At 61.4% G+C, this 57671-nt stretch carries 51 protein-coding genes and 4 tRNA genes (2 of these 55 only partly in view); 24 read left to right on the forward strand and 31 right to left on the reverse strand.

Annotated elements, in window-relative coordinates; genetic code table 11:
• Nucleotides 1-673, reverse strand: partial view of a BCCT family transporter gene (locus IGB42_RS13795; RefSeq protein WP_159672570.1) — the start only. It extends 863 nt beyond the left edge of the window; only the first 673 of its 1536 coding nucleotides appear in the window; the start codon lies at nt 671-673; the stop codon falls past the left edge of the window.
• 153 nt (nt 674-826) lie between these two features.
• Nucleotides 827-1999, reverse strand: a complete 1173-nt coding sequence (locus IGB42_RS13800) for a citrate synthase (RefSeq protein WP_159672572.1) — start codon at nt 1997-1999, stop codon at nt 827-829.
• 101 nt (nt 2000-2100) lie between these two features.
• Between IGB42_RS13800 and IGB42_RS13805 the strand changes: the two genes are divergently transcribed.
• A complete protein-coding gene (locus tag IGB42_RS13805) occupies nt 2101-3189 on the forward strand; it encodes a citrate synthase/methylcitrate synthase (protein WP_201799939.1) in 1089 nt (362 codons plus the stop codon).
• Nucleotides 3190-3335: 146 nt separating this feature from the next.
• On the opposite strand, the gene IGB42_RS13810 is transcribed toward IGB42_RS13805, so the two are convergent.
• Nucleotides 3336-4922: an aspartate:alanine exchanger family transporter gene (locus IGB42_RS13810; RefSeq protein ID WP_159672576.1), complete on the reverse strand. Its 1587-nt coding sequence runs from the start codon at nt 4920-4922 to the stop codon at nt 3336-3338.
• 840 nt (nt 4923-5762) lie between these two features.
• On the opposite strand from IGB42_RS13810, the gene IGB42_RS13815 reads away from it, so the two are divergent.
• Nucleotides 5763-7832, forward strand: a complete 2070-nt coding sequence (locus IGB42_RS13815) for a glycosyl hydrolase family 18 protein (protein ID WP_159672578.1) — start codon at nt 5763-5765, stop codon at nt 7830-7832.
• 98 nt (nt 7833-7930) lie between these two features.
• Here the strand turns inward: IGB42_RS13815 and IGB42_RS13820 are convergent, their stop codons facing one another.
• Entirely contained in the window at nt 7931-8944 is a 1014-nt protein-coding gene (locus IGB42_RS13820; protein ID WP_159672580.1) for a phytanoyl-CoA dioxygenase family protein, read from the reverse strand.
• Between the two features lie 159 nt (nt 8945-9103).
• On the opposite strand from IGB42_RS13820, the gene IGB42_RS13825 reads away from it, so the two are divergent.
• A complete protein-coding gene (locus IGB42_RS13825) occupies nt 9104-9958 on the forward strand; it encodes an AraC family transcriptional regulator (protein WP_159672582.1) in 855 nt (284 codons plus the stop codon).
• 74 nt (nt 9959-10032) lie between these two features.
• Here IGB42_RS13825 and IGB42_RS13830 read toward each other — a convergent pair whose 3' ends face one another.
• Nucleotides 10033-10455: a hypothetical protein gene (locus IGB42_RS13830; RefSeq protein WP_159672584.1), complete on the reverse strand. Its 423-nt coding sequence runs from the start codon at nt 10453-10455 to the stop codon at nt 10033-10035.
• Nucleotides 10456-10604: 149 nt separating this feature from the next.
• On the opposite strand from IGB42_RS13830, the gene IGB42_RS13835 reads away from it, so the two are divergent.
• Nucleotides 10605-11816, forward strand: coding sequence for a DUF3300 domain-containing protein (locus IGB42_RS13835; protein WP_201799940.1), 1212 nt, complete (start codon nt 10605-10607; stop codon nt 11814-11816).
• 35 nt (nt 11817-11851) lie between these two features.
• Nucleotides 11852-12790, forward strand: a complete 939-nt coding sequence (locus tag IGB42_RS13840; protein ID WP_159672586.1) for a DUF2950 domain-containing protein — start codon at nt 11852-11854, stop codon at nt 12788-12790.
• A gap of 119 nt (nt 12791-12909) precedes the next feature.
• Here the strand turns inward: IGB42_RS13840 and aroA are convergent, their stop codons facing one another.
• The 5 genes from aroA to IGB42_RS13865 form a co-directional block, all read right to left on the reverse strand.
• Nucleotides 12910-14205, reverse strand: a complete 1296-nt coding sequence (gene aroA, locus IGB42_RS13845; protein WP_159672588.1) for a 3-phosphoshikimate 1-carboxyvinyltransferase — start codon at nt 14203-14205, stop codon at nt 12910-12912.
• A 10-nt stretch (nt 14206-14215) separates the two neighbouring features.
• Nucleotides 14216-15259: a lipopolysaccharide heptosyltransferase II gene (gene waaF / locus IGB42_RS13850; protein WP_159672590.1), complete on the reverse strand. Its 1044-nt coding sequence runs from the start codon at nt 15257-15259 to the stop codon at nt 14216-14218.
• 189 nt (nt 15260-15448) lie between these two features.
• Nucleotides 15449-15655 carry a zinc-finger domain-containing protein gene (locus IGB42_RS13855; RefSeq protein WP_159672593.1) on the reverse strand — a complete coding sequence of 69 codons (207 nt, stop codon included), beginning with the start codon at nt 15653-15655 and terminating at the stop codon, nt 15449-15451.
• Between the two features lie 15 nt (nt 15656-15670).
• The gene (locus IGB42_RS13860) at nt 15671-16591 is read right to left on the reverse strand and encodes a branched-chain amino acid transaminase (RefSeq protein ID WP_159672595.1); all 921 of its coding nucleotides are present in this window, start codon (nt 16589-16591) and stop codon (nt 15671-15673) included.
• Between the two features lie 76 nt (nt 16592-16667).
• Nucleotides 16668-17453, reverse strand: coding sequence for a helix-turn-helix transcriptional regulator (locus tag IGB42_RS13865; RefSeq protein ID WP_159672596.1), 786 nt, complete (start codon nt 17451-17453; stop codon nt 16668-16670).
• A 93-nt stretch (nt 17454-17546) separates the two neighbouring features.
• On the opposite strand from IGB42_RS13865, the gene IGB42_RS13870 reads away from it, so the two are divergent.
• Entirely contained in the window at nt 17547-18761 is a 1215-nt protein-coding gene (locus IGB42_RS13870; RefSeq protein WP_159672598.1) for an MFS transporter, read from the forward strand.
• Between the two features lie 91 nt (nt 18762-18852).
• On the opposite strand, the gene IGB42_RS13875 is transcribed toward IGB42_RS13870, so the two are convergent.
• The 3 genes from IGB42_RS13875 to IGB42_RS13885 all read right to left on the reverse strand — a co-directional run bounded on the left by IGB42_RS13875 (nt 18853) and on the right by IGB42_RS13885 (nt 19148).
• Nucleotides 18853-18926 (reverse strand) — tRNA-Cys (locus IGB42_RS13875).
• A gap of 46 nt (nt 18927-18972) precedes the next feature.
• A tRNA-Gly gene (locus IGB42_RS13880) sits at nt 18973-19048 on the reverse strand.
• Between the two features lie 24 nt (nt 19049-19072).
• Nucleotides 19073-19148, reverse strand: a tRNA-Gly gene (locus IGB42_RS13885).
• 217 nt (nt 19149-19365) lie between these two features.
• On the opposite strand from IGB42_RS13885, the gene nadA reads away from it, so the two are divergent.
• Nucleotides 19366-20298: a quinolinate synthase NadA gene (nadA, locus tag IGB42_RS13890; RefSeq protein WP_236822585.1), complete on the forward strand. Its 933-nt coding sequence runs from the start codon at nt 19366-19368 to the stop codon at nt 20296-20298.
• Between the two features lie 449 nt (nt 20299-20747).
• Entirely contained in the window at nt 20748-21809 is a 1062-nt protein-coding gene (locus IGB42_RS13895; protein WP_159672600.1) for a bifunctional nicotinamide-nucleotide adenylyltransferase/Nudix hydroxylase, read from the forward strand.
• A gap of 98 nt (nt 21810-21907) precedes the next feature.
• Here IGB42_RS13895 and IGB42_RS13900 read toward each other — a convergent pair whose 3' ends face one another.
• From IGB42_RS13900 to IGB42_RS13955, 12 genes are all read right to left on the reverse strand, one after another.
• Nucleotides 21908-22411 (reverse strand): type II secretion system protein, encoded by a 504-nt coding sequence (locus IGB42_RS13900; protein ID WP_159672602.1) that lies wholly within the window; start codon nt 22409-22411, stop codon nt 21908-21910.
• Nucleotides 22386-22754 carry a type II secretion system protein gene (locus IGB42_RS13905; RefSeq protein WP_236822586.1) on the reverse strand — a complete coding sequence of 123 codons (369 nt, stop codon included), beginning with the start codon at nt 22752-22754 and terminating at the stop codon, nt 22386-22388. Before IGB42_RS13905 ends, IGB42_RS13900 begins: the two co-directional genes overlap by 26 nt.
• Nucleotides 22755-22772: 18 nt before the next feature.
• Nucleotides 22773-23243 carry a type II secretion system protein gene (locus IGB42_RS13910; RefSeq protein WP_159672606.1) on the reverse strand — a complete coding sequence of 157 codons (471 nt, stop codon included), beginning with the start codon at nt 23241-23243 and terminating at the stop codon, nt 22773-22775.
• 11 nt (nt 23244-23254) lie between these two features.
• Nucleotides 23255-25246, reverse strand: coding sequence for a secretin N-terminal domain-containing protein (locus IGB42_RS13915; protein ID WP_159672608.1), 1992 nt, complete (start codon nt 25244-25246; stop codon nt 23255-23257).
• Nucleotides 25243-25797, reverse strand: coding sequence for a hypothetical protein (locus IGB42_RS13920; protein ID WP_159672610.1), 555 nt, complete (start codon nt 25795-25797; stop codon nt 25243-25245). Before IGB42_RS13920 ends, IGB42_RS13915 begins: the two co-directional genes overlap by 4 nt.
• A complete protein-coding gene (locus IGB42_RS13925; protein ID WP_159672612.1) occupies nt 25794-26321 on the reverse strand; it encodes a hypothetical protein in 528 nt (175 codons plus the stop codon). The genes IGB42_RS13920 and IGB42_RS13925 overlap by 4 nt, the downstream gene beginning before the upstream one ends.
• Nucleotides 26318-26872 carry a hypothetical protein gene (locus tag IGB42_RS13930; protein ID WP_159672614.1) on the reverse strand — a complete coding sequence of 185 codons (555 nt, stop codon included), beginning with the start codon at nt 26870-26872 and terminating at the stop codon, nt 26318-26320. Before IGB42_RS13930 ends, IGB42_RS13925 begins: the two co-directional genes overlap by 4 nt.
• Complete coding sequence (locus IGB42_RS13935; RefSeq protein WP_159672616.1) at nt 26869-27660, reverse strand: hypothetical protein; 792 nt, start codon at nt 27658-27660, stop codon at nt 26869-26871. The genes IGB42_RS13930 and IGB42_RS13935 overlap by 4 nt, the downstream gene beginning before the upstream one ends.
• Nucleotides 27641-29296: a GspE/PulE family protein gene (locus IGB42_RS13940; protein WP_159672618.1), complete on the reverse strand. Its 1656-nt coding sequence runs from the start codon at nt 29294-29296 to the stop codon at nt 27641-27643. Before IGB42_RS13940 ends, IGB42_RS13935 begins: the two co-directional genes overlap by 20 nt.
• A complete protein-coding gene (locus tag IGB42_RS13945) occupies nt 29293-30468 on the reverse strand; it encodes a type II secretion system F family protein (RefSeq protein WP_159672620.1) in 1176 nt (391 codons plus the stop codon). The genes IGB42_RS13940 and IGB42_RS13945 overlap by 4 nt, the downstream gene beginning before the upstream one ends.
• 26 nt (nt 30469-30494) lie before the next feature.
• Nucleotides 30495-30929, reverse strand: a complete 435-nt coding sequence (gspG, locus tag IGB42_RS13950) for a type II secretion system major pseudopilin GspG (RefSeq protein WP_159672622.1) — start codon at nt 30927-30929, stop codon at nt 30495-30497.
• Nucleotides 30930-31284: 355 nt separating this feature from the next.
• Nucleotides 31285-31875 carry a superoxide dismutase gene (locus tag IGB42_RS13955; protein WP_159672626.1) on the reverse strand — a complete coding sequence of 197 codons (591 nt, stop codon included), beginning with the start codon at nt 31873-31875 and terminating at the stop codon, nt 31285-31287.
• 215 nt (nt 31876-32090) lie between these two features.
• Here IGB42_RS13955 and IGB42_RS13960 point away from each other — a divergent pair, with 215 nt between their 5' ends.
• Nucleotides 32091-33017, forward strand: coding sequence for a CobD/CbiB family protein (locus IGB42_RS13960; RefSeq protein WP_159672629.1), 927 nt, complete (start codon nt 32091-32093; stop codon nt 33015-33017).
• A 51-nt stretch (nt 33018-33068) separates the two neighbouring features.
• Complete coding sequence (locus IGB42_RS13965) at nt 33069-33716, forward strand: fumarylacetoacetate hydrolase family protein (RefSeq protein WP_159672631.1); 648 nt, start codon at nt 33069-33071, stop codon at nt 33714-33716.
• A 70-nt stretch (nt 33717-33786) separates the two neighbouring features.
• On the opposite strand, the gene tsaD is transcribed toward IGB42_RS13965, so the two are convergent.
• On the reverse strand, nt 33787-34800 hold the full coding sequence (gene tsaD / locus IGB42_RS13970) for a tRNA (adenosine(37)-N6)-threonylcarbamoyltransferase complex transferase subunit TsaD (RefSeq protein ID WP_159672633.1): 1014 nt from the start codon (nt 34798-34800) through the stop codon (nt 33787-33789).
• A 151-nt stretch (nt 34801-34951) separates the two neighbouring features.
• Between tsaD and rpsU the strand changes: the two genes are divergently transcribed.
• From rpsU to IGB42_RS14000, 6 genes are all read left to right on the forward strand, one after another.
• Complete coding sequence (gene rpsU / locus IGB42_RS13975) at nt 34952-35164, forward strand: 30S ribosomal protein S21 (protein ID WP_084088686.1); 213 nt, start codon at nt 34952-34954, stop codon at nt 35162-35164.
• A 105-nt stretch (nt 35165-35269) separates the two neighbouring features.
• On the forward strand, nt 35270-35710 hold the full coding sequence (locus tag IGB42_RS13980) for a GatB/YqeY domain-containing protein (protein ID WP_159672635.1): 441 nt from the start codon (nt 35270-35272) through the stop codon (nt 35708-35710).
• A 61-nt stretch (nt 35711-35771) separates the two neighbouring features.
• Nucleotides 35772-37748 (forward strand): DNA primase, encoded by a 1977-nt coding sequence (gene dnaG / locus IGB42_RS13985; protein WP_159672637.1) that lies wholly within the window; start codon nt 35772-35774, stop codon nt 37746-37748.
• A 101-nt stretch (nt 37749-37849) separates the two neighbouring features.
• Nucleotides 37850-39787, forward strand: coding sequence for an RNA polymerase sigma factor RpoD (rpoD, locus tag IGB42_RS13990; RefSeq protein WP_159672639.1), 1938 nt, complete (start codon nt 37850-37852; stop codon nt 39785-39787).
• 11 nt (nt 39788-39798) lie between these two features.
• Nucleotides 39799-39877, forward strand: a tRNA-Ile gene (locus IGB42_RS13995).
• Between the two features lie 339 nt (nt 39878-40216).
• The gene (locus IGB42_RS14000; protein ID WP_159672641.1) at nt 40217-41644 is read left to right on the forward strand and encodes an Ig domain-containing protein; all 1428 of its coding nucleotides are present in this window, start codon (nt 40217-40219) and stop codon (nt 41642-41644) included.
• 58 nt (nt 41645-41702) lie between these two features.
• On the opposite strand, the gene IGB42_RS14005 is transcribed toward IGB42_RS14000, so the two are convergent.
• The 3 genes from IGB42_RS14005 to IGB42_RS14015 all read right to left on the reverse strand — a co-directional run bounded on the left by IGB42_RS14005 (nt 41703) and on the right by IGB42_RS14015 (nt 44668).
• Nucleotides 41703-42044 carry a metal-sensitive transcriptional regulator gene (locus IGB42_RS14005; protein ID WP_308419230.1) on the reverse strand — a complete coding sequence of 114 codons (342 nt, stop codon included), beginning with the start codon at nt 42042-42044 and terminating at the stop codon, nt 41703-41705.
• Nucleotides 42031-42237: a heavy-metal-associated domain-containing protein gene (locus IGB42_RS14010; RefSeq protein WP_159672645.1), complete on the reverse strand. Its 207-nt coding sequence runs from the start codon at nt 42235-42237 to the stop codon at nt 42031-42033. Before IGB42_RS14010 ends, IGB42_RS14005 begins: the two co-directional genes overlap by 14 nt.
• A 76-nt stretch (nt 42238-42313) precedes the next feature.
• Nucleotides 42314-44668 carry a heavy metal translocating P-type ATPase gene (locus IGB42_RS14015; RefSeq protein ID WP_159672647.1) on the reverse strand — a complete coding sequence of 785 codons (2355 nt, stop codon included), beginning with the start codon at nt 44666-44668 and terminating at the stop codon, nt 42314-42316.
• 79 nt (nt 44669-44747) lie between these two features.
• On the opposite strand from IGB42_RS14015, the gene IGB42_RS14020 reads away from it, so the two are divergent.
• From IGB42_RS14020 to IGB42_RS14030, 3 genes are all read left to right on the forward strand, one after another.
• Nucleotides 44748-45101 carry a hypothetical protein gene (locus tag IGB42_RS14020; protein WP_159672649.1) on the forward strand — a complete coding sequence of 118 codons (354 nt, stop codon included), beginning with the start codon at nt 44748-44750 and terminating at the stop codon, nt 45099-45101.
• A gap of 105 nt (nt 45102-45206) precedes the next feature.
• Nucleotides 45207-45647 (forward strand): DUF411 domain-containing protein, encoded by a 441-nt coding sequence (locus IGB42_RS14025; protein ID WP_159672651.1) that lies wholly within the window; start codon nt 45207-45209, stop codon nt 45645-45647.
• A gap of 10 nt (nt 45648-45657) precedes the next feature.
• Nucleotides 45658-47220 (forward strand): multicopper oxidase family protein, encoded by a 1563-nt coding sequence (locus IGB42_RS14030; RefSeq protein ID WP_201799941.1) that lies wholly within the window; start codon nt 45658-45660, stop codon nt 47218-47220.
• Between the two features lie 90 nt (nt 47221-47310).
• On the opposite strand, the gene IGB42_RS14035 is transcribed toward IGB42_RS14030, so the two are convergent.
• Nucleotides 47311-49641, reverse strand: coding sequence for an extracellular solute-binding protein (locus tag IGB42_RS14035; protein ID WP_159672653.1), 2331 nt, complete (start codon nt 49639-49641; stop codon nt 47311-47313).
• A 337-nt stretch (nt 49642-49978) separates the two neighbouring features.
• Between IGB42_RS14035 and IGB42_RS14040 the strand changes: the two genes are divergently transcribed.
• The 3 genes from IGB42_RS14040 to IGB42_RS14050 all read left to right on the forward strand — a co-directional run bounded on the left by IGB42_RS14040 (nt 49979) and on the right by IGB42_RS14050 (nt 54431).
• The gene (locus IGB42_RS14040) at nt 49979-51136 is read left to right on the forward strand and encodes a nitronate monooxygenase family protein (RefSeq protein ID WP_159672655.1); all 1158 of its coding nucleotides are present in this window, start codon (nt 49979-49981) and stop codon (nt 51134-51136) included.
• Nucleotides 51137-51228: 92 nt separating this feature from the next.
• The gene (locus IGB42_RS14045) at nt 51229-51750 is read left to right on the forward strand and encodes a hemerythrin domain-containing protein (protein ID WP_159672657.1); all 522 of its coding nucleotides are present in this window, start codon (nt 51229-51231) and stop codon (nt 51748-51750) included.
• A gap of 263 nt (nt 51751-52013) precedes the next feature.
• On the forward strand, nt 52014-54431 hold the full coding sequence (locus IGB42_RS14050) for an EAL domain-containing protein (RefSeq protein ID WP_159672659.1): 2418 nt from the start codon (nt 52014-52016) through the stop codon (nt 54429-54431).
• An 87-nt stretch (nt 54432-54518) separates the two neighbouring features.
• Here IGB42_RS14050 and IGB42_RS14055 read toward each other — a convergent pair whose 3' ends face one another.
• The gene (locus tag IGB42_RS14055) at nt 54519-55403 is read right to left on the reverse strand and encodes a hypothetical protein (protein ID WP_159672661.1); all 885 of its coding nucleotides are present in this window, start codon (nt 55401-55403) and stop codon (nt 54519-54521) included.
• 243 nt (nt 55404-55646) lie between these two features.
• Between IGB42_RS14055 and IGB42_RS14060 the strand changes: the two genes are divergently transcribed.
• Both IGB42_RS14060 and IGB42_RS14065 read left to right on the forward strand, forming a co-directional pair.
• Entirely contained in the window at nt 55647-56249 is a 603-nt protein-coding gene (locus IGB42_RS14060) for a peroxiredoxin (RefSeq protein WP_159672663.1), read from the forward strand.
• A 99-nt stretch (nt 56250-56348) separates the two neighbouring features.
• Nucleotides 56349-57671, forward strand: partial view of a methyl-accepting chemotaxis protein gene (locus IGB42_RS14065; protein ID WP_159672665.1) — the 5' portion only. Its footprint extends 375 nt past the window's final position; 1323 of the gene's 1698 nt are visible here — the first part of the coding sequence; the start codon lies at nt 56349-56351; the stop codon falls past the right edge of the window.

Here is a 57671-nt window from a genome sequence, read left to right on the forward strand (position 1 = left end):
CCACGATGATGGCAACGTGCAGCGCATCGCTATCGGGCACGCCCAGCGTATGCACCAGGCCGCCGGCAATCTGCAGCGTGCCCAGGCCCAGCGAGGTGACCACACCGCAGGCGGTGGCAATGATGGAAAGGATATCCACCACCTTGCCGAACACGCCATCGACATGCTTGCCCAGCCAGGGGCGGAAAGCCTCGGAAACCAGTGATGGCAATTTGCGGTTGAAGCTGAAATAGGCAATGGTCAGGCCCATCACGCTATAGATGGCCCAAGGGTGCAGGCCCCAGTGGAAGAAGGTATAGCGCAATGCAATGCGCGCGGCATCTGCGGTGAGCGGATCACCGGACGGCGGGGTGGCAAAGTGGGCCAGCGGTTCCGCCGCGCCCCAGAACACCAGGCCGATCCCCATACCAGCGGAGAACAGCATGGCAAACCAGCTGGTGCGGCTGAATTCCGGCTCGGCATCATCGCCGCCCAGGCGGATCTTGCCGAAGCGCCCGAATGCCAGGTAAACGGCAAACACCAGAAAGCCAAAAACGGCCAGCAGATAGAACCAGCCAAAACCGCCGATGGTGGCAGACAGCATCATCTGCGTGATGGCGGTCATCGAGGCGGGGGCGATCACCCCCCAGAGGACAAAACCGATTGCAATCGCAAGTGAGATGGCAAAAACCATGCAAACCCCTCTTTATGCTTGAGGCATGAATTATAAGCGATTGATTTTGCACGCTTTGTGTCAAATGGCAATATGGCCGCGTGAACATTGCCTTGCATTGCTCGTGAGTGGCCGTTTGCCCTGCCAGATTGCAGCGCCGTGCTGCAAACAATCTCACAAGTCGCTTTGCAGTGGTGGCCCCACATAACGCGCGCGTGGCCTGATCAGGCGTGCGGCCTGCGCTTGTTCCATTGCATGTGCCAGCCAGCCCACGCAGCGTGCAAGCACAAAGAGCAGCATAGGTGCGTCTGGTGGCAGATCATGAATGCGCGCCAGTGCCGCCAGGGCGAAATCGATATTGGGACGTTCACCAACCAGCCGATCTGCATCTTGGGCCAGCGCCGCATAAATCGGCGGAAGTGTGAGTGCGTCCAGCAAGATGACCGCTCGGGGATCCCCATCCGGGTAGAGCCGATGCCCGAAACCCGGCAGCCCCTGACCTTGCCGCAGCCAGCGCGTTAGCGCCGCTGGCTTTTCCTCGTGGTTGATCGCCTCCAGCAGGCGGGTGATCGCCAGTGAGGCGCTGCCATGCAAAGGGCCGCTGGCAGCGGCCAAGCCAGCCAGAACCCCGGCAGAAAGACTGGCCCCTGTGGAAATGGCAACCCGAGTGGCAAAGGTGGATGCATTCAGCTCGTGATCCGCCAGCAAGACCAGCGCGCATCGTATTGCTGCGCTTGCATTTGGGCGCTGCCAACGTCGGGCGATCCAGCCGGCCAGATCTGGTGTGTCGATATCCGGTGTCGATTGTAGAACGGCACAGAACAAGGTCAGCAATACGTGCGGTGCTTCCAGACGCAGCGCCGCAGATGCCCGGCCGTACGACGGCAGGTCGCTGGCGCTGCGCATCGCCATGGCCGTCATGGCGCGGCATAAGGCGTCGGGCTCGGGCCGTGCAGCTGCCGCTACACATTCTGCCGGAAGTGGCGCTGATACAGCGATGGTGCCCCCACCCCATAGCAGGCTGGCAACGTATTCCAGATCGTGATCGGCAGCGAGCTTGACGGCATTCTGGCCACGAAACCACAGGCATCCCTGTGCCACAGTGGAAATGGCCGAGGGGAGGACAGGATCGCCCCAGTCGATTGCATCTGCTGCAACCTTTTCCACTTTACGCCTGCCGGCGCTGCCACCAGCCAGTTGCGCGACGTCGTCATGAAAATACAGGCTGCGCCGGGGATCAGCCGGATCTGCTTTGGCGCGGATTTTGCCGCGGCTGACATTGGCGTAGAGGGTTTGCGCTTTTACATCCAGCATTGCCAGCGCTTCTGCAGTAGAAATCCACGCCATATCCGGCCTTTATGTTGATGGTTTTCATCAAGATTGACGTCAATATTAAACCGCTCAGAATGGCTTGGCGAACGGTTCGCAAGTTCATTGGAGAGCATGCAATGGGTCTGGATGATGTAATCGCCGCTGAGACGGCATTATCGGAAGTAGACGGGGAGCGGGGCACGCTGATCATTGCAGGCCGCAGCCTGGAAGACCTGGCGACAACGGGGACTTTTGAGCAGGTGGCCGCGCTGTTGCTGGCGGGGTTATTCGATGCGTTGCCTGAAGATGACGTGTTTGCCGATGCATTGGGACAGGCACGCCTCCAGGTATTCGAGCAACTACTTGTGGTGGACGCAACCTTGCTGCATCTGGATCCGGCCAACGCAATGTGCGCGCTGGTTGCACGCATTGGCGACGGCGAAGATCTGGATACTGCGCTGCGTTTGATCGCCGCACCAGCCGTGTTCACGTCCGGGTTGATCCGCTTGCGCAAGGGGCTGCCACCGCAGGCCCCTGATGCCAGCCTCGGACACGCTGCCGACATGCTGCGCATGGCTGGTCTGCCCAATACGCTGGCACGCGCCCGTGCGCTGGATCGTTATCTGATAACGGTATCTGATCATGGCCTCAATGCGTCAACCTTTGCCGCGCGCGTTGTTGCGTCCACTCGCGCCGGTCTCACCTGCGCCACCCTTGCGGGTATCGGTGCATTGAAAGGCCCTCTGCATGGCGGTGCGCCTGGCCCGGTGCTGGATATGATCGACGCCATCGGCCACCCCGAATACGCCGTTGCCTGGCTGGAGGCCGCAGTGCTGCAAGGGCAGCGGCTGATGGGGTTCGGTCACCGCATTTACCGGGTGCGTGATCCGCGGGCTGATGCACTCAAGGCTGCACTCGGCGCGCTGGTTGCCGACGACGATTTGCCTTCCCCGCGCCTGGCATTGGCTGAAGCCGTCGAAGTTGCCGCAATCGAGGTATTGCAGCGGCTCAAGCCGGGGCGGCCATTACAGACCAATGTCGAGTTCTATACCGCCTTGTTGCTGGATATGCTGGGATTTGACCGTGGTTTGTTCACTTGCGTGTTTGCCAGCGGCAGGGTTGCAGGCTGGATTGCGCATGCCAAGGAGCAGGTGCTGCATGGCCGGCTGATCCGTCCCCAATCGCGTTATATCGGCGTCAGGCCAGCCATCGGCCTGCCCGCATGAGGTGCAGCAGGAGCTGTAGCTGAAATATGGCTGGCGCTACCGCCTGATGGCAGTCTTGTGCTGATACGGTGGCGTCGGCCCGATTATCGAAAGGTCTTGTTGACTGCGGGTTGTATGGCAATGCTTGGGCTTATTCGGATACGCCGTCACAACAACCGCGCCACCACATCCACAAACAGTATCTTCACGATCGTCATGCCCGGGAAGATCATCGCGTAGCAGACGTCAGGCCGTTCGGTAGACGTTTGGCGGCTGGCGTACGCCAGGATGGCGGGGTTGCCGCAGGCACCGGCAACGATGCCGGCAATCTCGTCATACGGCATGCGGTATACCCACAGGCCAAGAATCAGCACCGGCAGTACCAGTGCCACCAGGATGAGCGCCCCCAGCCCCAGCATCAGCAGGCCGGTATCCGATACGGTGGCGGCAAACTTGGGGCCGGACGACATGCCCACCTGCGCCAGGAACAGCGTGAGGCCCAGGTTGCGGATCACCAGGTTGGCGGAAAGCGGAATGCTCCAGTTCACGCTGCCGGTACGGCGTAGCTTGCCGAGGATCAGCGCCATGATCAGCACGCCGGAGAGGCCCAGCGCCAGCTTGCCCAGGCCCGGTAACGGAAACTGGATGGCGCCCAGCAAAAAGCCCAGCGCCATGCCCAGGCCGATGGAGATATAGCTGAGTTCGGCCGTACCCTTGATCGAATCACCAAAGTAATCCTGCAGTGCCCCGAAATCGCCGCGGTTGGCCAATAGGCCGATGCGGTCGCCGAACTCTAGGATCAGATCCGGGCGCGGCAGGATGTCGGTATCGCCGCGGCGCAGCTGGGCGATGATGGCGGCCTTGTTGCCGGGCAAACTCAGCTCACCCAATGTCTTGCCGGCCACACTGGCGCGGGAGACGAATACGCGCAGGTAGTCGATATCGCTGCGGTCGCGCATCATGCGGCCGGGGGCGGCCTCGCCCAGGAAGCTGCTGGCCTGCGCGAGCATCTCCTTGCTGGGGCCGATGAACAGCAGTACGTCATCTTCCCCGATCAGCAGGTCAGGCGATGCTGGCTGGTTATGATGCGCAGTGCGCAGCGCCACTGGCTGCATGCCGGCGGGCAGTTCCGCGGTGACTTCGCCCAGTGTCTTGCCGAACAGCGCCGGGTTGCGCACGGCGATTTCCAGTACTTCGATGCCGGCAGTGGTGGCGATATCGATCCTGGGCTTGAGCAGCGTGAACACGATGTACAGAATCAAGATAGGCCCGGCCACGCCAAACGGGTAGGACACCGAGTAGCCCACCGCCGCGTCATCGTTGCCCAGGCTGACGATGGCGGCCTGCAACGCGGCCGTGCTGGTGCCGGAGCCGGCAAATAGCCCCAGCGCAAAACCGGGCTGCAAGCCCAGCCATTTCACGATCAGCAGGCTGACGATGCCGGCACTGGCCACCCCCGCCAGCGCCATGATGTTGGCGCGGCGGCCGGCCACGCTGGTCAGGCCGGCAAAGAACTGTTTGCCGTATTGCACCCCCACCGTATACAGGAACAACGCCAGCCCCAGCGAGCCCACCATGGGCGCTGGCGCAGATTTGGGGGCAAACCAGCCCACCACCAGTGCCACGAACAGCACCGCCCCCACCCCGAGCGAAAAGCCCTTGATGTTGAGCTCCCCCAGCAGCGAGCCGATGGCAATGGTGAGGAACATCGCCATCAATGGCTGCTGTTCGAACAGGGTTCTGATCAGGTCCACGGTGCATCTCCTTTTGATCTTTCTAGTACAGCTTGCGTTGCATGGCCCGATCAGATGGCCTGTTTCATCTGCCAGCCACGGGGGCACGCACGCAGGTGGCCCCCGCTTTTGGGCGGTGCCAACAACCGGGCCAGTGGTGAGAAATCCGGAGGCATTTGCCCGTGTGGTGCCATATCCGCACCCGGTCAGTACAAGCTGACAGCACAGCGCATGCTGGCCGGCTTGATAGGGCAAATTGGATGCTGCACCGCAATGCACTGCCCGCCTTTACCTTCTTCAAACTTTGCGAGTGCTTGCATGAGCTTGGTGATTTCTTTGTCCTACTTTCTTCTGGTGTTGTCTTATTGAAATATTATGTATTTCTGATGTGTGACATTCCGATCAAAAAGTTCCTGAAAACTGCAAGTCTGTACAAAAATGTTTTGTAGTTTTCCAACCGGAAAATGCCCGGTTTGCGTCACCGGCAGATACAACAGCAGGTGCTTTATATTGCAATGCAGCATGCATATTTTGGCTTATTTTGCCGTTGCTATCGCATGCTGATGACATTTTATTGCGTTGCAATATCAGCTTGTTAGGGATTTCATGTAGTTCTTGTTACATGTGAAAACTGCCTGAAAACGCCAGATCAAGAAGTGATGATTTTCATGTCTTGACACGGCAAACCGCTCTGAGCAGTAATGAGCGCCATCGTGGCAAGAGCACCGGCTGCGATGCCTGGGCGGATATGCACTCAACAATGCTTTCTGTTTGCTGACTGCGTATTCCGCACCACTGGCGCAATGAGCTGGGCGCGCTGGAAACCACCCAAAAAAATGAAGATGGACGGAGAATTGAGCAATGATGCAATTCAATCGATTTACGCTGGCTGCATTGCCAGCGGCCGTACTGGCCATGAGCGCCTATGCCGCCCCGGCATGGCAGGAAGGCCAGACCTATACCGCAGGCACAGTAGTCAGCTACGCGGGTCATGACTACAAGGCACTGGTTACCCACACTGCCTATGTCGGCGCTGGCTGGACTCCGTCCAACACCCCGACACTGTGGGCCGATCAGGGTGTCAGCACCGGTACGCCGACAGCTGTTCCGACAGTTGCCCCGACCGTAGCTCCGACGGCCAAGCCTAGCGTTGTACCGACCGTTGCACCGACTACCAAGCCGAGCGCTGTTCCGACAGCCAGCCCGACTGCTGCCCCGACAGCAACACCGGTACCGGGCACCAGCTGTTACCAGGCATGGAACAGCAGCACTGCCTACAACGGCGGCGCACAAGTGACCTACAACGGCCGCAACTACTCCGCCAAATGGTGGACACAGGGCAATATCCCGTCGTCGAGCACTGGGGATGGCCAGCCATGGACCGATCTGGGTGCATGCGGTGGCTCCACACCGACAGCGACCCCGGTTCCGGGCCCGACAGCAACGCCGAAGCCGACAGCCACGCCGGTACCAGGCCCGACAGCAACACCGGTACCAGGCCCGACAGCTACACCGAAGCCGACTGTCAACCCGACCGCTACACCGGTTCCGGGCCCGACAGCCACTCCGGTGCCGTCGACCGGCAGCAAGGAAGTGGGTTCGTACTTCGCACAGTGGGGCGTTTATGGCCGCGCGTTCGAAGTGGCTGACTTCGTCAACAACGGTTCTGCCGCCAAGATGACCTATGTCAACTACGCATTCGGCAACATCTACCAGAAGAACGGTGGCTACGAATGCGGCGCCGGCATCGACAAGCTCGAATCGGGCGCCAGCACACCGAAGGCACCGGATGCCGGTACCGGCGGCGATGCATGGGCAGACTACGGCCGCACCCCGGCCCGCCTGGTCGACCCGAGCAAGCCGTACACTTGGGATTCCCCGCTGGCTGGTAACTTCGGCGAACTGAAGGCACTGAAGGGCAAGTTCCCTAACCTGAAGATCTTCATCTCGCTGGGCGGCTGGACATGGTCCAAGTGGTTCTCGGCTGCTTCGCAAACCGATGCACTGCGCAAGCAACTGGTGTCGTCGTGCCTGAACATCTACATCAAGGGTAACCTGCCTGCATACAGCGGCCGTGGCGGCGCTGGTACATTGGCTGGCGTATTCGACGGTGTGGACATCGACTGGGAATTCCCGGGCGGTGGCGGTCAGCCATATAACACCCTGTCGCCTGCCGACAAGCAGAACTTCACCTTGCTGATGAAGGAATTCCGTGAACAGCTCGACGTTCTGGGCGCAGCCAATGGCAACAAGCATTACCTGTTGACCACCGCGCTGTCTGCCGGCAAGGACAAGATCGAGAACACAGAGCCTGCCAAGTACGGTCAGTACATGGACTTCGTCAACCTGATGACGTATGACTTCCACGGCGGTTGGGAATACACCAGCACCAGCTACATGGATGCTGCTGGCGAGAACAACGCCAACCCGCTGGCGAAGACAGACTTCCACTCCAACCTGTATGCAGATCCGGCCAGCCCGAACTACCTGGATCCGAAGACAGGCGAGCGTGGCGTTGCGTCGTACTACAACACCGATGATGCTGTGAAGAACCTTGTTGCTGCCGGCCTGCCTGCCAACAAGATCATCCTGGGCGTGCCGTTCTACGGCCGTGGCTGGAGTGGTGTACCGAACGTGAATAACGGCCTGTATCAGACCGCGACCACACCGGCACACGGCACCTACGAAAACGGCATCGAGGACTTCAAGGTACTGAAGAACGCAGCCGGCACGATCTACGTCCACCCGGTGACCAAGCAGTCGTGGAAGTTCGACGGTTCGACCTTCTGGTCGTACGACACGCCTGATGTCATCCAGACCAAGATCAACTACACGAAGGCCAATGGTCTGGGCGGTATGTTCAGCTGGTCGCTCGATGGTGATGACAGCAGCGCAACACTGATGAACGCACTGAGCAAGATTCGCCAGTAATCAGTTGTCTCGCACGCTGTAGTACACAGCAGCAATGAAGCCCTCCCGGTTCGCCGGGAGGGCTTTTTCATGTGTGCTGCAGCAGGTGAGGGTAGTGCTCAGCTGGCGCGGTAGTCGCCAAACTGCACGGCGGGGTCGAACACGCGCTGCCCATCCGCCCAATCGGCCAGGCCAAGGATCTTTTCCCCCAGGGGCGACAGCTGCGCGCGCGGGTAGCGCGTTTGCTCCCAGCCGCGCGGATCACCGGGGAAGGCATAGCCGCGCGCGGGCTCGCGCTTGTACCAGCTGCCCACGCGCCAGTCGCGCAGCTCGCTGTTGGCCTCGTCGGCCGGGGTGAAGGCGATGTACTGCGCCAGGCGTACCTGGTCGGTAGAGGTATTGGGCTTGATGCCATGCGCCAGCAGACTGTTGAAGATCAGCAGCTCGCCAGCCTTCATCGGGATGAAGCGCGGTTGCCATGGTACGGTGGCCAGATCCGGCTGCCACGGGTTGCGGTCGGCCGGGGCGGTTTCGCGCCATGCCTGCAGGTTTTCGAACAGCTCGGGTATGCACTGGAAGCCGCCACCCTCTTCGGTGGTATCGGAGAGCGCCAGCACCCCCTGCACATTGACCGGCAGCGGCGTGAGCGTGGTATCGGCATCCCAGTGGATGAAGCCGCCAAAGCGGCGCTGGCCGTTGTTGGGCGGGTTGAGGTTGGCGCGGTCTATGGTCACCCACAGGTCTTCGCGATCCCAGATATCCACGAACGCATCGTAGATGCGCGGCGTTTGCCGGTTATCCCACAGCGCCTGGTTCTGGTAGGCCTCGACCATGCCGGAGCCATTGAGCTCTTTCATTTCGTTCTCGCGCAGTTGCGGGCGGCTCCAGCTTTGCGGGTCATGTTGATCCAGTTCCTGGAAGTCCCACAGGAAATCGGTGGTGCGCCTGAGTTGCGCTGCACTGATCGCATCCTTGACGATCACATAACCGTAGCGCTGCCAGTGGGCAAAGTCGGCCTCGCTCAGCACGCGCAGCGGCAATTGCTTGGTCAGTTCGTGCAGCTGCTGTTGCTCGATATAGGCAACGGAAGGGTTGCCCGGGCGGGCGTCGCCATAGTTGTAGCGGTCGTTCATGTGTCTGCTCCGGTATGCGCCTGTGCCGTATTGCGGTGGCAGGCTGGCTGTGTGTTCGGGATGTGCAGCCATTGTGCTGACCGGACAGCAGCCGGATATCGCCGACAATGATGTTGATTGATACGATACTGACGTTATGAAGAGGCTTGAGGGTGAGCAATGCGGCCGCAGTTTGAACATGTCACCGTGCCGGGTGGCGCATCATGGGCGCTGCTATGGCGTGAGCTGCCGGTGCTGCCGTTTGAATGGCACTACCACCCCGAGTACGAGCTGACCTTTACCGTGAATGCGCGTGGCCAGCGTTACGTTGGCGATCACTTTGCCGATTTCGACGATGGTGATCTGGTGTTGGTCGGCCCCAACCTGCCACACACCTGGTCATCCAATACCCCGCTGGACGGCAGCCGCCCCATGCTGGCGGTGGTAGTTTGGTTTACCCGGGCATGGGTGGATAAGTTGGTAGACGGCATGCCGGAGCTGCAGCCGCTGCGCCTGCTGGCCAGCCACGCCGCGCAGGGGCTGGCGTTCTCGCCGGCGGTGGCGGCGCGTGTGCGGCCGCTATTGCTGTCGCTGAATGAACTCAGCGCCGCGCGCCGCATCCCGGTGCTGCTGGATGCCTTGCTGCAGCTCTCTGCAGATAGCCACGCACAAACGCTGGCCGCATTGGCCGCTACCCCTGCACAAGACAGCAGCCGGGACAGGCTGGCCCGCATCCTGGAGCGTCTGCACAGCCACTTTGCCGAGCCGCTCAGCGTAGCTGCACTGGCTGGCCACGCGGCATTGTCGGTCGGCGCGTTTCACCGTTTCTTCAAGCGGCATACCGGCAAAACGGTACTGGAATACCAGGCCCAGCTACGCATCGGCCATGCTTGCCAATTGCTGATCCAGACCGCCAAGCCAGTGGGGGTGATTGCGAGCGAAGCGGGCTGGAACAACCTTGCGCACTTCAACCGGCAATTCCTGGCCGCCAAGGGCATCACGCCCAAGGCATTCAGGGCGCAATACACGCGTTAGCCTGTTTTGATTGGCAGGGGATATCGCTGCAGATCGTTCATCCTTATTTGGTGGCGTGGTATGCCAGTTTGAATCTAGCGTGGGTGATCGATGCGGATACGCTGGCGCCAGCGCCGCCACAAACCGGCCAGGCTGCCGTTGTAATACCACAGCAATCCGCACAAGCAATACAGCGAGAGCGAAGCGGGAAAGTTGGCTGCGCGCATCCAGATCAGCGCCTGCGGGTCCTGATAGTGCCAGTAGATGGCGTAGCAGCCATCCACGGTGAACCAGGTGGCAAACAGCATCACCGGCCACCAGCGCCAGCGGCGCGCCACGATCACCCGCAAGCTCCACGGCGCGGTAAGGTAGGCCAGCAGCGCCATGATGAAGCTGATGGGGATATCCCAGTCCGGCGATGGGGTGCAGATCGAGCCGGCGATCAGCAAGCCGATGCCGATTGACAGCGTGATCAGTTTCCATGGGCGGCGATATTCGTTAATGAGCGTGCGTGTCATGGCTTGTTGCCGGTCAGTGGTCGCTATGGGGGGACGCTACAGAATCATGCGCCCGGAATATCTATCCTTGACTCGGATGGCCCGATTGCCTACCTTAAGATTACCTTGCTGTGCTCGTATGGAGAGGCTCGATGTCCCGGATGTCCCGTTTGTATACTCTGTTTGGCACCCTGCTGGTCGCCTTGTGTGGCTGGCTGTACATGCCGGTTGCCATGGCCGCAGATGAGGCGGGTACCCAATCCTTCAAGACCGAAGAGATCGAAGCGCTGGTTGCGCCCATCGCGCTCTATCCGGATGCGTTGATTGCCCAGGTACTGATGGCTGCGACGTACCCGCTGGAGGTAGTGGAGGCCGCACGCTGGACCAAGGCAAACCCCAACATCAAGGACAAGGCGCTGGAAGATGCCATGCAGAAGCAGGGTTGGGATGCCAGCGTGAAATCGCTGGCGGCGTTTCCGCAAGTGCTGACGATGATGAACGAAAAGCTGGACTGGACACAAAAGCTGGGTGACGCATTCCTCGCGCAGCAGAAAGACGTGCTCGATGCGGTGCAGGTATTGCGGGCCAAGGCCAAGGCCGAAGGCAATCTCAAATCGAGCAAGGAACAGGTGGTGAGCGAGGTGGTGGAGAGCGGCACCACGGTCATCAAGGTCGAGCCGGCCGATCCACAGGTGGTCTATGTGCCCACCTACAACCCGACCGTGGTGTACGGCACCTGGCCCTATCCCTATTACTCGCCGTATTACTACTACCCGCCAGGCTATGTGGCCGGGGCGGCCATTTCCTTCGGTGTCGGCCTGGCCATCGGCTCCGCATTGTGGGGCAACTGCAATTGGGGCGGTGGCAACGTCAACATCAACGTCAATCGCTACAACAATTTCAACCGCACCAATATCTCCAACGGCAACTGGAACCACAACGTGGACCACCGCAAAGGAGTGCAGTACCGCGACTCTGCCTCCCGCGAGCGTTACGGGCGTGATGCTTCCCGGAACACCGCCGCATCGCGCGATGCGTTCCGTGGCCGTGCCGAGCAAGGTCGCAGCGATATTGCCGGCGGTGCAGCCAAGGATTTCAAGGGCGGCGCAGCAGGTTCGCGTGATGGTAGTGGGCGTGATGGTGCCGGCCGGCATGATGCGGCTGGTAAAGCGGGCGGGCGGTCGAACCAGCTCGGTAACACACGTCCGGATCGTTCGGGCAATGCACTGCAGGGTATGGATAACGCGGGGAGAACGCGCGATATGAGTTCGCGCGGGGCCAGCAGCCGCAACGCTGCAGCCACTCATCGCAGCAGTGCCGCACCACGCGCCCGCAGTGGTGGCGGTGGTCACACCCGCAGCGCACCGTCACGCCGGCGCTGATACGCGCCCAACCTTTGAACCACGAGGATGCATAGATGGTCTCCCCGCATAAGCTGACAGGGCAAGGGTTGCTGGTGCTGGCGCTGTTGTTGCCCGCCGCTACGCCCATGGCATACGCTGCCGTACAGACATTCGCAACACCCGAAGCCGCCAGTGAAGCCTTGGTTGACGCATTCAGAACCGGCAACGCCAAGGCCTTGAAGCAGTTGTTCGGCCCGCAGCAGGCCTCGCTGCTGGATAGTGGCGATCCGGTGGCAGACCGCTTGGCATCCGAGCGTTTTGTTGCCGCGTGGGAGGCGGGACATACTGTGGCGGTCGATGCATCCGGCAAGCGCGCCACGCTGGAAGTCGGCAACGAGGGCTGGCCTTTCCCCGCACCCGTCGTCAAGACCGGCAAGACATGGCGTTTTGACGGCAAGGCCGGTGTCGAGGAGCTGGCCAATCGCCGCATTGGCCAGAATGAGCTCTCCGCTATCGAGGCCGCGCGCGCGTATGTGGATGCGCAGAACGACTACTACCTGCAAAACCCGCAGCGCGATGCACTGTTTGCCTATGCGCAGCGCCTGAGCAGCTCACCGGACGAGCGCGATGGCCTTTACTGGCCAACCGCGGAGGGAGAAAACCCCAGCCCGCTGGGACCGCTGTTTGCGGCGGCGCGCAGTGAGGGCTACAAGTTCGACGCGAGAAGCGCCCCCATTCCCTACCACGGCTATTACTACCGCGTGCTGACCGCACAGGGCCCCAATGCCAAGGGCGGCGCCTACGATTATCTGGTGCGCGGCAAGATGCTGGGCGGCTTTGCCTTGATTGCCTACCCGGCCCGCTGGGGCAGCTCGGGGGTGATGAGTTTTGTCGTCAATCATGAGGGCACCGTTTACCAGAAGAACCTGGGGGCGAAAACCACTGCCGAGGCTGTACGCATCAACCGTTTCGATCCGGGGCCGGGCTGGACCGCGGTACCGGATCAGCCTTGAGTGTTGCGTGGCGTTCTGAACGGAAAAAGCCGGCAATTGCCGGCTTTTTCGTAGCGAGCAGCAGGTTGTGGCTGGCTCACTGGTCAGCCAGCAGGGAGGGCTGGCCGGCAACGGCGGTGTTACTGGCTGATACGCGCCAGCTCATCGAAATAGGTCGGGAAGGTCTTGGCGGTGCAGCCCGGATCGAGAATGCGTACCGATGTGGCCAGTGACACCAGCGAGAAGCACATCGCCATGCGGTGGTCGTCGTAGGTGCCGATTTCCGCATTGGCGATGAAGGCGGCCGGCGGGGTGACAACCAGGTAATCCTGGCCTTCTTCCACGGTGGCGCCCACCTTGCGCAGCTCGGTGGCCATGGCGCTCAGGCGGTCGGTTTCCTTCACGCGCCAGCTTTCGATATTGCGCAGCGTGGTGGTGCCCTCGGCAAACAGTGCAGCCACGGCGATGGTCATGGCGGCGTCGGGGATATGGTTGAAGTCCATATCGATGGCCTTGAGCTTGCCCGCTGCCGGCATGCTGGCGGAAATCCAGTTGTCGCCGCGCTCGATCACCGCACCCATCGCTTCCAATGCTTCGGCAAAGCGCACGTCACCCTGGATGCTTTGCTTGCCCACGCCGGTGACCTTCACCGGATTGGCTGCCGTGGCACCGATTGCGCCGGCGGCAAGGAAGTACGAAGCGGATGATGCATCGCCTTCGACGAAGATCTCGCCCGGGCTGGTATAGGTCTGGCCACCGGGAATCACGAATTCATTCCAGCCGTTGCGGGTGACCTGAATGCCGAAGCGCGCCAGCAGATTGAGGGTGATTTCGATATACGGCTTGGAGATCAGCTCGCCGATCACTTCCACGGTGAAGTCGCGGCCGGTCAATGGGAGCGTCATCAACAGGCCGGTAAGGAACTGGCTGGATACATTGCCCTTTACCGCCACGCGGTTGCCGGCAATCTGCCCGGGCTTGATCTGTAGCGGCGGGTAGCCTTCGGCACCCAGGTAATCGATCTGCGCGCCGGCCTGGCGCAGTGCGTCGACCAGATCGCCAATGGGGCGCTCGTGCATGCGCGCCACGCCGGATAGCTTGTAGCGGCCACCGGCCAGTGCCAGCGCTGCGGTCAGCGGGCGGAACGCGGTGCCGGCGTTGCCGAGGAACAGGTCGGCATCCTTCACCGGGAAATCGCCGCCGCAACCTTGGATGCGGAAATCGCGGCTGTCTCCCTGTTGTTCCCACTGCACGCCCAGCGCGGCCAGCGCTTCGAGCATGCGTTGGGTATCGTCGGAGGCCAGCAGGCCCTTCACCAGCGTTTCGCCGCTGCTCAGTGCGGCCAGCAGCAAGGTGCGGTTGGAAATGCTCTTGGAGCCAGGCAGATCCACAGTGCCGGCAACGCGGGAAATCGGGGAAAGGTCGAGGAACGCCATGGCGGTGGTCTCAGCTTCTGGTCAGGTTGATGGGGTGGGGCCAGATATCGGCGCGCAACCGGGCAACGGCGGCGCCAACCAGATCCGGGCCCAGTTGGTTCAGGCAATTCATATGCCCGAGCGGACAGGTGCGCTCGAAACAGGGGCTGCAATCGAGATCGAGCGTGACGATCTGTGCCTCTGCCGACAGCGGCGGCGTGAAGCCGGGGCTGCTGGAGCCATAAATGGCCACCAGTGGCACCCGCAATGCGGCGGCAACGTGCATCAGGCCGGAATCATTGCAGATGGCCACGCTGGCAAAGCTCATCAGGTCGATCGCCTCGGCCAGGCTGGTACGGCTGGCCAGATTGTGTACACCTGGGGCCAGTGCTTCGATCTCGTCGGCTATCTCCTTGTCCTTGCCGGAGCCGAATAGCCATACCTGCAGGCCGCGAGCCAGGCACTCGCGTGCAAACTCGGCAAAATGCCGCGCTGGCCAGCGCTTGGCCGGGCCGTACTCGGCACCGGGGCAACAGGCCACGATGGGGCGGGCAAGGTTAAGGTCCAGCCTGTTCAGCGTGGCTTGCCGCTCGGCGCCATCCACATGCAGCTGCGGAAACGGGATGGGCTGCGCCGGTGGCTCGTCGGGGGCTTCGGCCAGCGCGGCAAAGCGCTCGACCATTTTCGGCAGTGCAGCGGCGTCGAGCTTGCGCAGGTCGTTGACGAGGCCATGGCGCGCCTCGCCAGTCCAGCCGGTGCGGGTGGGGATGCCGGCAAAAAACGGGATCAGGGCCGACTTGAGCGAATTGGGCAGCAGGATGGCCTGATCGTAGCCACGTTTTTTCAGCTGGCGTGCCAAGCGCCAGCGCGCGCCCAGTTTCAGCTCGCCGTGGCCGAACGGGTTGTCGAATGATTCGCTGATCTCGGCCATGCGTGCATGCAGCGGGCGCGTCCATGCCGGCGCCAGTACATCGATCTGTACGCCGGGGTGCTGCGCCTTCAGCCGCGCATACAGCGGCTGGGCCATGATGGCGTCGCCCACCCAGGAGGGGGCGACTATCAGGATTTTTTTCATTCACTTCAACTGCAAAGCGGCGCAGTGCGCCGCTTTGGTCGTTACTTGCGGCTTGGCCTGCCACGGCCGGAGCGGCTAAAAAAATCAGTGCAACAGCGCTGGCAGGGTACCGGCCGGCGAGGTGCAGCCTGCGAAGTAGGCGAGGCCAAGCGACCCCGCGGCACAACGCAGCGATTTTTTATTGGCTGATCAGTGGTGGCCCTTGATGACTTCGCCTTCGCGCAGCTTGTACAGCGTGCCGCAATACGGGCAAAGCGCCTCGCCTTTCTTTTCGATCGGCAGGAACACGCGCGGGTGGCCGTTCCAGGCAATCTGGTCCGGCGTCGGGCAGTGCAGCGGCAGGTCGGCAGCGCCAACCTCGATCACGCGCTGGGTATTTTCTTTCTGGACGGTCATCGTCTGTTCCTCAGCTCAAACCAGCGTCAGCCAGTCTGCGTGATTGTCGTCGCGGCCTTGCACGATGTCGAAATAACGCTTCTGGATTTCCGCTGTGATCGGGCCGCGCGAACCGATGCCGATCGGACGGTTGTCGAGTTCGCGGATCGGCGTCACTTCAGCGGCGGTGCCGGTAAAGAAGGCTTCATCGGCAATATAGAGCTCATCGCGGGTAATGCGCTTCTCGATGATCTGCAGGCCCATTTCGGTGGCGATATGGAACACCGTGTTGCGGGTGATGCCGTCGAGGCACGAGGTCAGGTCCGGCGTGTAGAGCTTGCCGGCGCGGATCACGAATACGTTCTCGCCCGAGCCTTCGGCCACGTAGCCGTCCACGTCCAGCAGCAGTGCTTCATCGTAGCCGTCCTGCGCTGCTTCCTGATGGGCCAGGATGGAGTTCATGTAGTTGCCGTTGGCCTTGGCCTTGCACATGGTGATGTTCACATGATGGCGGCTGAAGCTGGAAGTCTTCACGCGGATGCCGCGCTCCAGACCTTCCTTGCCCAGGTAGGCGCCCCATGGCCATGCAGCCACGATCACCTGCACGTTGTTGGCCGGCGGGGCAATGCCCAGCTTTTCCGGGCCGTAGAACGCCATCGGGCGCAGGTAGCCCGATTCGAGCTTGTTCTCGCGGATCACCGACAGTTGCGCGGCGTTGATTTCTTCCTTGGAGAACGGCAGGTTGATGCCGAGGATCTTGGCCGAATTGAACAGGCGGTTGGTATGGTCCTGCAGACGGAAGATGGCCGCGCCCTTGCTGGTTTCATACGCGCGCACGCCTTCAAAGACGCCCATGCCGTAATGCAGTGTGTGGGTCAGTACGTGCGTGGTCGCTTCGCGCCACGGGACAAGCTTGCCGTCGTACCAGATGACGCCATCGCGGTCAGCCATCGACATGAGTATTCTCCTAGCCAGAAATCGGTATCGCAAAACGCCAGATTGTAGCGGAAAACCCGGTGGTTCATCCCGTCAATCAGCGGAAAAACGTACTGGGCGCCACACCGAAGTGGCGGCGGAACATGGCTGAAAACGCGCTCGGGCTGTCGTAACCGCAGTCGAGCGCCACGTCGACGATCTTTGCGCCGCCAGCCAGTTGTTCCAGCGCGGTCATCAACCGGGCCTGCTGGCGCCACTGGCCAAAGGTCATGCCGGTTTCGCGTGCAAACAGCCGCTGGATGGTGCGTGCATCGATGCTCAGCTGCGTTGCCCAGTGCGCAATGGTGACCGGCAGGTCTGGCGTGGCCAGCAACTGCTCGCAGATGGCCTGCAGCCGCGCATCGCGCGGGTGTGGCAGGTGCAGCGGCAAGGTGGGCAGCAGCAGGATTTCATCCAGCAGCAAGCGGCTGAGCCGGCTGGCGCGGGAGTCCTCCGGATAGGGTCGTGGCAGATCGATGGCGGCAAGGATCAGCTCGCGCATCAGTGGCGATACCGCCAGCACCGCGCACTGCTGCGGCAGGCCGGGTGCTGCATCGGGCCGGATGAACACGGTGCGCATCTGCACCGTGCCCACCATGCGCACATGGTGTTCCACGCCAGCCGGTATCCACAGCGCACGGCTGGGTGGCACCACCCAGCTGCCGGCAGCGGTGGCGATCACCATCACGCCGCGTACCGCGTGGATCAGCTGTGCATGCGGGTGCTGATGCCATGGCGTGGCGTGTTCCGGTGCGTAGTCCACTGCCATGGCCACCACCGGCAAGTCACTGTGATGGTATTGCAGGTAACGGGGCGGCAAGTCGTCTGCTGTCACTGTTGTCATTTTTGCGATGATTGCTGCCTTATTCTCGCAGGACGGACGCTTTGCAAGCAATTAGCATTGGCAATTCCATTCCATTCCATTCTGGAGTACGACATGAGTGACACGCAAAGCGCCACGCTGGCAGCGGGCGGCACACCGGCTGCCCGCACAGGGTTCAATGTGCTGGGCGCCATCAGTTTCGCGCATTTCCTCAACGACATGATCCAGTCGCTGATCCTGGCCATCTACCCGCTGCTGAAGGGCAACTTCCATCTGAGCTTTACGCAGATCGGCCTGATCACCTTTACCTACCAGGTCACCGCATCGTTGCTGCAGCCGCTGGTGGGTGCGTATACCGACCAGCACCCGCAACGCTACGCGTTGCCATTCGGCATGGCCTGCAGCTTGGCCGGCCTGCTGACGCTGGCGTTTGCCCCCAGTTTTGGTGCGCTGCTGGTGGCGGCAGCTTTGATGGGCACCGGTTCATCCATCTTTCACCCGGAATCGTCGCGCGTGGCGCGGCTGGCTTCCGGTGGGCGGCACGGCATGGCGCAATCGGTGTTCCAGGTAGGGGGCAATGCCGGTAGCGCCATGGGGCCGCTCTTGGCGGCGTGGGTGATCATTCCGCATGGCCAGCACAGCGTGGCGCTGTTTGCGCTGGCGGCACTGCTGGCCATGGCAGTGTTGTGGCAGATCGGCAACTGGTACCAGCGCCAGCATCTGTCCCGCCCCCGGGCTGCACGCGTGGTGGTCGAGAATGGCTTTTCCAGCCGGCAGGTGGGTGTGGCCATGCTGGTGCTGATGGTACTGGTGTTTTCCAAGTACTTTTACCTGACCAGCATCAGCAGCTATTTCACCTTCTACCTGATCCAGCGTTTTCATCTGCCGTTGCAGGGCGCGCAGCTTTATCTGTTCGTGTTCCTGTTCGCGGTGGCGGCCGGCACCATCCTGGGTGGGCCGATCGGTGACCGCATCGGCCGCAAGCGGGTGATCTGGTTCTCCATTCTGGGTGCCGCGCCGTTCACGTTGGCCTTGCCGCATGTGGGGCTGGCGTTGACTGGTGTGCTGACCTTCGTGATCGGCTTCATCCTGGCATCCGCGTTCTCGGCCATCCTGGTATATGCGCAGGAGTTGATGCCGGGGCGGGTAGGGATGGTATCGGGGCTGTTCTTCGGATTTGCCTTCGGCATGGGCGGCATCGGGGCCGGCGTGCTGGGCCATTTGGCGGACCTGCACGGCATCGAAGCGGTGTACCGGCTGTGTGCGTATCTGCCGCTGCTGGGCGTGCTGACAGTGTTGCTGCCGGAGATGCGCAAGCGCAAGCGATGATAGTGATGGTGCGGGCTGGCGGCATGGGCCGCCGGTGCGGCAGGAATGGCAGGCAAGAAAAAACCCGGTCATGGACCGGGTTTTCAAATACTGGAGGCGCGAGCCGGAGTCGAACCGACCTACACGGATTTGCAATCCGGTGCATAACCGCTTTGCTATCGCGCCATCAAGAAAAATGGGAAAGACTGATCTTTCCCATTCATCTGGTAACTGGAGCGGGATAAGAGGCTCGAACTCTCGACCTATACCTTGGCAAGGTATCGCTCTACCAACTGAGCTAATCCCGCATCTGAGTGCTGTGACGAAGTAGGTGGAGCGGGATAAGAGGCTCGAACTCTCGACCTATACCTTGGCAAGGTATCGCTCTACCAACTGAGCTAATCCCGCGTCTGCTTCGTCTTGCAACAGAGGAGCGCATTATGGTCAGCGGCTGGTTTTCTGTCAACACTCATCCAGAAATAATTTACAGGATGATGGCTAATTGCTTGAACGAACGTATAAAATATCGTCACGGCGCAAACCCGGTGGGATCCATCGGGCGGGGTAGCGCGCCGGGGCTGATGTATGTTTTGCAGTGCCGCACGGGACAGCCCGGCGGGTTTTCATGGAAGGAACTGCCATGGGCAAGAAAGTGGTTACGCTGGCGCATTATTATTGCCAGCCCGAAATCCAGCAGATGGCCGACAAGGTCGGCGACAGCCTGGAACTCTCCCTGTATGCCAAGGAATGCGGGGCGGACACCATCGTGTTTGCCGGCGTGCGCTTCATGGCAGAGACCGCCAAGATACTGAATCCGCAAGCCGAGGTGATCCTGCCCGATTCGCGCTCTACCTGTTCGCTGGTCACGCAGACCGATGTGGGCGCGCTCAAGGCATGGCGCGAAGCCCACCCCGATCACGTGCACGTGAGCTACATCAACAGCTCGGCGGAGCACAAGGCGCTGTCCGACTGGATCGTGACCAGCCGCAATGTGGACGACATCATTGCCCACATCTACGCCGAAGGTAAGCAGGTGATCTTCTCGCCCGACCGCAACATGGGCGCCTACCTCAACTTCCAGTACGACTACGGCATGCCGCTATGGAGCGCCGTGTGCGAAGTGCACGACAAATTCAACCAGAGCGCGCTGGATGAGGCGTTTGCCGGCGTGGCTGGCGCCAAATACCTGATCGCGCACCCGGAAAGCCCGCTGCCGGTGCTGCAGCAGGCCGATTACGTGGGCTCGACCTCCGGCATGCTGAACTGGATCAAATCCTATGCCGCCGAGCCTGACGCGGTGATTTTCGTCGCCACCGAAGACGGCATCCTCTACAACATGGGCCTCGCCCGCCCGGATCTCGACATCCGCCAGGCGCCGATCTACGCCGGCTGCCAGTGCAACTCGTGCCCGTACATGAAAATGAACAGCATCGAAGCCGTCAAACGCGCCCAGGCTGGCGAAGGCGTACGCATCGATTACCTGAGCGACGAACAAATGGAATCCGCCCGCCTGCCGATCGAACGCATGCTGGAGTTCTCCAAGCGTTACTACCAGTAATGCAGTTAAAAACGGGCGGTTTACCGCCCGTTTGTCATTCGGAGCAAGATTTGGTCTTTTTTCGTGGGGCGACAGCGATGCTTGATGAGTCGCCTTCTCCCTTCCGAAGCGCCGAGCAGCACAGCACAGCACAGCACGGTGCGGGGTAGTCGGGAAGGGATGTTCTAGCCCGAAGGCAGAGTGACCTTCCCGCCGGTAGCGTGCGAAGCTTTGCTTCGCCCAGCAATGGGCGCGCAGCGCAGTGAACCCCGCAGGGGCGCTTGCAGCAGGTGATGCCAAAGCTTGGCGGCTTTGCCGCTGAGCGACGCGGGGCGGCCATCCGAGCGCGGAAGGCGCATCAAAAAAAGCGCGCCGTAGGCGCTGACCAGAATGAATGACTAAAACGGCGATATCCAATGCAGTTTCAAACGCTGCAATTGCCCCAATAGAAAAAGCGAAGGCCCGCTCTCATGCAACACTTCGACTACCTCGTCTTCATCGGCCGCTTCCAGCCTGTCCACCTCGGCCACCTCAAGGTGATCGAAGCGGCATTGGCCCATGCCGACAAGCTGATCGTCATCTGTGGCTCCGCACGGCAGGCGGTCAGCCCGCGCAATCCGTTCACGCAGGCCGAGCGCGAAGCCATGCTGCGTGCCGCGCTGCCGCCGGAATGGCAGGAGCGCGTGTTCGTGGTGGGGTGCTCCGACCGCATGTACAACGATCAGCAATGGGTGACCGAGGTACAAAGCCTGGTCGACAAGGTGATTGCCGTGGATACCGCCAGCCTGGGCCACCGCGCAGCCGAGTTCCGTATCGGCATCGTCGGCAGCAGCCGCAACCGCAACAACTACTACCTGGAGCTGTTTCCGCAATGGCAGCGGGTGGAGGTGCCGGATGAACCGGGCATCGACGCCGCGCAATTGCGCGACTGCTTTCTCAATGATGGGGGCGCCCGTTTTGCCCACTGTGCAGACAAGCTGCCCCCGGCGGTGTACAGCTGGATGAGCCAGTTCCAGCATGGCGAGGTCTACCCGTACATCGTCGCCGAACACCGCTACCTGCGCGATTTCCGCCAGCGCTGGGCGGTAGCACCTTACCCGCCCACTTTCGTGACCGCCGATGCGGTGGTGATCCACTCCGGCCATATCCTGCTGGTGCGGCGCCGCGGCATGCCGGGCAGGGGGCTGTGGGCGCTGCCGGGCGGCTTTGTCGAGCAGGATGAGCCGATCCGCGATGCCGTGATCCGCGAGCTGAAGGAAGAAACCCGTTTGAAGGTGCCTGCGCCGGTGCTGGCGGGGTCGATCCGCGTCAACCGGGTGTTCGACCATCCGCAGCGCTCGCTGCGCGGGCGCACCATCACGCACGCGTTCCTGATCGAGCTTACCCCCACCGGCGATGGTTTGCCCAAGGTGCGCGGCGGCGATGATGCCGATCGCGCATCGTGGGTGCCGCTATCCGAATTCAGCCGCATGGAAGCGCAGCTGTTCGAAGATCATTTCTACATCGTGAACTGGTTTCTGGGGCAGATCTGAGCGGGGTGTGTGCGGTAGCGCATCAGCAGGCGTGGCGGGTAACGCGGAAGGCTGGCAGGGCAGGGGCCTGCTTGCGGCCTGCCTGCATCGGGGCGACGCTACTTGCGACCGCCGCCGTTGTTGGTGGGCCAGTGCGCAAACTTCCACTCGTCGTAGGTCTGTTTGTCGATGAAGCCGACATACTGCGTAGGGAAATTGGCCTGCTTGAGCGGGCGTTGCCGCGATTTGCTGTACACGCCCATGAAACCGCCACCGGGCGCGGCAATATAGCCCCAGTCCTCGTCGGTGATCGGGTCCTTGTAGGGGCGGCGCAGGAAGTGCCGTGGAAATGGCACGCGCGGATCCTGCACCAGGTCGTCCAGCGTCTTGGGGTACTGCATCTGCTGCCCCTGCTGCTCGGTGTAGCGTTTGATGGCGACACGGATTTCGTCGCCCTGGCGCATCAGCTGTTCTTCCTTGGCGCGCAGCATGCGGGTCTGCCATGCCTCGCCGACCGCGCCGAGATAGATGCCCATCACCAGCACCATCATCAGCGCCCACAGATAGGCAAAGCCCTGCTGCGCTGGCCGCTGGCCACTACAGCGATTTGAACGGCTGCCCATCTGAACCGGTGCCGTCGGCACCGCTCTTCACGTCATAGATGCCCGCGCCGCCTTCCGGCGGGATCAGTTCCCACGAATCACGCTTGGTGGTGATCGGGTCCACCGGTACCTCGCGCAGGTAGTGTTTTTCCACCAGCTCCTGCAGGGTATTGGGGTAGCGGCCGGTATCGGCATAGAACTTGTCGACCGCATCGCGCATCGCAACGAGGTTGTGCTTGAGCACCGTTTCTGCGGCACGGTCGGTCTGCTGGAAGTAGCGGGGTACCACCAGCGTCAGCAAGGTGGCCATGATGGCCAGCACCACCAGCAGTTCAATGAGCGTAAAGCCGCGTTTGCGGTTCAACTTGCATTCCATGGGGGCTTACCAGTTGCGATAGGGGATGCCATTGAGGCCTACCCCGTTTGAAAGGGTGTAGACATCGTACACGTCCCTGCCGTCGGCGGGGGCATCGGCGGGACTGGCGTAGCTGCGCAGCCCCCAGGTTTCCGCATCGCTCTTGCTTGGGCAGTCACAGAACGGGTCACGCGGAATGCGGCGCATGAAGTAGATCTTCTTGCCACTGGGGTCTTTCAGATCTTTCACGCCTTCGACCAGCGTTTTCAGCTCCGGCGGGTAGCCGGTGTCTTCCAGCGATTTATTCACGCGGCCATCGTCCACTGCCTGCTTGTAGGCATCGATGCTGCTGCGCATCTGCCACAGCGCCTGGCGCAACTGCTCTTCGCGGTTGCGCGTGGCGGCGATCTGAGACAGCGGCAAGGCAACGGATGCCAGCACGGCGAGGATGGTGAGGGTCACCATCAGCTCGATCAGCGTAAAGCCGCGCTGGCGCATTGCCTGCATCACTAGCGGCGACCCATGCCGGCGCCGCGTGTTACTGCGGGCTGTGTTTCAGCCTTGGGTTGCTCGACCGGTGCCGGAATGGCTACCGGTTCGACCACCACCGGTGGCGGCAGCGGTGCCGGGGCAGGTGCAGCAGGCGCTGCCCCACCACTGCCATTGCTGTTCACGTTGACCGTCGATGCATCACGCAGACGCAGCGGTTCGGTGGTCAGCAGGCCATCGGTACCGCTGTTGAAGTTGGTCACATAGCCGCTTGGCACCTGCAGGTTGCGCACGATGCGCGGTGTGATCATCAGCATCAGCTCGGTGCGCTTGTTCTCGGTCTGCTTGGTGCCGAAAATGCGATCCAGGATCGGCAGTTCGCCCAGCCCCGGCAGGCTGGAGCCAGAGCCGGTTTCGGTGCGGTTGAGCAGGCCGGCCAGCACCTGCGTTTCACCGTCGCGCGCCGTCATGTTGGTTTCGGCACGGCGGGTACCGATGGTGTAAACCACCGAGCCCTGCTTGGTTTCGCTCTTGTCGGTGATGTTGGACATTTCCAGCGTCACCTTGATCGAGATATCCGAATCCTGCGTGAGCAGTGGCTCCACGTTCAACGTCAGGCCCACGTCCTGATAGGCTACCGATTCGGTGGTCACGCCGTTGGATACGGTAGAGGTGATCACGGGTACGCGGTCACCGATCAGGATCTTGGCCTTGTCGCGGTTCTTCACGCGGATTTTCGGGTTGGCCAGCACGTTGGTGTTGCTCTTGGTGCGCAGGAAGTTGGCCGTGATGGTCGGGTCGCCCAGGTTGACCAGCACATTGCCCTTGTTGATGCTGGACAACTGCTCCAGCGTGATCTTGCCTGGCGTGAATGCACCGGTGCTGGTGGTGCTGCCATCGGCCGCCGTGGTGGTGCCACCAGCGAAGCCGCCGACCGTGGCGCTCACGCTGCTCGGGTACTTGATGCCCATGTTCAGCAAGTCGGAGCTGGTCACTTCCAGTACTTCCACATCCAGTACCACTTCGGATTGCGGCAGATCCTGGGCAGCGATCAGGCGTTCGGCCACAGCGACGGCATCCGGCGTATCACGCATCACGATCATGCTCAGGCGTTCGTCGATATAGACGTCGCGCGTTTTCACCATCTGTTTCAACATGGCCAGCACCTGCTTGGGGTCGGCATTGTTGAGGTAGAAGGTACGCATCACCAGATCCTTGTAGTCACGGTCTTTGTCAGGCCGTTTCGGATAGATCAGGATGGTGTTGTCGTTGAGGATTTTCTTGTCGAGCTGGTTGGTGGTCAGCAAGAGGTTGATCACGTCCTCGACCGTGGTGTCGCGCGCGTAGATGGTGGTGCGCAGCGTCGACGGTACATCACGATCGAAGATGAAGTTGACCTTGCCGATACGCGAAATGATGTCGAACACGCTGAAGATGGGCTGATCGCGGAACTGCAGCGAAATCGGGCTTTTCAGCGCCTGCGCCAATGCCGGCTTCAGGCTCGATTCACGCGCCTTGCGTGCTTCCAGCTCGGTCTTGAGCGTGATGGCGGCGGTGGCGCGCGGGTTTTCGGCGATGATCTGCTGCACGATGTCGAGTGCTTCGTCCGGGCGGGTGTCCTTGATCGATTGCGCATACTTGGTCTTGGAATCGAGCATGATGCCGCCCTCGATCTGGCGCAGCCCTTCCTTGGCACGCAGGTTGCCCGGCGCATAGGCAAGGATCTGCTGGTAGTTCACCAGCGCCCGTGCCAGACCTTCCGGTGTGCCGGCCATGCGACCGTCATCGGCTTCTTTCTGCAACCTGCCGATGTAGTCATCGCGCTGGCGCTCGTAAGTGGCACGCAGTGCAATGTCGTCCGGATCGTTCTTGAGCGCCTCCTGCAGTGTAGCGAGACCCTGCGGCGTGCTGCCCTGCTGGATTTGTTCAACGGCGCTCTTGCGCGCCCGCTCAGCGGCACAGCCGCTGATCAGGCCAGCGGCGATCAATGACATGGTCAACGCACGTTTCACGGCGTTCCTCCTATCGGCAGCACTTGCTGCTGATTCAATGGCAGATAAGTAAATACGATTTGCTGCCGGGACAGCTGATCGATGCGGTAGATGCCCAGCAATGTTTCGCCCAGCTGCACGCGGCCCAGCGCGTCGCAGCGGTTGCAGACCACGTATTGCTGGCCGGCAGCTTCAAGTACGAATTCGTCCACGCCTTTTTCGTGCCAGCTTGCCACTACGGCAAACGGCAACGGCGGCGCCACCGGGATCGGCGTGGGTGGTGGTGGGCCGGGTGTGGGCGGCGGTGGCGGCGTTGGCGCCCAGGTCTGCTTGGGAAACAGGTTGACCGCAAAGCTGGCACCCAGTGCTGCCGGCTTGCTGGCGGCCACGGCACTGGCCGCGGAAGCATTGGCCGCCGCTGATGCGCTGGCGGGCGCTACACGGCCTGCACTGCGTGCGCGGGTATCCAGCGCAGGCTCGTCGCCGTCACCATCGCGACCTTGCCACCAGGTGTAACCCACCAGCAGCACCGTCACCCCCAGAACCAGTTGCAAAGGACGGGACAACATCATGGTGTCTCCGTCAGATAGCTCAGCTGCAGCTGGGCAGACAGTTGTTCATCGGCAATCTGGTTGCGTGCCACCGAGAAGGTTTCGATGCGCACGCCGGGGATTTTCTCCAGATCGGCAATGAAAAGGCGCAGGTCATCGTAGGTGCCATTGGCTGGAAACTGCACGCCATAGCGCAGCAGGTGGTTGTCACCTTCCGCATTGGATTTGTAATCGGTCTGCTGGACGTTGATCTTGTTCTTCTCGGCCAGTTGCGCCAGCTCGCGCAGGAAGTTGGTCAGGCTCTCGGCTGGCCGCAACGGTGTCAGCAGGGCAATGCTCGATGCATCGCTGGCTGCCGGGCGGGCCAGGCGTTGCGCTTCCTCGCTGGCCACTTGCTCGCGGCTTTCCAGATCACGCTGTATCGGCTTGACCTTCTGCTGATAGACAAAGAGCGCGAACAGCAGCAGGCCCACGCCGACCAAGCCCAACAGCCCCGTATAGCGTGGCCATTGCCGCAAACCCCACATCAGTTGTGCTTGCTTCATGGCTTGGTCACCTTGCGGGGATCAAGCTGCGGGTCTTTGCGCAGGTAAATTTCCACGCCGGCCTGGGTGGGCTTGAACGGATCTGCAGCCTTGACCTGCTGGCGTGCCAGCACCACGCGGGCAATGCCCGGCTGGCGGTTCACCCGGTCTATCCAGCTCAGCAGATCGCCCGCGTCGCGGCTTTCGATATCGAGTTTGACGTTGCGATCTACCGGGCTCAAGTCCATGCGCAGCACCGCAATATCGCGCGACCAGCTGGCTTCAAGCAGCTTCAATGCGGGCAATGCGCTTTGCTGCTGGGCGCGGCGGATGATCGCCACTTTTTCGTTCACCGGCGTTTCCTTCTGTTCTTCTTTCTGGCGTTCGGCCAATTGCTGTTTCTTCCACTTGAGCTGGGATTCCTGCGTTTCCACCTGCTCCTTGTACTGTGCAACCACATCCTGCTGTGTCATCACCCACAGCATGGCCACCACGCCCAGCGCGACCAGAATCAGGCCGATCCATGGCGTGGGTTTGCTGATGCGATGAAAATCAAGGTTGAGCAGGCTCATCGCTGTACCTCGGTCGCTACGAACAGCGGGTGTACCGGCCCCAGCCATTGCAGGTCGAACTCGGATGACTCGAGCTTGGCAAAGCGCGTTTCGCTGGCCACCACGTAAATCTGCTCGGGCAGGAAATCGCTGGCCATCACTGCGGCATCACGTACCAGGGCGGCAACGGCTTCGCCCCGGCGCAATGCATCCGGCGGTACCGGCAGCGCGGTTACGCCGCGCCAGGCGCGGTCACGCCAGAACGCAATCACTGCCTGTTCGCCATCGATCAGCAGCAGCGCGAACTCACGCTGGCGCAATGCGCCCTTGTGGCGGTTGATGGCCGTGGTGAGCATGGGTTCGACCTGGGTCAGCCGCAGTTTCTGGCTGCGGGCCAGTTCCACGAAGGTCTGATACAGCCCCTGCTCCATGGCCGCAACCAGCCGGGGTTTGCCCCAGCTTGCTTCGGCCACGCGTACGCGCCAGGTTTCAGTGCCGATGCCGTATTGCTGGCTCATCGCCACGCGGGCATAGCTTTCCCAATCACTCAAGCGCTTGAGTTTGTCCTGCCACGGGATCACCGCGTAGCGCACCCATGGCGCACCGATGTGCAAGGCCAGCGTATCCGCGCGCAGGCTGCCGCGCGGGGCCTCGGTCAGCAGTTGCTGGATGCGCAGTACCGCTGTATCCGCGGTGTTGTCCACCGGCGCCTGCGCGAGCAGCGGCACGCTCTGGCGCAGGCCGCTGCTGGCCAGTTGTGCGTGCCCGCGACACAGCCAGGCCTGATGGTTAATCCACAAACGTGACACGATTGATTTCCTGTAGCGTTGTTTCGCCGCGTGCAACCGACATCAAAGCCATCTGGCGCATATTCTGGAAGCCGTGTCTTGCAGCAAGCTGCTTTACTTCGACCGCGGGTGCGCGGCCGGCAATGGCTTGCTTGAGTTCGTCATTCAGGCGCAATACTTCGGCAATCGCCTTGCGGCCCAGGTAGCCGGTATCACGGCAATGGCTGCAACCGGTGCCCTTGCGGAAACGCCATGTGGCGACCTGGTTGCGAGTGAGGCCGGATTGCGCCAGCAGGTCGATATCCGGTTGATCGTCGGTCACGCAATGCGGGCAGATCTTGCGGATCAGCCGCTGCGCCACCACGCCGATCAGCGCATCGACAAAGCTGTTGGGCTCCACGCCCATGTGCATGAAACGATCCAGCACCGAGAACACGTTGTTGGCGTGCACCGAGGTGAGTACAAGGTGACCGGTCAGCGCTGCCTGCACGGCAATGTTGGCGGTTTCGCCATCGCGGATTTCACCTACCAGGATCTTGTCCGGGTCGTGCCGCAATACCGAGCGCAGGCCACGCGCAAAGGTCAGGCCCTTCTTGTCGTTGACCGGAATCTGCAGGATGCCCGGCAACTGGTATTCAACCGGGTCTTCGATGGTGATGATCTTTTCATCACCGGTGTTGATCTCGGACAGCGTGGCGTACAGCGTGGTGGATTTGCCCGAACCGGTCGGTCCGGTCACCAGCAGCAGGCCGTAGGGCTCGGTCGCCAGCGAGCGGATTGCCGCCATGGTGGCTTCTTCGTGGCCCAGTACGTCCAGTTTCAGCTGTTTGAATGAATCGCCGCCGCCTTGCTTGTCCAGAATCCGCAACACGGCGTCTTCACCGTAGATGGACGGCATGATGGACACGCGGAAATCGACATCGCGGCCATTCATCATCACCTTGAAGCGGCCGTCCTGCGGTACGCGGCGCTCGGAGATATCCAGCTCGGCCAGCACCTTGATCCGCGATACCACCTGCTCTGCGGTCTCGGTGCCGTTGGCGCCGCCCGCATGCAGCAGCACGCCGTCGATCCGGTACTTGATGGTCAGGCCGGCCGGGGTGCTTTCCATGTGGATGTCCGACGCCTTGGCCTTCAGGCCGTCGTACAGCGTGGAGTTCACCAGCTTGACCACCGGGTTGGTGTCGCGCGCCAGCGTGGCCAGCGAAATTTCCTGCACCACTTCCTGGTTGCTGTCGTTCTCGCCGATGGCCAGTTGATCCATCGCGCGGTGCGAGGTCTCGAACTGCGCCAGGTAATCTTCCAGGTCTTCGAAGTGCGCAAAAGCGCTGCGGTAATGCGAGCCGATGCGCTGCTGCGCCCAGTTGCGCGTGACGGCGTCAAACGGGTCGGCCAGGATCAGGAAGCGCTCGCCTTCCGCGTCATCCGCCAGAATGCACGAACGTGAGACCGCGTCGCCATAGGGCAGCAGATCGTGGCGCGGAAACAGCATCGACAGCTCGTCGCGCGTGAAGCTTCTCAAGCCGAGGAACTGGCTGACCTCTGCGCAATATGCTTCCTTGCTCAGGCCAAGGCTTTGTTGCACCAGCAACGGCAGCGGCGTTTCACCCGCGTGCGCCCGCAAGTGCTGGACGAGATCAAGTGTGAGTTCGCTCATTGCATGTTTCCAGCCAACTCGAAGATGGGCATATAAAGCAGGAAGACGATCCCGCCGATCAGTACGCCGATGAACAGCATCAGCACCGGCTCGAACAGGCGGGTGAACATTTCGATGGCGCGGTCGAGCTCTTCATCGCAAAACTGCGCCGATCGCTCGCACATGGTGGCCAGCTCGCCACTCTGCTCGCCCACGCGCAGCAGCCGTTCCGATACCGGTGTGGTCAGGCCATAGCGTGGCAAGGTGCTCGATAGCCCCTGGCCGGATTTGATGTCGACAATGGCCTGCGCCAGTGCCAGCCGCATCGTGGAAGGCAGCAACTGCGCCGCCAGCTCCATCGCAGCCACCAGCGACAGGCCGCCAGCCAGCAGCAGGCCGACAGTACGGTAGAAACGCGTCAGCGAGAACAGCGAGCGGTAGCTTTCCAGCTTGGGTATGCGCCAGAACACTTCCTGCAACGATGCCTGCACCGTATCGGTACGCAGCAGCATCACGATGGCAGCAATGCTGCCGATGATGGCCACGAAGATGTACTGTCCGTTGCTGTGCACCAGATCACCCCACCACAGCATGGCCTGCGCGGCGGGGGGCAGGGTCTTCATGCTGGCGTAGATCTGGCTGAATTTCGGAATCACGTAGAACAGCAAGAACAACATGATGCCGCCACCGATGGTGATGATGACCATCGGGTAAACCATGGCGGAAAAAATCTTTTTCTTCACTGCGGCCAGGCGCGATTCGTAATGGTGGTAGCGCTTTAGCGCCTCCGCCAGATGGCCGGTCTTTTCGGCCGATCCCACGGTAGCGATGTAGAGCGGCGGGAAATGTTCGGGCATCTGCCCCAGCACGCGCGATAGCGGCAAGCCCTGATACAGCCCTTCGATCAGCCGTGTGAGCACTACGCCGCCGCCATCCGCGCCGCCTTTGTCGCGCAGGGTTTCCACCGCTTCGACCAGCGTCAGGCCGGCCTCCAGAAGTGCGATCAGCTCCTGCGTGAAGAGTGAAAGTCCGAAGACGTTCTTTTTCTTCAGCGAGAACGAGGTCTGGGCATGGGCCGAAACGAGCTTGGCGCCCTGTGCGGACAGCCGCTCGCGCAGCTCGTCCTCACTGGTGGCATCCAGCTCCATTTCCTGCAGGCGGCCGGCCTGCAGTGCGGTTACCTTGTAGCGCATGATGGCGCGGAATACTCGGCGGGGGCTTAGTAGACGATGTCTTTATCTTCACTGTCGCCGCCCGGCTTGCCATCGGCACCCAGCGTCAACAGATCGAAATCCTTGCCGTTCTCGCCGGGGCGGCGATACACGTAAGGGCGATCCCACGGATCGTTCGGCACGTCCTTGGAAAGGTAAGGACCGGCCCACTTGCTGCTGCCTTCCGCCGGGGCTTTCACCAGTGCGACCAGGCCTTGCTCGGTGGTCGGGTACTGGCCCACGTTGAGGCGGTAATTATCGAGCGCGTCGGAGAGCGACTTCATCTGGCTTGCTGCGGTCTTGGCCTTGGCTGCGCCAACCTGGCTGAACAGCTTGGGGCCGACATAGCCTGCCAGCAGGGCGATAATCAGCAGTACGACCAATAATTCAAGCAGCGTGAAGCCTGCAGATTGGCGACGGTAGAGAGTGCGCGACGCGTTCATGATGATCTTCTTCGGTTTTTTTGGGTTCAGCTGGGAATTGCAAGTCTGCTATCGGCAGAAACCGGCACAACTGGAATCCTGTTTTTGTAAGACTTTATAGTTTTGCTTCCATCCTTCGCTTGCCATCCTAATCGGGGTGTTGTGGCGTAGCAAGCGTTTCTCTGTAGTGTGTGGACGGACAGAAACAAAGCAGGGTGCGGCTTCCAGCCAGTTTGCAAATAACTTTCCCGCAACGCGAGCCCCGTTTGACGCAGATTTGCGCCGGCAGTTCTGCATGTCAGCAAATCATTTGGCATGAAAAAAGCAAAAAGGACGGCAGCGCCGTCCTTTTCCGGTGACACAAAACCCGCTGGAATCAGCCCAGGCGTTGCGCAACGGCATCCCAGTCAACCAGCTTCCAGTAGCCTTCCAGATAGTTCGGGCGGCTGTTGCGGTAGTCGATGTAGTACGCATGTTCCCATACATCACAGGTCAGCAACGCGGTGTCGGCGGTGGTCAGCGGCGTGCCTGCTGCGCCAGTGTTGACGATGTCGAGACTGCCATCCGGTTTCTTCACCAGCCAGGTCCAGCCCGAGCCGAAATTGCCCGCGGCCGAGGTATTGAATGCTTTCTTGAACTCCTCGAACGAGCCCCACTTGGCGTTAATGGCATCAGCCAGCGCGCCAGCCGGTGCGCGATCTGCGCCTTCTGCATTGGGCTTGAAGCCGAACCAGAAGAAAGTGTGGTTCCAGGTTTGTGCAGCGTTGTTGTACAAGCCACCTGCCGGTGCGGTCTTGACGATTTCTTCGAGGGTCTTGCTCTCGTTCTCGGTACCCTTGATCAGGTTGTTCAGGTTGGTGATGTAAGTCTGGTGATGCTTGCCGTAGTGGTACGACAGCGTTTCAGCGGACATATAGGGTGCAAGTGCGTCCTGGGCGTAGGGCAGTTCCGGCAGTTTGTGTTCCATGGTGTGCTCCTGTGAGGTGTGGGCCAGTAAACGTGATGGTGGCTATATGGCAGCGCCACATCAGCATTTCAAGTGCTGATGCCATCGATGGCGCAGTGCCGGGTAATCTGGGTGTCGGTATCTTGTCAACGCCGGCCAATCTCGGGTTGGCGGTTGGGGGCAGCCGGCTGCTATGTTATCTTGCAGCGCATATCTGTTGCTGTATTGTTCAAGACATGACCATTTTATCCCTGATCCTTGCGCTTCTGCTCGAACAGCTTCGCCCGATCAGCAGCCGCAACCGGTTTTACCTTGCATTCACGCGCATGGCCAACAGCCTGGAGCGTGCGCTCAATGCCGGCGAGTATCGCAATGGCGTCTATGGCTGGCTGATTGCCACGGTGCCGCTGCTGGTGATCAGCGTGGCTGGCTACTGGCTGCTGGTGGGCCTGAGCCCCTTCCTGGGGCTGGCGTGGAACGTGGTAATCCTGTACCTGACCATGGGTTTCCGGCAGTTCAGCCATTCGTTCTCCGGTATTTCCAAGGCGTTGCAGGTGGGTGATCTGGAAACGGCCCGCGCGCTGCTGGCGGATTGGACCGGCCAGCACACCTCGCAGATGAGCGAAGATGAAGTGGCCCGTTTTGCCATCGAGCAGGGCTTGCTCGATTCCTACCGCTACGTGTTCGGCACAGTGTTCTGGTTCGTGGTACTGGCATGGCTGGCCGGCCCGGTGGGGGCGGTGTTGTATCGCGCCGCCAGCCTGCTGGCGCAGAAGTGGTCATCGCATGAGCAGGTGTCGCCATTTGGCCGTTGTGCCGCTGGCGTGCTGGCCATACTCGATTACCTGCCGGTACGGTTTACCGCCGCAGGTTTCGCGGTGATGGGCGATTTCGAAGATGCCGTGTACTGCTGGCGCTCGCAGGCGCAGGCCTGGGGCAACTATGCACAGGGCATCATCCTGGCTGCCGGCGCGGGTGCCATCGGCATCCGGCTGGGGCAGGCGCTGCACATGGACCACACGGTGAAGTTCCGCCCCGAGCTGGGCCTGGGCGACGCCGCCAATGCCAATTACCTGGCAAGTGCAGTCGGCCTGATCTGGCGCTCCATCCTGTTATGGCTGGCAGTGGTGCTGCTGTTCAGCCTTGGCAAGTGGCTGGCCTGATCGCTGCCACCGACCGGCCCGAAACCACCAGCCTGAAATCAGGAGTTGCCTGTGCCCGTGATCCGCATTGCCGATACCGAACTGCGTGTTGCCAACATTTATTGCGTGGCGCGCAACTACTTGGCGCACGCCGCCGAAATGGGGTCGAGCATCGGCCCCGAGCCGGTGGTGTTCCTCAAGCCTACCGCTGCGCTGTCATATCCGGGGCAGGCCATCGTGCTGCCGGATTGGTCGAGTGATGTGCATCACGAAGCCGAGCTGGTGGTGGCGATCGGCCGCGATGGTGAGCATATCGCGCGTGAAGATGCGCTAGATCATGTGGCCGGTTACGCGCTGGGGCTGGATCTGACCGCGCGGGATGTGCAGGCACAGGCAAAGAAAAGCGGCTCCCCGTGGACGCTGGCCAAGGGCTTCCGCGGTTCTGCGGTGGTGACGGATTTCGTGCCGGCCACCGCCATTGCGCCGCCGGACGTCCGGTTCGAGTTGATCATCAATGGCGAGGTGCGCCAGCGTGCGGACATGCAGCAGATGGCTTTCGATGTGCCGGCGCTGATTGCATGGCTTTCCAGCCGCTTCGGCTTGCAGGCCGGCGACCTGATCTATACCGGTACGCCGGAAGGCGTGGGGCCGGTGCAGTCTGGTGATGTATTGCGCCTGACCCTCGATGGCGTGATCGACCAGCAGTTTACGGTGGCCTGATCGCGGTGCTGCATAGATCAAAAGGCGGCCTCTGGCCGCCTTTCTATTTACTGGGTTGCCTCCGGGCTTTTTACACCGCCGGCAGGCTGGCCAGATCCCAGCGCGGTTTTGCGCCGTAGCTGTAACTGTCGCGCGCGTACTTCAGCCGCATCGCGCCCGCATACGCAATCATTGCACCGTTATCGGTGCACAACGCCAGTGGCGGATAGAACACCTGCAGCTTGCGCTTCCTTGCTGCGTCATCCAGCCCGGCACGCAACTGCCGGTTGGCGCCCACGCCGCCGGCAATCACCAGCCGCTGCATGCCGGTCTGCTTGAGTGCCGCCAGGCACTTCTTGGTGATGACTTCGACCAGCGCTTCCTGGAACGCCGCACAGATGTCGGCGCGTGTGTTGTCGTCGATCGGTGATTGTTCGGTCACCAGCTTGAGCACCGCGGTTTTCAGGCCGGAAAAACTGAAATCCAGATCGCCCGAGTGCAGCATGGGGCGCGGCAGGCGGAAACGCGTGGCATCGCCACTGTCGGCCAGCTTGGATAGTGCCGGCCCGCCCGGGTAACCCAGGCCCAGCAATTTGGCCGATTTGTCGAATGCTTCGCCAGCGGCATCATCGACGGTTTCGCCCAGCAGTTCGTACTGGCCGATGCCGCGCACCGCCATCAGCTGCGTATGGCCGCCGGACACCAGCAGTGCCACGAACGGGAATTCCGGCTTGGGGCTCGATAGCAGCGGCGAGAGCAGATGCCCTTCCAGGTGGTGCACTTCGATCACCGGCTTCTGCAATGCGAAGCCCAGCGCGTTGGCCACGCTGGCGCCGACCAGCAGTGCGCCCGCGAGGCCTGGCCCAGCGGTATAGGCAATGGCATCGAGGTCTGCCAGTGTCTTGCCGGCCTCATTCATGCAGTCTTCGGTCAGTGGCAGCACACGGCGGATATGATCACGCGATGCGAGCTCCGGCACCACGCCGCCGTATTCGGTGTGCATGGCGATCTGCGAGTGGATGCGGTGCGCCAGCAGGCCGCGCTCGATATCGTAGAGCGCAACGCCGGTTTCATCGCAAGAAGATTCAAGGCCGAGTACTAGCATGGGGGCTTCATATTGCAGTGGATAGCGCGCATGCTACCCGCTTGATTGCGTTGGCAAAAGCGTGAATGCGTTGACACTGGCCGGGGAGTTTGCCAGAATGCCAGACTTTCCACGGTGTCCCGTGGTTTCAAACCCAAGGAATTTTAGCTCGATGCCTTCCGTACGCGTAAAAGAGAACGAGCCGTTCGAAGTAGCCATGCGCCGCTTCAAGCGTGCTGTTGAAAAGACTGGCTTGCTGACCGAACTGCGTTCGCGCGAGTTCTACGAAAAGCCGACTGCTGAGCGTAAGCGCAAGCTTGCCGCTGCCGTGAAGCGCCATTACAAGCGCATCCGCAGCCAACAGCTGCCGCAAAAGCTGTACTAAGCACAGCTGCTTTGCACCTGAAAGGCCGCCATCGAGCGGCCTTTTACTGCTTCTGCCTGCTGCATGATCATGCAGCATCGATTGCCCACTGCCAAGGAAAGCCAAATGAGCCTGAAAGCACAGATTACCCAAGACATGAAAACGGCAATGAAGGAAAAGCAGCCGGAGCGCCTGGGTACGATCCGCTTGTTGCTGGCTGCGATCAAGCAGCGCGAAGTGGATGAGCGTATCGAGCTGGATGATGACGCGATCACTGCCGTGATCGAGAAAATGCTCAAGCAGCGCAAGGACAGCATCGAGCAATACGCTGCCGCCAAGCGTGAAGACTTGGCCGATGTGGAGCGCGCTGAAGTCGTTGTGCTGAAAGAATACATGCCGCAGCCGCTGTCCGAAGCGGAAGTGGCTGCAGCCGTAGACGCCGCCATTGCCACGCACGGCACCACCCCGGCTGCCATGGGCAAGATCATGGCCGAGCTCAAGCCCAAGCTGGCCGGCCGCGCCGACATGGCCGAGGTATCGAAGCTCGTCAAAGCCAGGATGGCTTGATCAAGGCCGGATCAGGCAGGGCTTGCGTGCAGGCCCGCCTGCCGCCTGACTTGCGCTGATCATGGCCCGGATACCCGATTCCTTCATCCAGGACCTGCTCAACCGCGTCGATATCGTCGACGTGGTGGAACGCTATGTGCCGCTCAAGAAGGGCGGGCAGAACTACATGGCCTGCTGCCCGTTCCACAAGGAAAAATCGCCGTCGTTCACGGTCAGTCCTACCAAGCAGTTTTATCACTGCTTCGGCTGCGGCGTGCATGGCTCTGCGCTCAGCTTCGTGATGGAGTATGAGGGGCTGAGTTTTCCGGAGGCGGTGAACAAGCTGGCGGAATCGATCGGCCTGCAGGTGCCGCAGGAAGCGTCCGGCATGCCGGAGGGGCCGAAAGTCGAGCCCGGCCTGTTCGATGTACTCAAGGCAGCCAGCGATTATTACCGTCAGGCATTGAAGACTGCGCCCCAAGCCATCACCTACCTGAAACAGCGCGGGCTCGATGGCAAGACCGCAGCGCGTTTCGGCTTGGGTTATTCGCCGGGCGGCGAAGACTGGCAGGCGTTGAAGAAGATTTTTCCGGATTACGACTGGAACAAGTTGCTGGCCGAAGCCGGCCTCGTGATCGACAAGGAAGAAACCAAGCGGCGCTACGACCGTTTCCGTGACCGGGTGATGTTCCCGATCATGAATCAGCGTGGCTCGGTGATCGGTTTTGGCGGACGGGTGATGGGGCAGGGCGAGCCCAAGTACCTGAATTCGCCGGAAACGCCGGTATTCGAGAAAGGCCGCGAGCTGTATGGACTGACGCAGGCGCGCGCATCCATCCGCGACGCGGGCCGGGTGCTGGTGGTGGAAGGCTATATGGACGTCGTGATGCTGGCGCAGCACGGTGTCGAGTACGCGGTGGCTACGCTGGGAACGGCGTGTACCCCCGAACATGTAAGAAAGCTGCTCAAGCTGGCAGATGACGTGGTGTTCTGCTTCGATGGCGACAAGGCCGGCCGCAAGGCCGCATGGCGCGCGCTGGAGAATAGCCTTGAAATTCTGGCCGACGGCAAGAAACTGACCTTTCTGTTTCTGCCCGAAGAGCACGATCCGGATTCCTATGTACGCGAGTTCGGGCGTGATGCGTTCGAGGTACAGGTCAGGCAGCAGGCGGTGCCGCTGGCGCAGTTCCTGCTGCGTGAGCTGGCCGCGCAGGTGGAAATCGAAACCGAAGAAGGTCGCGCCCGGTTGATTCATCTGGCCAAGCCGCTGCTTGGCAAGGTGCAGGCACCGGCGTATGCGCTGATGCTGAAAAAACGCTTGGCGGAACTGTGCGGGCTGGCGCTGGTGGAACTGGATGGCTTGCTGGGCGGCGCAGCGCGTGAAGTGCCGGCGCAGCAACGGCGTGATGCCCGGCCGGATCAGTTCGAACAGGGCGGTTTTCGTGGCGATGACGGCGGTTATCCGGTTGACGATGGCTACCGGCCTGATGGCGGTGGCTATCGTAATGGTGGCTATCGGCAGGAAGGATTTGACCGGGGTGGTTCGCGTTTTGGCGGCAACCGTTCCGGTAAATGGAAAGATGGCTGGAAGGACGGGCGCCGCGAGCGGCCGCTACAGCCGTTACCAAGACCGCGTGCCAGCAGCAGTGATCCGCTGTCACGGTTGATGCAGCTGGTGCTGGCAGCGCCAGCGCTGGTGCAGCAGGGCGAGCCGGTGTGGGTAGGCTGGCCGGCGCAGCAGCATCTGCTAGTGGAAGTTTTGCATTACCTGCGTGCGCAGACCGGTGATCCGAGCGGCACGCAGCTGATCGAGCACTGGCGCGATACGCCATTGTTCGAGCGCCTGGCGCAGGCGCTGGCCGATGGCGAGCGGTTGTTCGGACGCATGGATGAAGAAGAGCGTGGCAGCGAGTACGCCGCACTGCTTGAAACAGCCGGGCAAGCGCTGGCGCGGCCTACTACACTGGGTCGGCGCGCCGAACTTGAGCATCGCTCCGCGAATGGCGGGCTGACCGAAGCTGAGAAACAGGAATACCTGGCGTTGCTTGCGCAACGCTGAATGGCAAGGCGCGCAGGGGCGCGGGAACGACGGTGACAGATAAATGTCTGTTAATTCTGATATAATCCTCGGTTTTTCCGAATCTTTAGAGTCTCACGAGCATGGCTGCACACGAGTTCGACAAAGAAGACCAAGAGCGGGTTGATTTCCGCGAGGGCAAGCACGACGGCTCCGAGAAGCTCGATCCGGAAGTCCGCAAGGCGAAATTCAAGCAACTGATCGTGCTCGGCAAAGAGCGCGGTTACCTGACCTACGCCGAGATCAACGACCATCTGCCAGAAGACATGCTCGATGCCGAGCAGATCGAAGGCGTGATCGGCATGATCTCGAACATGGGCATCCAGGTCTATGACGAAGCACCGGATGCAGAAGACCTGCTGATGTCCGATGCGCCGCCAGCCGTGGCTGACGATGACGCTGCCGAGGAAGCCGAAGCTGCGCTGTCTTCCGTGGACGCTGAATTTGGCCGCACGACGGACCCGGTGCGCATGTATATGCGTGAAATGGGCACGGTAGAGCTGCTGACCCGCGAAGGCGAAATCGAAATCGCCAAGCGGATCGAAGACGGCCTCAAGCACATGATCACTGCGATCTCGGCTTGCCCGACCACGATCCAGACCATTCTGGAGCTGGTGGACAAGGGCCTGACCGACGAAATCCGCATTGACGACGTGATCGACGGTTTCATCGACCCGAACGCGGTCGAGGAAGAAGCCGCTGCGCCTGAAGCGCTGCCGGAAGAGTTGTCCGACGACGAAGAAAGCGAAGGCAGCGAAGAAGAAAACGCGGCAGCGATTGCCAGCGCCAACCTCGAGCTGCTGAAAACGCAAGCGCGCGAACATTTCGAAGTGATCCGTGCGCTGTTCGACAAGATGCTCAAGGCGCTGGCCAAGGAAGGCCCGCACGGCAAGACTTATCTGGCACTGCAAGGCCAGATTGCCGAAGAGTTCCAGAAGATCCGTTTCTCGGCACGCCAGGTGGAAAACCAGTGTGACCAGCTGCGTACCATGGTGGATGAAATCCGCAGCCAGGAACGCGAGATCATGGATCTCTGTCTGCAGAAAGTGCGCATGCCGCGCGATCACTTCATCAAGACCTTCCCGGGTCGTGAAACCGATACCAAGTGGGTCACGGAAGAGATCAATGGTGGCCACAAGTATTCGGAAATTCTTGGCCGTTACCAGCACGCGATCATGGAGAAGCAGCAAAAGCTGTCCGAACTCCAGGAACGCGCAATGGTGCCGATCAAGGAGCTGAAGGAAATCAACCGTCAGATGTCGACGGGTGAGGCCAAGGCACGCCGCGCCAAGCGCGAGATGATCGAGGCGAACTTGCGTCTGGTGATCTCGATTGCAAAGAAATATACTAACCGCGGTCTGCAGTTCCTCGACCTGATCCAGGAAGGCAATATCGGCCTGATGAAGGCGGTGGACAAGTTCGAATACCGTCGTGGCTACAAGTTCTCGACCTATGCGACATGGTGGATCCGTCAGGCCATCACGCGCTCGATCGCGGACCAGGCACGCACCATCCGTATTCCGGTTCACATGATCGAAACGATCAACAAGATGAACCGTATCCAGCGTCAGATCCTGCAGGAAACAGGTCTGGAACCGACGCCGGAAGAACTGGCTGGCAAGATGGAAATGCCGGAAGACAAGATCCGCAAAATCCTCAAGATCGCCAAAGAACCGATCTCGATGGAAACGCCGATCGGTGATGACGACGATTCCCACCTGGGCGACTTCATCGAAGACCAGAACAACATGGCGCCGGCTGATGCCGCTGTCTATGCCGGTCTGCGTGAAGCCACCAAGGAAATCCTCGACACGCTGACACCGCGTGAAGCGAAAGTATTGCGCATGCGTTTCGGTATCGACATGAATACCGACCACACGCTGGAAGAAGTGGGCAAACAGTTTGACGTGACGCGCGAGCGGATCCGTCAGATCGAAGCCAAGGCGTTGCGCAAGCTGCGTCACCCTACGCGTTCCGAGCGGCTGAAGAGCTTCCTGGAAAACCTGGGTAACGAGCAGTAAGACGGTAAACCGGGCCTCTAGCTCATGCCTGGTTAGAGCAGTGGACTCATAATCCATTGGTGCCGAGTTCGACTCTCGGGGGGCCCACCAGCATGAAAACGCCACGGCGCAAGCCGTGGCGTTTTTGTTTTTGCACCAACCGGTGCGTCGCACTTTCGCTGGTCTGCGGTGACCCGATGTTGCTGCTGCCGGGCAACGCGGGGTGTATCGCAACGCACTGCTGCGCCCGTCCAGAAAAAGCCCCCGTTTCCGATGTACTTCAATCTATAGTTTTCCAAGAGAAGCGTGCGGTCGTGCACTGCTGGGTGATCGGTGTCCGTTATCCGGGAATCATGCAACGTGGCTGCAAAGAGCTTCATGTAAAAGCAGGTCAATGAAATATGCTTGCTGCATTGTGATATGCCGGCAAGAGCGGATCGGGAGAGTGACATGGGCAAGGCCAGGCAATGGCGCTACGCGCTGGTGGGGGCGGCGTGCGTGGGACTGATGGGCATCACGGGCGCCGAAGAAGAGCAGGCGGCCAAGCCGGCTGCCGAAGAAAAAACGGTGGATCTGGATGTATCCGTCAATGATTCCAACGAATTCGGCTTCATCGGTACCGGTGAGGCCACCGGTGTGCTGGCTGAGGCCTACCCGCTGTATTCCCGCTTGCAACTGGGCAGCAATTATCAAGATCTGCTGCTGCGCGCCGGTCTGCCGCTGTTTGGCCAGCAAGGTCTTGTGACCCTGACGGCACGCGGCCTGAAATCGCGGCGCGAGTACAACTTCGGTGTATCGAAGGATGAGGTCTGGACCAGCGAAACCAGTTTCGGTCTGGACGTCAACGGCAAGCTGCTCGGGATGACCTTTGGCGGCTATGCCGGCGCCAACAATGCGCCAGGCAAGGATCTGGGTTCGCTGCGCCAGGTGCAGGAAACGCCCGATGCCTACCTGGAATACCTGGTGCCGCGGCGCTTGACCGGCAGCCGGGATTATTCAGCCGGCCTGCTGCTCAGCGGTGTGATCAATCCGATGCTGCGCACGCGCATGAGTGCAGGTGCGCAGCGGATCGAGACCGACTTGCTGCAGGGCAAGTCGACCAAGACCGAGATGACCGGCAGCTTTGCGCTGGATGTGATGCTGAACAAGGGTACGCAGATGAATCTGTTCGCCGGTACCGGCCCGGATGCCTATAACGGCGGCGTACGCTTTTATTTCCCGCTGGACAAGACGCTGCTGCTTTCGACCCAATGCAATGGCCAGCGCCAGAAGGGTTATGACAGCTTGTTCTATTGCGGTATCGGTTTGCAATACCGTTTCGGTGGCCAGCAGATCCAGACCAGCTTCGAGGCCAACAATCCCGACGGGTTCAACCAGCAAGAGCTGAAAACCCTGGTACGCTGGCTGCCGGCGTATGCCGATCATATCGGCACTGCACCGCAGGTGGATGCCTCGGCCAAACCGGTGCTGGTCAAGGTGACCAGCAAGCGCCCGACACCGACACCGACACCGACGCCAGCCTCGGGGCCAACGCCGATTCCCACCCCGCAACCCACTGCGGTGCCAACGCCCGTAACGACGCCATTGCCCACCCTGGTTCCCGGTACGCCACCGCTCATTGCGCAAATCCCGACCATCCATTACAGCGCCAGCACTTTCCCTTTCCAGGCCAATCTTGCCAGTTTTATCACGCCAACCAATGGTGACCCCATTCTTGGCTACTTCTTGACCGGTACGTTGCCGGCCAATCTGACATTCAATCCGGCGACCGGCGTACTCTCCGGCGTGTCCTTCGCTAGCCAGAGTCAGACCATGACTTTCTGGGCCACGGACAAGGACGGTTCCTCGAACGCGGTGAGCTTCCTTCTGGCACCTTGAGCACCCGGCGTTCCGCTGCACGTGGCAAAGCATGTGCAGCGGAGCGCATCACGCGGTTCTAGGTGCGCAACTTTGCCACCACATTCATCAGCTCGCCGATGGCTGCCACGCCGTCGCCATCCTGGATGGCACGGCTCACACAGCCTTGCGCATGCGATTCCAGCAAGCGCATGGCCAGGCCATCGAGCGCGGCACGCGTGGCGGCAATCTGCGTCAGCACATCCACGCAGTAGCGGTCTTCCTCCACCATCTGCGTGATGCCGCGTATCTGCCCGGCAATGCGGTTGAGGCGCGATACCAGCGCTTTCTTGTCCGGCCGCACCACGCTGGCCGCGTCGCCATCGGCCGGCGGGCAACAATCGTCGCCGTCTTGCGGCAATGCGTGCTCAGGAGAGGTCATAGCCGGCATTCTCGATGGCTTGCTTGAACACGTCGACCGAGGCGCGCGCCGGGTCGAACTGGACGATGGCACGGCCGTTGTCGAGGCTGACATCGGCAGACTGCACGCCGGGCAGGCGGCCCAATACGCTGGTCAGCTTGGCAACGCAACCGCTGCAGCTCATGCCGCTGATCTGGATGGTGGTGGTTTCCATGGTGCTTGTCCTTTTTATGGGGGGGGCTGTGTGGCGGGTGTACAAGCAATGCACAGGGCATCGCCCAAAAAGTGGTTCAGGGTTGCCAGCGCTTGAGCAACAGCGAGTTGCTCACCACCGATACCGAGCTTAACGCCATGGCGGCGCCGGCGATGACCGGGTCGAGCAGGCCCAGTGCCGCCAGCGGTATGCCCAGCGCGTTGTAGACGAAGGCAAAAAACAGGTTCTGGCGGATTTTCCGCAAGGTGATGCGCGACAGTGCAATGGCTTCCACCGCCGATTGCAGCTTGCCATGCATCAAGGTCACGTCCGCCGCTTCGATCGCCACGTCGCTGCCGGTATGCATGGCAAAGCTGACGTCGGCAGCAGCCAGCGCTGGCGCATCATTCACGCCATCGCCCACCATGGCGACCACCTTGCCGCTGGCGCGGGCTGCGTTCACATACGCCGCTTTGTCCTGCGGCAGCGTTTGTGCACGGTATTCGCGGATGCCGGCTTGCGCGGCGATGGCGGCGGCAGTCTGCCGGTTATCGCCGGTCAGCATCACGACCTCCACGCCTTGCGCATGCAGTGCGGCGATGGCGCCATGCGCATCCGGCCGCAGTGTGTCCGCAATGGCGATCAGGCCCAGCCACTCACCATCGCTGGCCACGCCGATCACGGTCTGCCCCTGGCTGGCCAGCCGTGCCAGCTCGGCATCCACATCGGCACGCACAGCGGCTACCCAGCCGGGTACGCCCACGCGGACAGATAAGCTGCCCAGTTGCGCCTCCACGCCTTTGCCGGGGGTCACCACAAAATCATCGGGTGCGGTCAGCGCCAGGCCGGTTTGCTGTGCGGCATCGAGGATAGCTGCCGCCAACGGGTGCTCGGAGCCCTGTTCAGCACTGGCAGCCAGTTGCAGCAATGCATTGCCGTCCGTGTCGCCCAGTGGCGAGACCCCGGTTACGCGCGGTTTGCCTTCGGTCAGCGTGCCGGTCTTGTCGATCACCAGCAGGTCGATTTTCTCCGCGCGTTCCAGCGCTGCGGCATTGCGGTACAGGATGCCGCGTTGCGCGCCTTGCCCCACGCCCACCATGACGGCGGTAGGGGTGGCGAGGCCCAGCGCGCACGGGCAGGCAATCACCAGTACCGCCACCGCATGGACCAATGCGGTGGTGGCGGATGCGGCAAGCAGCAGCGTGGCGAAGAAAGTCAGCACCGCAATCACCAGGACGATGGGCACGAATATGCCGGAAATCCGGTCGGCCAGTTGCTGGATCGGCGCCTTGCTGCCCTGTGCACTGCGCACCAGCCGCACGATCTCCGCCAGCTGCGTGTGGCTGCCGACATTTTCTGCCTGCAGCCTGAGCATGCCATCGATATTGCGGGTGCCGGCAAAGGTGCGGCTGCCGGCAGTTTTTTCCACCGGCAGGCTCTCGCCGGTCAGCAGGCTTTCGTCCACCGATGCACGGCCATCGATCACCACGCCATCTGCAGCGATGGTTTCGCCGTGGCGCACCACCACCATCTCACCGGCTTGCAGTTCGGCCAGTGGCAGCTCCAGCAACTGGCCAGCCCGTTCCACGCGGGCGGTGCGCGGTTGCAGTGCCAGCAACTGCGCGATGGCACCGGCGGTCTTGCCCTTGGCAGCCGCTTCCAGCCACTTGCCCAGCAATACCAGCGTGATGATGGCCGCACTGGCTTCAAAGTAGATGTGCTGGTGATGCAGGCCCAGCAGCGTGACGATGGCAGAAAAGCCGTATGCCATGCTGGTGCCCAGGGCGACCAGCACATCCATATTGGCCGCGCCGCCCCGCAATGCATGCCAGGCACCGCGATAGAAGCGCCATCCCAGCCAACACTGCACCGGGGTGGCCAGTGCCCATTGCCACATGCGCGGTAGCAGCTCGTGCCACCCCGCCAGCATGGCCACCATTTCCAGCAGCAGCGGCAGCGTAAACAGTGCCGCCAGCAAGAAGGCATTGCGCGCATTGCCAAGTGCGGCATCGCGCTCTGCCTGCACATCGTCGCCATCGCTGGCGATATGCGCGTCATAGCCGCTATTGCGTACCGCAGCGATCAGCGCAGCGGCTTCCACACTGCCGGCAGGGAAATGCACCTGTGCCGTTTCACTGGCCAGATTCACGCTGGCGGTCACGCCGGGCAGCCGGTTCAATACTTTTTCGATGCGCGCAGCGCAGGCGGCGCAGGTCATGCCGCTGATGGCCAGTGTTACGCTGCCTTGCGGGACCTCATAGCCGGTATTCCTGATGATATCGAGCAGCGCAGCTACGCCTGTCTGCGCCAGGTCGGTATTGATTTCGGCGGTTTCGGTCGCGAAATTGACCTGCGCGGTCACGCCGGGCTGCTTGTTGAGCTGCTTTTCGATGCGGCTGGCGCAGGCGGCGCACGTCATGCCGCTGATGGGTAAAGTGATCGCCGTGCTCATGGGCATGCCCTGTGTTGGATACCTTATGGGGGTATATTGTACCCATAGGGGGTATATTGCAAGTGCAGATCGCGGTACGATGATGACTATGCCCGCCCGCCGCATCTTGCTTCTGTTGCTGATCTGCCTGTTGCCGCTGACCCCGTTGTGGGCTGCGCAGCCGGCGGGGGCAATTCCGGCTGCGCCAGCAGTCAGCGACATGCTGCATGCGGTGAGCGCCGATATGGCGATGGATGCACACTGTGGTGACCATGCGGCAGCCCCGGCGCAAAGCAGCAACTGCAGCGTGGATTGCCATATGCACTGTGCACTGCCGCGCACGCTGGCGCTGATGGTGCTGCCAGCCTGGCCGGCCGCGATACCGCAGGCCGCGCTGCCGCGTGCTTATTCCGATCCTGACCTTGCCTTGCCGATCAAGCCGCCCACCGGCTGAGCAGCCAACGATCCAGTCCGTTTTCCAGATCAATATCACGCGATGATGTGCCCGCGGCTGCCTGCTGCAGCCGGGCGGCGCACGCGTGCAAGGCAAGGAATCATCATGCGCATTTCCCTCATTACCGCCTGCCTGCTGCTGGCGGCGCACACTGCCATGGCCGCGGTGCCCGCCACGGTTTACAAAAGCCCCACCTGCGGTTGCTGCCAGGAGTACGTGAGCTACCTTGAAAAACAGGGCTACACGGTGACTGCCATCAACAGCGATGACATGGACGGCGTGAAAAAGCGTTTCGGCTCCACATCGCTTGCCAGTTGCCACACTACGTTGATCGGCGGCTACACCATAGAGGGCCACGTGCCGGTAGCCGCAATCAGCAAGCTGCTCAAGGACAAACCCAAAATCCGCGGTATTGCCGTACCGGGCATGCCGGCCAATTCGCCGGGCATGGGGCCGGAGGTGAAGGGCACGCTCAAGGTCTATGAGCTCGCCAGCAACATCGATCCGACCAAGCCTACAGCGCCCAAGCTGTTCTCGGTTGAATAAGGGAGGCCCTGTGGAACAACGTTATCTGGAAAGGCGTTATTTCCTGTCTGCCACGCTGGCCGCCGCCGGCCTTGCCGTGTTTGCCCCGCGTGCACTGGCCGCAGCGATGGATGCGGCGATGGATGCGGCCATGGACGACGAACACGCAGGCCACGATATGTCAGGTCACGACATGGGCGGCGCGGCAGCCAAGCCCGCTGCGGCTGGCCTGCCCACCGCGCCCGATGGTCTGGCCCTGTTGCCGGTCAGCGCATGGCCGGCCGGTGCTGCTTTGCGGGCATTGCCGCTGTTGACCAACACGGCTGCGGCAGGCAGTTTTGCGGCCACGCTCGGCGCCGCGCCGGCGCGGCCAGCGCTGGTGCAGGGCAAGGTGACGGAGGTATGGGCGTACAACGGCACCAGCCCCGGCCCGCTGATCGAAGCGCGCGAGGGCGATACGGTGGAAATCCGCTTCCGCAATGGACTACCCCAGCCGACAACCGTGCACTGGCACGGCCTGCCGGTACCGGCCGATCAGGATGGTGGCCCGCACACGCCAGTGGCGCCGGGGGCAGAGCGCATCTACCGCTTCGTGTTGCCCAAGGGTTGTGCGGGCACCTACTGGTATCACCCGCACCCGCACGACCATACGCCGGAGCAGATATTCCGCGGGCTGGCCGGCGCGTTCATCGTGCGTGCCGCCGATGATCCGCTGGCGGGCATTCCGGAGCAGCATTTGTTCATCAGCGACCTGAAACTCGCTGCAGACGCCAGCATTCCGCTCAATGGCGCGGATGACTGGATGGATGGGCGGGAAGGGCAGTTCGTACTGATCAACGGGCAGCGCGAGCCGCGTATCAGCGTGGCGGGCACGCAGCGCTGGCGCATCTGGAACGCGTGCAGTGCGCGCTACCTGCGCATCAGCCTGGCAGGGGGGCACATGCACCAGGTGGGTACCGATGGCGGCTTGCTGGAGGCCCCGCTGGCCATCGATGAACTGTTGCTGGCGCCGGCCGAACGTGCCGAGCTGATCGTCAGTGGTACGGGGGAGGGCAAGCTCATGGCGCTGCGTTACGACAGGCAGAAAATGGGCGCTGCCCCGGCCGAGGCAGACCGGTTGCTCGCCAGCGTGTCGTTCACGGCGGGCAAGGCGGTGGCCTTGCCGAAGTCGCTGCGCCGCATCGCGGACCTGGGCAAACCCCAAGCCAGCAAGCGGGTGGTATTCAGCGAAACCATGAGCATGGCCGGCGGCAAGCACCAGATGGCATTCCTGATCAATGGCAAGGCGTTCGACATGCACCGGGCCGATTGGCAAAGCCGGCGTGGCGAGGTCGAGCTGTGGGAGCTGGTCAACGACAGCCATATGGATCACCCCTGCCACCTGCACGGCACACAGTTCCAGGTGGTGGAGCGGGTGAGGGGTGGCAAGGCGGTGCGCGAGCCTTTCCGCGCATGGCGCGATACCGTCAACCTGCGGCCGGGTGAAACGGTGCGGGTAAAGCTGCGCTTTGCCCATGCCGGCCTCTACATGGCGCATTGCCACGTGATCGAGCATGAAGCACAGGGCATGATGGCGCTGGTGAAGGTGGTGTGATCCTGCTGCACTGATCGCTGTCGCAGCAAACAGCAAGGCCACCCGCAGGGGTGGCCTTGCTGTTCAGGTGGAGTAAACCGTCAGCGTTGTTTATTGCTGCTTGCGTGCTACATCTGCCAGCTTGCGCGCTGCATCTGCGGCGCTCATGTGGTCATTGCCCCAGTACTGGCCGATCACATCGAAGAAGCCGACACGGGTTTCTTCCTGCACCGCCATATTGTGTGCCCACGACGGCACCAGCACGTTCTTGCTGGCGGCGCGCGTAAAGTCCTGCGCCGATTGCTTGGCGTAGGCATCGTAGCGGCCCATGGGGGTATCGGTGCGTGCTGGAATGTTACCCTTGTACAGGTTGAACGCTTCCTGTCCGTCCTGGCTCATGAGCAGCGTCACGAAATCACGCTGCGCATCGATCATCTTCGGGTCGGACAGCTTGAACATGGTCAGCGTGTCGGCCGCGAACGAGAAATCGCCCGCCTGCGTCGGCGCCGGCCAGCAGTAGTAGTCCGTCCCCTGCGATTTGCCGGCCTGCACGAATTCGGCCTTGGCCCAGTCGCCCATCAGCTGCATGGCGGCGCGGCCGTTGATCACGTCGGCAGTGGCCAGGTTCCAGTCGCGGCCCACGGTATCGACCGAGGAGTACGGCTTGAGCTTTTTCAGGAGTTCCAGCGCGCGGATCATGGTGGCGCCGGTCAGCACCGATTGATCCAGCTTGCTGAATGCTGCGCGGTAGAAGTCGGCACCCATGCTCACGGTAATGGCTTCGAAGGTGGTGGCCACGATCCAGCTCTGTTCGCTGTGCGCCAGCATCGGGATGCCGGCCTGGCGGAAGCGCTCTGCCAGCGCAAAGAATTCATCCCAGGTATTGGGCTGCTTGCCGCCGATGCGGTTTACCAACTGCGCATTCACCCACAGCATATTGGTACGGGCCACACCCAGCGGCACCGCCACGTATTTGCCATTGGCCTGGATCATCTTGTCGAACACTTCCGGCAGCAGGCTGGACCAGCGTTGTTCGCGTGCCAGATCGGTCAGGTCTGCACAGACACCTTCCTTCGCCCAGTTCTGGATTTTCACGCCGCCGATGGCCGCTGCCGTCGGCGGGTTGCCCGCCATCACGCGGCTCTTGAGCGAGGTCATCGGGTCGCCGCTGCCGGCGCCGGCATCCATCCAGTGGTGGCCCTGGTCGTTCAGGCGCTTTTTCAGCTCGAACACCGCCTTGGCTTCACTGGACGACAACCACCAGTGCAACACTTCGATATCGGCCAGCTTGAACTTGCCCATGATGTCGAGCAGGCGTTCAGCCTGTTCATCCAGGTGGGCCAGTGTTTGCGTGGACTGGCGCAGCGCCGAATCGGATGCCTGCACCATGCCGCTGACCTGTTCTGCAGTGTGTGCCATGGCAGTGGTGGCCGACGATTGCTCGTTGGTGGCATCGGCAATCTGCCGTACCACGTTCACCACGTGATTCATGCGCTCGCTGATACCCAGGATATGGCTGCGCGCGTCTTCGGCCTTTTCCACGCTTTCATTCACGCGTGCTGCCGTGTAGCTCATGTTTTCCACCGCGGATTCGGTCTCGCGCCCGACTGTTTCAATGCGGTGTGCGATGTCGATAGTGGCTTGCGAGGTGCGCTCGGCCAGCTTGCGTACTTCATCGGCCACCACCGCAAAGCCGCGGCCCTGCTCGCCAGCACGCGCCGCTTCGATGGCGGCGTTGAGCGCCAGCAGATTGGTCTGGCCGGCAATGTCCTTGATCACGCCGACGATGCTGCCGATTTCCTGCGAACTCTTGGAGAGGCCATCCATGGTCTGGCCCATGGTCTGCATGGCTTCGGATACCAGGCCGACCTCCTCGGAAACGCGGCTGACCGCATCGGCACTGTTGCTGGAGAGTTGGCGGGTTTCAGATACCGCGCTATCCACATCGCGGGCGTTATCGGCAATGTGGTTGATGCTGACGGTGATTTCTTCCACCGTGGCAGCGCTGGATGCCGCGTAGTCGGACTGGGTACGCGTGTCCTTGGAGATCTGCGCGGTTACGCGGGTGAGTTCGTGCAGGTTGATCGCCAAGCCTTCGGTTTCACGTTGTGCCTCGCGGAACACCGCCTGCTGGCGGGCAATGAAATCATTGATGGCGCCGGCAGCCTCGCCGATTTCATCGCTGCCGACGGGCAGGCGCACCGAGAGGTCGCTGCCCTCGCGTGCCAGCTGGCGCATGGTGTCGCGCAGCAGTTCAATGGGCCTGATCGCGCCGTTGATGGCGAACAGCAGTGCGCCAAGAATGGCAGCAAGGCTGACAAAGCCGATCAGGATGGCCACGCCGATGGATTTCGGATCGTAGGCGATATAGCCGAGTGTTGCGGCAAAGCCGACGATATTGGCCGCACAAGCTGTGCCAAGTATCCGGGTACGAATCGACATCTTGGGGGTCCTCCGAGCGGGGCCGGTATTTTTAAAACAGTCGATTGATTGTACAGCTGAAAGCAGAAAACTTACGTGCCGATCATCGCTGTTTGTGTATGGATGCAATATCAATGTGCATACGGGTTTCCAGCACAATATAGAACAAAGGCGAAAACGACGCCCATTGCTTGCGGCCCTATTGGTGTTTTTATTTACTGCCCGCAGCGGCGGCTGGCAGCGCTTTCGGCGCAGTTGCCACGTTACCGGGGTAATACGCATGCAGCTTGATCTGGCGCAAGGTGCGAGTGTGTGCCTGCCGCCACAATGGCGCGGATTCGTTCATCCGGAGCCACGCATGCAGCACGCTTTCAAACCACTGTTGATCCGCGGGCGTTCGCTGCTGCCAGTGGTGCAAGGCGGCATGGGTGTGGGTATCTCCGCACACCGGCTGGCTGGCAGCGTTGCCGCGCTGGGCGCGGTAGGAACCATCGCCTCCATCGATTTGCGCCATCACCATGCAGACCTGCTGGCGCGCTCCAGGGCCAGCCGCGATCAGGCGGAGCTGGATGCACTCAATTTCGAGGCACTGCACCGCGAGATTGTTGCTGCAAAGCAACAAGCGGGGGACCGGGGCATGGTGGCAGTCAATGTGATGCGCGCGGTCGAGGCGTATACCGGCTACGTGCGCCAGGCCTGCCGCTCCAGCGCGGATGCCATCGTGATGGGCGCCGGCCTGCCGCTGGATCTGCCCGAGCTGACCGCCGATTACCCGGATGTGGCGCTAATCCCCATCCTGTCCGATGCACGCGGTATCGCCTTGTTGTTGAAAAAATGGCTACGCAAGGGTCGGGTGCCAGATGCCATCGTGATCGAGCACCCGCGCTATGCGGGCGGGCATCTGGGCGCGGCCAGCGTGGCGGCGCTGGACGATGCGCGTTTCGATTTCGCCCAAGTACTGGAGCAGACGCATGCGCTGTTTGCCGAGCTAGCCATTGCGCCGGTGCCGCTGATCGTTGCCGGTGGCATCCATAGCCACGAGCAGGTGGCGCACTGGCTGGCACACGGCGCCAGCGCGGTACAACTGGGTACGGCATTCGCGGTGAGTGAGGAAGGCGATGCACACCCGGCCTTCAAGGCGGTGCTGGCCGGTGCGCAAGCGGAAGACACGGTGGAGTTCATCAGCGTGGCCGGCTTGCCGGCACGCGCCGTGATTACCCCATGGCTGAAGAACTATCTGCAGCGCGAAGCCCGTTTACAGGGCAATGCCAAGGCAGATCCGGCGCGCTGCACGCAGGCGCTCAATTGCCTGGCGCAATGCGGGCTGCGTGACGGCAACGCCAGGGTGGGTCAGTTCTGCATCGATCTCAAGCTGGCAGCGGCATTGCGTGGCGAGGTCGGCAAGGGGCTGTTTTTCCGCGGCGCTTCCGTGCTGCCATTCGGCAACGCCATCCGCCCGGTGCGTGAGCTGATCGATTACCTGTTGAGCGGGCGCATGCCGCAATTGGCGGGCTGATCCGGCGTCAACAGCCGCGCCCGCTGGCGCTGCCCGGCAGCCATGTTTGGCCACAGTGCACTACGCGTTGCCGGAACGGGTAAAGTGCTCGCATGGGCACTGATTTCTTCAAGCCGGCTGCTGCCGGTTTCGAATCCCCGCTGGAACTGTTGCTGGCCTGCCATGAGCGCATCCGCCGGTTTGCCGGGCTGCTCGTCAGGCTGGGGCCGCATCTGGCCTTGCATGGCAGCGACGCGCAGGCGCAAGAAGCCGCGCGCAGCGTGCTGCGTTACTTCGATGTGGCCGCACCACTGCACCACCAGGATGAAGACGATGATCTGTTCCCCGCGCTGCAACGGCGGGGGGACGCGGCACTGCGCAGCGTGCTGGTCATGCTGGCGCTCGAACATGATGCGCTATCCATCGGCTGGCAGCAGCTCAGGCCGTGTGTGATGGCTGTCGCTGCTGGTGATCCTGCTGTTTGGCCGGACGGGCAAGCGGCTGCTTTTGCCCGGTGCTACTGCCGGCATGTGGATCAGGAAGAAACTTCTGTGTATCCATTAGCGCCACTTCTGCTCGATCAGGCTACATTGGATGTACTGGGCGCGTGCATGGCGCGCCGTCGCCACGGTTGATGTCCAGCCGTTTTTACAAAAAATCTTGCGAATTTTGAAAGCATTTCCGGAGCAATTTGGTTATGCTGTGCGTTTTGCGCCATCTATGGTGCAAGTGGCGTCAGTATTGGGTATGCATCATGCATTTACCATGATGCACACAGATTCGATACAGCAATCACCTTACGATTTGTGCCAGCCGAATTCGCCGTTTATGCTCAAGTTCAAAGTTTAATAATATATCGCCCACTATCGTGTTATCGCATCTGGCCAGCCGCTTTCAGTTGTTCTACCAAGCCAACAGACTGGCCTGGCGTCTGGTTGCGGCCGTCGTTGGCGTGAGTTTCATCGTGACGCTGTCGTTGACGGCGTTCCTGGTGCGCCAGGAATACCAGCGCAGCCTGACGCAGATCAGCACGGATCTGGATACGCTGGCGCGCAGTGTCACCCCGCAACTGGGGTCCAACCTGTGGCTGGTCAATACCGAAGCGGTACGCACCCAGCTCAATTCGCTGCTGCAGACCAAGGCCGTCAACTGGGTGGAGCTGATCGAGCCCGATGGTTCGCACTATTCGGTGGGCGCGCTGAGCGGCGACCCGAAAAATGCCATCACCAAGACGTTCCCGGTCAATTACATGCATCCGCTGACCGGCAAGGCGGTGCGGCTGGGTGAACTGCGACTGGTGAACACGCTCGATGGCCTTGAATCACAGCTCTATACGCAGGTCACGCGCATGCTGCTGTTGCTGGGCTCGGGCATGGCAGCATCCGCATTGTGTTTCCTTTGGCTGTATCACCGGCTGATTGCCCGCCATCTCAGCCACATTGCCGATTACACGCGTGGTTTCAACTATGAGCGCCTATCCGCACCGCTGGATCTGGCGCGCGGTGATTCCGGCCAGGACGAACTGCAGGTACTGACCGATGCGTTCAATGCCATGCGCCTCAACCTGCAGAAAGGCATCGATGAGAAGGATGCCGCGCAGCGTGAGTTGTTTCAGGAAAAAGAACTGGCCGAAGTCACGCTGATTTCGGTGGCCGATGCCATCGTTACCACCACCGCCTCCGGGCATATTAAGCTGCTGAACCCGGCGGCGGAACGATTGATCGGCTGGAGCTTTGCCGAGGCCAAGGGCCTGCCGATCGGCGAGGTGGTGATCACCCAGGCGGATTCGGACGGCCCGCGCCTGTCACGTCTGCTGCAGATTGCGCAAACCGCCGGCAAGCGCCAGCAGCGCGAGAAAGCCACGCTGATCAGCCGCAGTGGCGAGCGTTTCATGGTGGAAATCGCCATCGCGCCCATCAGCGATTGGGACGGCAACCGCATCGGCTACGTGGTGGCATTGCATGATATCAGTGCGGCCGAAGCGCTGACCGCGCGGCTGGCTTATCAGGCCACGCACGACGAGCTGACCGGCCTGACCAACCGCCGCGGCTTCATGAGCGCACTGGTGCAGGCCAATGATGCGGTGAAGCAGAGCGGTGCACGCCGCATGCTGATGCAGCTGGATCTGGATCAGTTCAAGCTCGTCAACGATACCTGCGGCCACCAGGCTGGCGACGAACTGCTGCGTCAGCTGGCGCGGCTGCTGATCGACATGCTGCCGGAAAATGCACTGGTAGGCCGTCTGGGTGGCGATGAATTCGGTGTGCTGTTGGCGGATCTGGACGAGGCCGAAGCCCAGGTGGTGGCGATGCAGATGCTGGTGTCGCTGGAACAATACCGCTTCGTGTGGCAAGACCGGCCGTTTACCGTTACCGGCAGCCTGGGCCTGGTGCGCATGGATCAGGAATGCGCGACGCCGCAAGAAGCGATGAGCCGCGCCGACGTGGCGTGCTTTGCCGCCAAGGATGCCGGCCGCAACCGTTTTGCCTGGTATCGCGGCGGCGAGGAAGACCTGCAGGGCCGCCACAACGAGTTGCAGCTGCTGGCCACCTTGCGCCAGGCCGCCGAGACCAACCGCTTCAAGTTGCATTACCAGCCCATCGTGCCGACACTGGGGCCGCACCAGGTGCCGCATTACGAAGTGCTGCTGCGGCTGGAAGACGAGCAGGGCCGGCTGATTTCGCCGGGGGCGTTCATCCCTGCGGCAGAGCGCTACGACATGATGGCCACCATCGACCGCTGGGTGGTTTCGCACGTGCTGGATGAATTGTCGCTGCGCCAGTCGCGCGGTGAAGTATTGCCCGAGCTGTCGATCAACCTGTCGGGCAAATCGCTGAACCGCCAGACGCTGGCCTTCGTGCTGGAACAGCTGGAAGAAAAGCCGCTGCCATCCGACCGCATCTGTTTTGAAATCACCGAAACCAGTGCCATTGCCAATATCAAGGAATCGGCATTGTTCATCGAGGCATTGCGCGCACGTGGCTGCCGCTTTGCGCTGGATGACTTCGGCAGCGGCTTCTCGTCGTTCACCTATCTGAAGAGCCTGCCGGTGGACTACCTGAAAATCGACGGCAGCCTGATCCGCGACGTTGCCGAAGATGATGTCAGCCGGCAGATGGTACTGGCGGTCAACCGCATCGCCCACGCCATGGGCCGCAAGACCATAGCCGAATACGTGGAAAACGCCGCCATCGTCACCGTGCTGCAGGAAATCGGCGTGGATTACCTGCAGGGCTACCATATCGGCCGGCCGGAACCGGCATTCGATCACGTGATGCAGGCGGACGTGGCCGAGTTCAAACTGAGCGGTGACTGAGCGCTAGCAGCAGGCGCGCTGTACAGGCCACCCAGATGACAACGGCCGCAATTGCGGCCGTTATTGCATCCGGTGCGCGGCCCCGGGTCAGTTCAGCCGGTTCCAGTTGGCGGTACGGGTATTGAAGAAACCCGATTCCTTGTACGCGCGTTCGATCACGCCGCGCTCGCGCAGGATGGACAAGCCTTTCTCCAGTGCCAGCGCTGCTTCCTTGCCTGCGGGGGCGAGCTTGCTCACGAACAGGTGCCGGCTGCCCTGCAGGCCGACCTTCACGTTGGGGATGGGGACGAACTTGTGACCACCCGCTTCCAGCGACATGTCCGGTGTGGGCTGGAACGGCGCCAGCAACACGTCGGCGCGGTGCTTCACCACCATGCCCACCATCGAATCCCAGCTTTGCGTTTTCAGTACCTGGCCAAATTTCAGGCTATCGAGCGTGGTGACATCCGGTTTCCAGCTTTCTGCCACCACGGCGGTCAGCTGCTGCACCTGCGCCAGCGTGCGTGCGGCAATTGCCTTGCTGTTGTCCGGCGTGGTGTAAAGCCCTGCCTCGAATTCACCCTGGCGGATCAGTGGCGGGCTGATGAATACCTTGTCCTCGATCGGCTTCAGATCGACCAGCCAGGCGGTATTGCCACCGATGGTGGCATTACCGGAAAGGATTTCCTTCAGATAACGGCTGTAGGAGTCGCTGCTGTTATCCACCTTGACGAGCTTCACCTGGCGTTTGAGTCCGCCCAGCGCCAGCGCCTGTTGTACCAGCACCAGCTCGGCCACATCGCGGCGCGCACCTTCGCCGTCAAAGCGGGTCAGCGTGAGCGGATCGCGCTTGCCGATGAACTGCAGATAATCGTTATAGACATCCTGCTGGGTGAGAATGGTGATTGCTTCGTCGGTGGCAAATGCTGCCGGAGACAGCAGGCCTGCTGCCAGCACCGCCAGTATCGCGCGACGGGTCATCGGGACGTTCATCGGGATCTCCTCCATGCATCTTGTTTTTGGACTTCAGCCCTTATCATGGCAAGGCTTACAGTGCGAGGCAATCGTTACCTTACGGTTTTTCACACCATTCGTCATTCCGGGCCACATCAGCGGTGCGGGCGAATAGTTTTACCCTATTGCCCGGATGAAGTTTCCCGATTTGACGCTTTGCAGCACCGCGGCTATCTTTTGTGAGCTCAGAATTGCCACCCAGATTCATCCAAGGAGAATCCCATGTCCGTACTCGTGAACAAACAGGTCCCTGATTTCAACGCCGCTGCCGTGTTGGGCTCGGGCGATATCGTCGATAACTTCTCGTTCTCCGCTGCGACCAAGGGCAAATATGCGGTGGTGTTCTTCTATCCGCTGGACTTCACCTTCGTGTGCCCGTCCGAACTGATCGCGTTTGACCACCGCCTGGCCGAATTCAAATCGCGCAATGTGGAAGTGATCGGCGTGTCGATCGACAGCCAGTTCACCCACAGCGCATGGCGCAACACCCCGGTGGAAAAAGGCGGTATCGGCCCTGTCGGCTACACGCTGGTTGCCGACATCAAGCACGAAGTCGTCAAGGCATTCGACGTCGAGCACGCTGATGGCGTGGCACTGCGCGGCACCTTCCTGATCGACAAGAACGGCGTGGTACAGCACCAGGTGATCAACAACCTGCCGCTGGGTCGTGATATCGACGAGCTGCTGCGCGTGGTTGATGCACTGCAATTCACCGAAGAACACGGTGAAGTGTGCCCGGCCGGCTGGACCAAGGGCAAGAAGGGCATGAAAGCTGATGCAGCAGGCGTTGCCGAATACCTGGCTGCAGAAGCTGCCAGCCTGTAATACCGGTCGCGCTGCGATTGAATGGAACCGCCGGCTTGCCGGCGGTTTTCTTTTGCGCGGCTGATTTGTGGTGCCTGTCCGCCGGTTGGCTGTCCGGTCATGAAACGCAGCGGTTTCAGGCTCTTGGTGATCTATGCTGGCAAGGATGGCTGCACTGCGGCCACTGCAGATGCCGAGGCCGCCATGACCATTTCCCGCAAGTTGATCATCTCCTACGCGCTGATGGTGCTGTTTGCCGCCATCATGGGCATTGTCGGGATCGTCGCGTTGTCCAGGCTGCACGAGGCCGCCGCGGGGGTGACCGGCAACGCCTTGCCCAGCGTGCAGAATTCGCTGTCCATGCGCGCGGATGTGCTCGATTTCCGCAACCGCGAAACGCAGTTGCTGGTGGCGAAGAACGCCGAGGAAATCCAGGAAACACTCAAGCGCCAGCAGCAGAATGTCGACGACCTTGCCAAACACGAGGGTGCGTATGCGGCGTTGATCAATTCGCCGGAAGAGCGCGCGCTGTTCGATGCGTACACCGCAGCCAAGGCACAGTACTTTGCCGCCAACCAGGCATTCCGCGCACTGGTGGAGGCCGGCAAGGGCGACGAGGCGCTCGCATACTTCCGTAGCGATGGCCGCAAGGCATTCCGCAACTATCTGCCGGCCATCGACAAGATCGTCGAGATGAATGCACAGGAGGCAGCCAACGGCAGCGAGGCTGCGCATGCGGCGTTCAGCAGCGGCCGTACGCACATGATCCTGTGGTCGGCATTGATCCTGCTGGCCAGCATCGGTCTCGCGTGCTGGCTGATTCCCGCCATCGTGCGGCCGCTGTCGCGCATGCAGGCCACCATTGTCGAGATCGGCAGTCACCTTGATTTCACCCGCCGCGTGGATGTGCGTGGCAAAGACGAAATCGGCCTGACCGTGGGCGCGTTCAACCAGCTGGTTGATTCGGTGCAGCAAGCGTTACGCGGCATCATCGGTGCATCCAGCGAGTTATCCACCTTGTCGTGCAACCTGGCCGTGTCGTCGGCGCGGGTATCGGATGATTCGGCGCGGCAAAGTGAGGCATCCAGCGCCATGGCGGCGGCGGTAGAACAATTGACCACCAGCATCGCGCAGGTATCCGACAGTGCCAGCGAGGCACTGAAGATTTCCGGAGAGGCCGATCAGCACGCGCAGCACGGTGGCCGGGTGATCCAGGATGCGGTGACAGAAATGGCATCGATTGCCGGCACCATCCACGACGTTGCCGCCACCATAGAGCGGCTGGGTGTGCAGTCGGACGAAATCACCAGCATCGTGCAGGTGATCCGCGATGTGGCCGACCAGACCAATCTGCTGGCGCTCAATGCCGCCATCGAAGCGGCGCGTGCCGGCGAGCAGGGGCGCGGCTTCGCGGTAGTGGCGGACGAAGTGCGCAAGCTGGCG

The sequence above is a fragment of the Andreprevotia sp. IGB-42 genome (genome assembly GCF_009848685.1).
GTDB lineage: Bacteria > Pseudomonadota > Gammaproteobacteria > Burkholderiales > Chitinibacteraceae > Andreprevotia.

Coding starts and splice junctions, on each gene's coding strand:
- IGB42_RS13800 (WP_159672572.1), bottom strand. CDS start 1,999: ATGGCGTGGATTTCTACTGCAGAAGCGCTGGCAATGCTGGATGTAAAA.
- IGB42_RS13805 (WP_201799939.1), top strand. CDS start 2,101: ATGGGTCTGGATGATGTAATCGCCGCTGAGACGGCATTATCGGAAGTA.
- IGB42_RS13815 (WP_159672578.1), top strand. CDS start 5,763: ATGATGCAATTCAATCGATTTACGCTGGCTGCATTGCCAGCGGCCGTA.
- IGB42_RS13820 (WP_159672580.1), bottom strand. CDS start 8,944: ATGAACGACCGCTACAACTATGGCGACGCCCGCCCGGGCAACCCTTCC.
- IGB42_RS13825 (WP_159672582.1), top strand. CDS start 9,104: ATGCGGCCGCAGTTTGAACATGTCACCGTGCCGGGTGGCGCATCATGG.
- IGB42_RS13830 (WP_159672584.1), bottom strand. CDS start 10,455: ATGACACGCACGCTCATTAACGAATATCGCCGCCCATGGAAACTGATC.
- IGB42_RS13840 (WP_159672586.1), top strand. CDS start 11,852: ATGGTCTCCCCGCATAAGCTGACAGGGCAAGGGTTGCTGGTGCTGGCG.
- aroA (WP_159672588.1), bottom strand. CDS start 14,205: ATGGCGTTCCTCGACCTTTCCCCGATTTCCCGCGTTGCCGGCACTGTG.
- waaF (WP_159672590.1), bottom strand. CDS start 15,259: ATGAAAAAAATCCTGATAGTCGCCCCCTCCTGGGTGGGCGACGCCATC.
- IGB42_RS13855 (WP_159672593.1), bottom strand. CDS start 15,655: ATGACCGTCCAGAAAGAAAATACCCAGCGCGTGATCGAGGTTGGCGCT.
- IGB42_RS13860 (WP_159672595.1), bottom strand. CDS start 16,591: ATGTCGATGGCTGACCGCGATGGCGTCATCTGGTACGACGGCAAGCTT.
- IGB42_RS13865 (WP_159672596.1), bottom strand. CDS start 17,453: ATGACAACAGTGACAGCAGACGACTTGCCGCCCCGTTACCTGCAATAC.
- IGB42_RS13870 (WP_159672598.1), top strand. CDS start 17,547: ATGAGTGACACGCAAAGCGCCACGCTGGCAGCGGGCGGCACACCGGCT.
- nadA (WP_236822585.1), top strand. CDS start 19,366: ATGGAAGGAACTGCCATGGGCAAGAAAGTGGTTACGCTGGCGCATTAT.
- IGB42_RS13895 (WP_159672600.1), top strand. CDS start 20,748: ATGCAACACTTCGACTACCTCGTCTTCATCGGCCGCTTCCAGCCTGTC.
- IGB42_RS13900 (WP_159672602.1), bottom strand. CDS start 22,411: ATGGGCAGCCGTTCAAATCGCTGTAGTGGCCAGCGGCCAGCGCAGCAG.
- IGB42_RS13910 (WP_159672606.1), bottom strand. CDS start 23,243: ATGCGCCAGCGCGGCTTTACGCTGATCGAGCTGATGGTGACCCTCACC.
- IGB42_RS13920 (WP_159672610.1), bottom strand. CDS start 25,797: ATGATGTTGTCCCGTCCTTTGCAACTGGTTCTGGGGGTGACGGTGCTG.
- IGB42_RS13925 (WP_159672612.1), bottom strand. CDS start 26,321: ATGAAGCAAGCACAACTGATGTGGGGTTTGCGGCAATGGCCACGCTAT.
- IGB42_RS13930 (WP_159672614.1), bottom strand. CDS start 26,872: ATGAGCCTGCTCAACCTTGATTTTCATCGCATCAGCAAACCCACGCCA.
- IGB42_RS13940 (WP_159672618.1), bottom strand. CDS start 29,296: ATGAGCGAACTCACACTTGATCTCGTCCAGCACTTGCGGGCGCACGCG.
- IGB42_RS13945 (WP_159672620.1), bottom strand. CDS start 30,468: ATGCGCTACAAGGTAACCGCACTGCAGGCCGGCCGCCTGCAGGAAATG.
- gspG (WP_159672622.1), bottom strand. CDS start 30,929: ATGAACGCGTCGCGCACTCTCTACCGTCGCCAATCTGCAGGCTTCACG.
- IGB42_RS13955 (WP_159672626.1), bottom strand. CDS start 31,875: ATGGAACACAAACTGCCGGAACTGCCCTACGCCCAGGACGCACTTGCA.
- IGB42_RS13960 (WP_159672629.1), top strand. CDS start 32,091: ATGACCATTTTATCCCTGATCCTTGCGCTTCTGCTCGAACAGCTTCGC.
- tsaD (WP_159672633.1), bottom strand. CDS start 34,800: ATGCTAGTACTCGGCCTTGAATCTTCTTGCGATGAAACCGGCGTTGCG.
- rpsU (WP_084088686.1), top strand. CDS start 34,952: ATGCCTTCCGTACGCGTAAAAGAGAACGAGCCGTTCGAAGTAGCCATG.
- IGB42_RS13980 (WP_159672635.1), top strand. CDS start 35,270: ATGAGCCTGAAAGCACAGATTACCCAAGACATGAAAACGGCAATGAAG.
- dnaG (WP_159672637.1), top strand. CDS start 35,772: ATGGCCCGGATACCCGATTCCTTCATCCAGGACCTGCTCAACCGCGTC.
- rpoD (WP_159672639.1), top strand. CDS start 37,850: ATGGCTGCACACGAGTTCGACAAAGAAGACCAAGAGCGGGTTGATTTC.
- IGB42_RS14000 (WP_159672641.1), top strand. CDS start 40,217: ATGGGCAAGGCCAGGCAATGGCGCTACGCGCTGGTGGGGGCGGCGTGC.
- IGB42_RS14005 (WP_308419230.1), bottom strand. CDS start 42,044: ATGACCTCTCCTGAGCACGCATTGCCGCAAGACGGCGACGATTGTTGC.
- IGB42_RS14010 (WP_159672645.1), bottom strand. CDS start 42,237: ATGGAAACCACCACCATCCAGATCAGCGGCATGAGCTGCAGCGGTTGC.
- IGB42_RS14015 (WP_159672647.1), bottom strand. CDS start 44,668: ATGAGCACGGCGATCACTTTACCCATCAGCGGCATGACGTGCGCCGCC.
- IGB42_RS14020 (WP_159672649.1), top strand. CDS start 44,748: ATGATGACTATGCCCGCCCGCCGCATCTTGCTTCTGTTGCTGATCTGC.
- IGB42_RS14025 (WP_159672651.1), top strand. CDS start 45,207: ATGCGCATTTCCCTCATTACCGCCTGCCTGCTGCTGGCGGCGCACACT.
- IGB42_RS14035 (WP_159672653.1), bottom strand. CDS start 49,641: ATGTCGATTCGTACCCGGATACTTGGCACAGCTTGTGCGGCCAATATC.
- IGB42_RS14040 (WP_159672655.1), top strand. CDS start 49,979: ATGCAGCACGCTTTCAAACCACTGTTGATCCGCGGGCGTTCGCTGCTG.
- IGB42_RS14045 (WP_159672657.1), top strand. CDS start 51,229: ATGGGCACTGATTTCTTCAAGCCGGCTGCTGCCGGTTTCGAATCCCCG.
- IGB42_RS14055 (WP_159672661.1), bottom strand. CDS start 55,403: ATGAACGTCCCGATGACCCGTCGCGCGATACTGGCGGTGCTGGCAGCA.
- IGB42_RS14060 (WP_159672663.1), top strand. CDS start 55,647: ATGTCCGTACTCGTGAACAAACAGGTCCCTGATTTCAACGCCGCTGCC.